Here is a 56,174-nt window from a genome sequence, read left to right on the forward strand (position 1 = left end):
AAACCAGGGTGACACTCGGCGCGATCAGGCCTTTTACCAGCACCCGATTCTTCGTTCTCTCCATTTTCTTGTCGATGTCGCGGTCGATGTAGTTGTTAAACACACAGCCCGACGCGACCACCAACGAGACACCCACCAGGGTGGCGAGAAACAGGGGATAGTCGATGCTCCCTTTGGAAGCGAGCAGGAATCCCCCGACGACAGAAATTAAATTGCCGAAAATAATTCCTGGTTTAGTGACTTGCAGGTATTGCTTAATCATCACGTGCAGCTCAGCTCTTAATCGACCATCATATTGATGTTGAGGTTGTACATAATCCAGAGTGAACCTACAACAACGATACCGATGATCATAGCGGTGAACAGCAATGCCACCAGGTTCCAGCGCTCTTCCGATGAGGTGTTCATGTGCAGGAAGTAAACCAGGTGAACAATCACCTGGATAACCGCCATACCGACAACAACCGCCAGGATGGTGGAATGAGAGGCGGAGCCGTTCATTACCATCGCAAATGGAATTACCGTCAGGATGATCGACAGGATAAAGCCGATCAGGTATGACTTCACGCTGCCGTGGCTTGCGCCGCCGTGAGAGGTTTCATGGGATGAATGGCTCATTACATAACCCCCAGCAGGTAGACAACGGTAAATACGCAGATCCAGACCACGTCCAGGAAGTGCCAGAACAGGCTCAGGCACATCAGGCGGGTTTTGTTGGTCGCGGTCAGGCCGAACTTGCTCACCTGAATCATCAGCACGATGATCCAAATCAGGCCAGAAGTCACGTGCAGACCGTGGGTGCCGACCAGCGCGAAGAAGCTGGACAGGAACGCGCTGCGATCCGGACCGAAGCCTTCGGCGATCAGGTGATGGAATTCATAGATTTCCATCGCCACGAAGCCCAGACCAAACAGGAAGGTCAGGAACAACCAGGTGTTTACACCGCCAACTTTACCTTTGTTCATGGCGATCATCGCCATGCCGTAGGTGATGGAGCTGAACAACAGCAGGAAAGTTTCGACCAGGACAAACTTCAGGTCGAAGATGTCTTTGCCTGAGGGACCGCCAGCGGTCCCGTTCACCAGGACTGCATAAGTCGCGAACAAGCTCGCAAACAAAATACAGTCGCTCATCAGGTAGATCCAGAATCCGAAGACTTTGGTCTCTCCTGCGTCGTGGTGCCCATGCTCTGCATGGGCTGCGTTATGATTGGTCAGAGTTTCAGTTGACATGGTTCACGCCTGCTTTACGGATTTGTTCGTAGTGTTGGTTCTCAATGCGCTCGATTTCATCAACCTGCACATAGTAGTCAACATCGTGATCGAAGCTCTTGCCGATCCAGACAACGATCATACCGATGAAGCCGGCCAGAGCCATCCACCAGATTTCCCAAATCATTGCGAAACCGAATACCAGGCTGAAGAAGGCGATGATAACGCCGGCGCCGGTGTTCTTAGGCATATGAATCGGTTCGTATTTAGCCGGTTTCTTATACGCTTCGCCTTTTTCTTTCATGTCCCAGAACTCATCACGGTCATGGATCTGTGGCACTACGGCAAAGTTATAGAATGGCGGTGGAGACGAGGTTGACCACTCCAGAGTACGAGCACCCCATGGGTCACCGGTCAGATCGCGGTTCTGTTCGCGGTCACGGATACTGACGAAGATCTGGGTCAGCTGGCACAGGATGCCGCAGGCGATCAGCGCCGCACCGCCGGCTGCAACCAGCAGCAGAGGGTGGAACTCAGGGTTGATGTTCTGGCTGATACGACGGGTCATGCCCATAAAGCCCAATGCGTACAGCGGCATGAAGGCGGTGAAGAAGCCGATGATCCAGAACCAGAACGCGCGGATGCCCCATTTTTCGTTCAGCGTGAAGCCGAAGGATTTCGGGAACCAGTAGGTCAGGCCCGCGAAGCAACCGAACACCACGCCGCCGATGATGACGTTGTGGAAGTGAGCGATCAGGAACAGGCTGTTGTGCAGCACGAAGTTCGCGCCCGGTACCGCCAGCAGAACGCCGGTCATACCACCCACGGAGAAGGTGATGATGAAGCCAACGGTCCACAGCATCGCGGAGTTGAGCTTGATACGGCCCTGATACATGGTGAACAGCCAGTTGAAGATTTTCACCCCGGTCGGGATGGAAATGATCATGGTGGCGATACCGAAGAAGGCGTTAACGTTCGCACCGGACCCCATGGTGAAGAAGTGGTGCAGCCAGACGATGAACGACAGAACGGTAATCGCGATGGTTGCCCATACCAGTGAGGTATAGCCGAACAGGCGTTTTCTGGAGAAGGTTGCGGTGACTTCGGAGAACACGCCGAACACCGGCAGAACCAGGATATACACCTCTGGGTGACCCCAGGCCCAAATCAGGTTGATGTACATCATCATGTTGCCGCCCATATCATTGGTGAAGAAATGGGTGCCCAGATAGCGATCCAGGGTCAGCAGCGCGATGGTGACGGTCAGAATTGGGAAAGAAACGATGATCAGGACGTTAGTACACAGTGCCGCCCAGGTGAACACCGGCATCTTCATCAGAGGCATGCCAGGGGCGCGCATCTTCAGAATGGTGGCGAAGAAGTTCACGCCGGTCAGCAGGGTACCCAGACCGGAAATCTGCAGACTCCAGATCCAGTAATCGACCCCGACGCCAGGACTGTACTCTTTACCCGACAGCGGCGGATACGCCAGCCAACCGGTCTGAGCGAACTCACCGACCCCCAGGGAGATGTTGATCAGCACAACGCCCACCACGAAGAACCAGAAGCTCAGGGAGTTCAGGAACGGGAAGGCAACGTCGCGCGCACCGATTTGCAGCGGTACCACGACGTTCATCAGGCCGACTACGAAAGGCATCGCCATGAAGAAGATCATGATAACGCCGTGCGCGGTGAAGATCTGGTCGTAGTGGTGCGGCGGCAGGAACCCGGCTTCGCCGGCGGACGCCAACGCCTGCTGGCTACGCATCATGATGGCGTCGGCGAAGCCGCGCAGCAGCATGACCATCGCCACGACGATGTACATGATACCAATTTTTTTATGGTCGACCGAAGTCAGCCATTCGCTCCACAGCCACTTCCATTTGCCGAAATAGGTCAGCAGCGCCAGCACTGCCAGGCCCCCGACAATAATTGCGGCTACGGTGACCATGATGATCGGTTCGTGGTACGGAACCGCATCAAGTGTTAATTTTCCCAACATCAGTTATTCCTCGGCTCCGGCGTGAGCAGCATGTTCACCCATGTCCATACCTTGGCTCATGTCCATGCCTTCGTGCGCGCCAGCGCCCTTGTGCATATCCATGTCGCCCATGAATTTGGCAATTGTTTCTTTGAACAAATTCGGTTTGACAGCGGCAAAGTACTCAACCGGGTTGTTTTCACTCGGCTCTGCCAGTTTGTTAAAGTCGTCGGTGGTGTTCAGGTTTTTAGACGATGCCTTCACCTTGGCCACCCACTGATCGAAGTCGCCTTCGGTCGGGGTAACGATCGCGGTGAATTTCATACCGGAGAAGCCTGCGCCGCTGTAGCTGCTGGAGATGCCCTTGTAGGCACCGGCTTCGTTGCCGATCAGGTGCAGTTTGGTCTGCATGCCGGCCATCGCATAAATCTGTCCACCCAACTGCGGGATAAAGAACGAGTTCATTACCGAGTTAGAGGTGATCTTGAATTCGACTGGAACATCTTTCGGGAAAGCCAGCTCATTAACCGTCGCAATGCCTTGTTCCGGGTAGATGAACAGCCATTTCCAGTCGAGCGACACCACTTCGATCGTCATCGGCTTCTTGTCGGTGACAATCGGCTTGAACGGGTCGAGTTCGTGGGTAGTCTTCCAGGTAATGGTGCCAAGGATGGCGATGATAATGATAGGAATGGTCCAGACGACCGCTTCGATCTTGTTGGAGTGGGCCCAGTTCGGACTGTACTTGGCGTCTTTGTTGGAAGCGCGATACTTCCAGGCAAAGGCGAACGCCATGAAGATAACTGGCACCACCACGATCAACATCAACGCGATTGCAGTGATAATCAGTGTCCGTTGCTCAACACCAATTGCTCCTTTGGGATTCATCAAAACCATATCGCAACCACTGAGCAATACAGTGGCTGCGATTAATGACAGCATCCCAATACTTTTATTGTATTTCTTAAGTCTCATCTAACGACCTCAATAACAAAGGCTCAATTGTCGTTTCATGTGTGCGGGCATTTTACGGGAAGGTTGCAGTACTGTAAACATGCTTAAGGGAGTGTCAGCGGCTTGTTGACACTTTCTGTTAAGGGGGTCACAGATGTAACCCTGCGTGACAATTTACTAATGACAACAACGCGTTGGCACGCTGAATCGTGACGAGCAGCCCGTATGTTAAGGAAAACTAAAGGTATGATGAATTTGGCGAAGAAATGCGCGGCGGGGAAATACGCAGAAAAGGTTTGTTTAATGTAAAATAATTGTGTCTTAAAGGTGAATTTAATTTTATTTCCGAGCGCCGCAGTCGGATAAAAAAATAATTTCCGCGCCGATTATCTTTTTTTAGCGAAATAAATATACCCTCGGATCGCTTTTTTTTCGGCCGGCGAAATCGCCGGCCGGTCAGGTTATGCCAAACGGGTGCGGCGCAACGCCAGGTAATCCAGCGTGCTACCCATTGCGACGCCGAGCAGGCTCAGCGCGGCGCCGACTTGCAGCAGCCGATCGGCCAACAGCGGTGCCTGTGCCCAGTCCAGCGCATTGGCGATCAGCAACAGCAACCACAGACCCAGCAACGAACAGCCTAGCGTCAGCAAGCGCAGAGCCCAACGGTAAGATTCTGAAAACTCGGTGCGCGGCATAAAGTCGCCATGCTGCTGGGTGTGTTCCAGCGTCTGGCGGCAGATGCCGAGCAACAGCAAGCCCGGCAGGGCGGCGGCGATCGAGAACAGATAGAACAGCGGCCAACCATGGGCTTCGACGAACCAGCCGGCGATCGGGCCGACATAGACGCGTCCTACGGCGGACAACGCCGACAGCAGCGCGAACTGAGTGGCGGAGAACGAGCGGTTGCACAGCGTCATCAGCAGTGCCACGAAGGCCGCGGTGCCCATGCCGCCACACAGGTTTTCGAGGAAGATGGCGCTGCCCATGGTGAGCAGACTCTTGTCGGTCACCGCCAGGATCCAATACCCGAGGTTGGAGACTGCCTGCAGGACGCCGAACAGCATCAGCGCACGGAACAGGCTGAGACGCTGCATCAGCACACCGCCGAACAGGGCGCCGACGATGGTAGCGAACAGGCCGAGGGTTTTGTTCACCAACCCGACTTCACCGGCGTCGAACCCCACACCGCGGATCAGGAACGTGGTGCTTAGGCTGCCGGCGAAGGCGTCGCCCATTTTGTACATCACGATCAGCAGCAGGATCAGCCAGGCGTTGTTGCGGCCGAAGAAATCGCGCAGCGGCGCGACGACCGCCTGTTCCATAGTGCGCGGCGCCGGGATGCTTTCATCCGGCTCCGGCGCCAGCAGCGTGGCCGCCACGCCGATCAGCATCAACCCGGCCATCAGCCAGTAGGTGGCTTGCCAGCCGAAATAGCGATCCGCCAGCCACAGCGCCAGGCCGCCGGAAACCAGCATCGCCAGCCGATAACCCAGTACCGATATCGCCGCACCCGTGCCGCGCTCTTCGGCTTTCAGCAGGTCGGTTTTATAAGCGTCGAACACGATATCTTGCGAGGCGGAGCAGAACGCCACCAGCACCGCCAACGCCGCCAGCCACCACAGGTGCTGCGCGGGTTGCATGAAGCCCATCGCCACGATCGCGACCACCAGCAGTAACTGGCTGATCAGCAGCCAACCGCGGCGCCGTCCAAGGAACGGCGGGGTATAGCGGTCCATGAACGGCGACCAGAGGAATTTGAAGACGTAGGCCTGGCCCACCAGCGAGAAAATGCCGATGGTCTTCAGATCGATGTTTTCAACGGTCATCCAGGCTTGCAGCGTGCCGGAGGTCAATGCCAGCGGCAGACCCGACGCGAAGCCCAGCAGCAGCAGAATGGCGGAGTTACGCTGGGTGAAGATGTTCAGATAGTGTTTCGACATGAGTTCCCTGTCTGCGCCGCCCGATCCGCCGGGCGGCGCAAGGTGCGGTGATTAGCGCGCGTTTTGCTTGATGAAATCGTTGACGCTGGTGTCCTGTGCCATGTCGGCGATCACGTCGCCCAGCACGGAGTTGACGGCGTCGGTGATCTTCTCGTTGGTCGCCGTGAAGGCGCCCTGCACGTTATAGGTCGAGCGGTAATTCTTCACCTGCTTGTTGCCGTTCTTCGCCTGGGCGATGATCGAGATGTCGGCTTTGGTGGTGATGTTGTAGCGCAGGTTGCCTTCGGAGACGTCCGCGTACAGGTTATTGACGACAATCTGCAGCGCCACCGGGCCGTCGGCGCCGATCATGTAGCCGCGTGCGCCCATCTGTTTCTCCAGCACTTCCTGCAGCAGGAAACGCAGATCGCGCGATGGCGTCAGCGTGACCAGCTGGCCGTCGCGGTTTACCTTGGCCAGCGCCTGGTCGGTACGCTGATCCGCACCGTTGATGCTGACGGTGATGCCCTGCAGGGTAGGATCCTGCTGCGGCAGAACGATTTTCGGCGTGACGTTCAGGGTGTTGCTGCTGGTTGCGCAGCCGGCCAGCAGCAGGGCGGCCAGCAAAGGAAGACAAAGTTTCTTTAACATGTTTTCTGTCTCATTCTCGATGGATTTAGCAATAATCAGAGTGGGATAGCCGACAACAAATTGCCGACATCATAGCATCGCCGCCGTGCGGTGGAAGCGCGGAAGGCGCCAGAGTGACAAATTTTTACCTGCCGTTGATAAAAACACGCTTTTTTGTCCCGCTCAATCGGATAATCCCCCAAGCGACGGGGATAGCGCTCATCATTTGACCGCAGAAAAGAGAAATTTGTCCCTGCGATGGTCTAAACGGGGGAAAACCGGCTAATATTGAACTAGATGGGCACGGTCCTCTGCCGGTGTTGTAAGGAGATCCTATGATTCGCGAGCAAATAGAAGCAAAGTTAAGGGCGGCGTTTGAGCCCGCGTATCTGGAAGTCGTTGATGAAAGCTATCGTCATAACGTTCCGGCGGGTTCAGAAAGCCATTTCAAAGTGGTATTGGTCAGCGATCGCTTCGTCGGCGAACGTTTTTTGACGCGTCACCGCTCCATCTACGGGGTATTGTCGGAAGAGTTGGCCGATGGCGTACACGCGCTGGCGCTGCACACCTATACGCTCAAGGAGTGGGAAGGGTTGCAGGATACCGTGCCGGCCTCGCCGCCGTGCCGCGGCGCTGGGACGCTGGCCTGAGGGGGAAATTTTCAGGTATCAGTGGAACTTTGCCCTTGAATTAGGGTATTACTACTGACGAATTTTGAAACGGCCTGCGGGCCGTTTCTGTTTTTGACGACGACACGGCCGACGCGCAATGTGGCCAACGTTCGGTCTGTTTTGGCGGCCTTTTGGCGATCGAATCGGCAAAAGTGTGAGTTTTAGCGCGCCTGCGCCGCCTAGCTTTCCTCGACTCGCCACGCATGCGCCGCTATAATGTCGCGTCTTATTTTTCCGGAATGGTTTCGGGACGCTTCTGTCATCAGGGAACTCGGTTCTTATCTGTAGCCGTCCTGGTTCTTGGAACGGAGTTGACCGAGCACTGTGATTTTTTTGAGGTAACAAGATGCAAGTTTCAGTAGAAACCACTCAAGGCCTTGGGCGCCGTCTCTCTATTACTGTACCGGCTGATACTATCAAGCAGGCGGTGAAGAAAGAGCTGATCAACGCAGCGAAAAGCGTGCGTATCGACGGCTTCCGCAAAGGCAAAGTGCCGATGAACATCGTGGAACAGCGTTACGGCGCTTCTGTTCGTCAGGACGTGCTGGGCGAAGCGATGCAGCGCAGCTTCGTTGATGCGATCATCAAAGAAAAGATTAATCCGGCCGGCGCACCAAACTACGTGCCGGGCGAGTACAAAGAAGGTGAAGACTTCACTTTCGCCGTTGAATTCGAAGTGTATCCAGAAGTTGAGCTGAAAGGCCTGGAAAACATCGAAGTTGAAAAACCTGTGGTCGAAGTGAACGACGAAGACGTCGACGCGATGCTGGACACCCTGCGCAAGCAGCAGGCGACCTGGAAAGAAACCGATCGCGCAGCGGAAGCTGAAGATCGCGTGACCGTTGACTTCACCGGTTCTATCGACGGTGAAGAGTTCGAAGGCGGCAAAGCGTCTGACTTCGTGCTGGCAATGGGCCAGGGCCGCATGATCCCAGGCTTCGAAGAAGGTCTGGTCGGTCACAAGGCGGGCGAAGAGTTCTCCATCGACGTGAACTTCCCGGAAGATTACCACGCGGAAAACCTGAAGGGCAAAGCGGCCAAATTCGCTATCGTGCTGAAGAAAGTTGAAGAGCGCGAACTGCCGGAACTGACCGAAGAGTTCATCAAACGTTTCGGCGTGGCGGACGGTTCCGTTGCCGGTCTGCGCACCGAAGTTCGCAAGAACATGGAGCGCGAGCTGAAAGGCGCCGTGCGTAACCGCATCAAGTCTCAGGCGATCGATGGCCTGGTGAGCGCGAACGAAATTGACGTGCCTGCTGCCCTGATCGACGGCGAAATCGACGTACTGCGTCGTCAGGCTGCACAGCGTTTCGGCGGCAACGAGAAGCAAGCGCTGGAACTGCCACGCGAGCTGTTCGAAGAGCAAGCGAAACGCCGCGTAGTGGTTGGCCTGCTGCTGGGCGAAGTGATCAGCACCAACGATCTGAAAGCTGACGAAGACCGCGTGAAGACGCTGATCGAAGAAATGGCTTCTGCCTACGAAGATCCAAGCGAAGTCATCGAGTTCTACAGCAAAAACAAAGAGCTGATGAACAACATGCGCAACGTGGCTCTGGAAGAGCAAGCGGTTGAAGCCCTGCTGGCAAAAGCGAAAGTGACAGAAAAAGCCACTACCTTCAGCGAGCTGATGAACCAGACTCAACAGGCGTAATGCCGGCGTGCCGGGCGCAATGAACGGCGCCCCCGGTTTCGCCTGGCGAACCGGCGCACGATGAAAAAGCCCGCAACCTCAGGTTGCGGGCTTTTCTTTTTGCCACGTTGCTGATTAATCTCAGGTTAAACGGGGCAATATGCACTATATTTACCCTGTTGCCTGGGGAACTGGCTGGCATGATAACGGTCAGATTAACGGCATCGTTTTCGGCGCGCGGAGAAAATCGGCCTCTGGGCTTGAAATCGCGCCGGGCTCCCCCAATCTGTAAAGAATAATTCTGGGGCTGTTTGCCAAAGTGCGCGGGATGAAATAACCGTCGGGTACGTGTGGCGCGGGTCGAATGCTTGAGCATAGTCATCATGGCCGTTCTCAAGTAGAATCGGCGTATTAGGGTGACACCCTGGCCGCCAAGGCAATTTCTATTAGGAGACGGTAATGTCATACAGTGGCGAACGAGATCAATTTGCACCGAACATGGCGCTGGTGCCGATGGTGGTAGAGCAAACTTCACGCGGGGAGCGTTCTTACGACATCTATTCCCGCCTGCTGAAAGAGCGCATCATTTTCCTGACCGGCCAGGTGGAAGATCACATGGCCAACCTGATCGTGGCGCAAATGCTGTTCCTCGAAGCGGAAAGCCCGGAAAAAGACATTTACCTCTACATCAACTCGCCGGGTGGGGTAATTACCGCGGGCATGTCGATTTACGACACCATGAAGTTCATCAAGCCGGACGTCAGCACCATCTGTATGGGCCAGGCGTGCTCGATGGGCTCCTTCCTGCTGACCGCCGGCGCCAAAGGCAAGCGTTTCTGCCTGCCGAACTCGCGCGTGATGATTCACCAGCCGCTGGGCGGCTACCAGGGCCAGGCGACGGACATCGAAATCCACGCGCGTGAAATCCTCAAGGTGAAAGCGCGCATGAACGAACTGATGGCCGAGCATACTGGCCAGCCGCTGGAGCAGATCGAACGCGACACCGAGCGCGATCGCTTTATGACCGCGGAAGAAGCCGTGGAATACGGCCTGGTTGACGGCATTCTGACACACCGCAGCTAGAACCACGCGGCGCCGATGGACTATAGTAATCAGAGTGGGCAGGGGCTCGCTCTCTTGTAGCCCCTCGGCGTTCCCGATATGAGTTTGGGCGCACTGCCGCCGTGATTTTCCTGCGGGACAAGACTAAAGAAGAGGTTTGACTGATGACAGATAAGCGCAAAGACGGTTCAGGAAAGCTGCTGTACTGCTCTTTTTGCGGCAAAAGCCAGCATGAAGTGCGTAAGCTGATTGCCGGGCCGTCAGTGTATATCTGCGATGAATGTGTCGATCTGTGTAACGACATTATTCGCGAAGAGATTAAAGAAGTTGCCCCGCATCGTGAGCGCAGTGCGCTGCCGACGCCGCACGAGATCCGCCACCACCTGGATGACTACGTCATCGGCCAGGAGCAGGCGAAGAAAGTGCTGGCGGTTGCGGTGTACAACCACTACAAACGCCTGCGCAACGGCGATACCAGCAACGGTATCGAGTTGGGCAAGAGCAACATCTTGCTGATCGGCCCGACCGGCAGCGGTAAAACCCTGCTGGCGGAAACGCTGGCGCGTTTCCTGGACGTGCCGTTCACCATGGCCGACGCCACCACGCTGACCGAAGCTGGTTACGTGGGCGAGGACGTGGAAAATATTATCCAGAAGCTGTTGCAAAAATGTGACTATGACGTGCAAAAAGCGCAGCGCGGCATCGTTTATATCGATGAAATCGATAAGATTTCCCGCAAGTCCGACAACCCGTCGATCACGCGTGACGTCTCGGGTGAAGGCGTGCAGCAGGCGCTGCTGAAGCTGATTGAAGGCACCATCGCCGCGGTTCCGCCGCAGGGCGGGCGCAAGCATCCGCAGCAGGAGTTCCTGCAGGTCGATACCTCCAAGATCCTGTTTATCTGCGGCGGCGCATTCGCCGGCCTGGATAAGGTGATCGGTCAGCGCGTCAACACCGGCTCCGGCATCGGCTTCGGCGCGACCGTCAAGGGCGAGTCCGAGAAGGCGACCGAAGGCGAACTGCTGCTGCAGGCCGAACCGGAAGATCTGATCAAATTCGGGCTGATCCCTGAGTTCATCGGCCGTTTGCCAGTCGTGGCGACCCTGAGCGAACTGAGCGAAGACGCGCTGATTCAGATCCTGAAAGAGCCGAAGAACGCCCTGACCAAGCAGTATCAGGCGCTGTTCAACCTGGAAGGCGTGGAGCTGGAGTTCCGTGACGAAGCGCTGAACGCCATTGCCAAGAAAGCCATGGCGCGCAAAACCGGCGCCCGCGGCCTGCGTTCCATCGTGGAAGGTGCGCTGCTCGACACCATGTACGATCTGCCGTCGATGGACAGCGTAGACAAAGTGGTGATCGACGAGTCGGTGATCGCCGGCCAATCCAAGCCGCTGCTGATTTACGGCAAGCCGGAAGCCCAGGCATCTGGCGAATAATTAGCCAGTCAAACCAGAGCGTTATCAGCAAAATGGGGGATTTCATCCCCCATTTCTTTTTCCTGCATTCTTGCCGTTGAATGTAAGAGATTCATCCCCATATACTCATTAACCAGATTTTATGAAACGTTAGATGCTTGCGTCTCATGAGATTCCCCCTCAACCTGGCGGAAATTAAACTAAGAGAGAGCTCTATGAACCCTGAGCGTTCCGAACGCATTGAAATCCCCGTCCTGCCATTGCGCGACGTGGTGGTTTATCCGCACATGGTGATCCCGTTATTTGTTGGCCGGGAAAAATCGATTCGGTGCCTCGAAGCCGCAATGGATCACGATAAGAAGATCATGCTGGTGGCACAGAAAGAGGCCTCAACGGATGAACCTGGCATTAACGACTTGTTCTCGGTTGGCACCGTAGCGTCGATCCTGCAGATGCTGAAGCTGCCGGACGGCACGGTAAAAGTGCTGGTCGAGGGGCTGCAGCGCGCGCGCATCACTACGCTGTCCGACAGCGGTGAGCATTTCGCCGCGCAGGCGGAATACCTGGAGTCGCCATCGATCGACGAGCGCGAGCAGGAAGTGCTGGTGCGCACCGCGATCAATCAGTTTGAAGGCTATATCAAGCTGAACAAAAAAATCCCGCCGGAGGTGCTGACCTCACTGAACAGCATCGACGACGCCGCGCGCCTGGCGGACACCATCGCTGCCCACATGCCGCTGAAACTCAGCGACAAGCAGTCGGTGCTCGAGATGTCCGACATCACCGAGCGTCTGGAATACCTGATGGCGATGATGGAATCGGAGATCGACCTGCTGCAGGTTGAGAAACGTATCCGCAACCGCGTCAAGAAGCAGATGGAGAAGAGCCAGCGCGAGTACTATCTGAATGAGCAGATGAAGGCGATTCAGAAAGAACTGGGCGAAATGGACGACGCGCCGGACGAGCACGAAGCGCTGAAGCGCAAGATCGATGCGGCGAAAATGCCGAAAGAGGCGCGCGAGAAAACCGAAGCGGAACTGCAAAAGCTGAAGATGATGTCGCCGATGTCGGCGGAAGCGACCGTGGTGCGCGGCTACATCGACTGGATGCTGCAGGTGCCGTGGAATGCGCGCAGCAAGGTGAAAAAAGACCTGAACAAGGCGCAGGAAGTGCTCGATACCGATCACTACGGCCTTGAGCGCGTCAAGGATCGCATCCTCGAGTACCTCGCGGTTCAGAGCCGCGTCAGCAAAATCAAGGGGCCGATCCTGTGTCTGGTGGGGCCACCGGGCGTGGGTAAAACCTCACTGGGGCAGTCGATCGCCAAAGCGACCGGTCGCCAGTACGTGCGCATGGCGCTGGGCGGCGTGCGTGACGAAGCGGAAATCCGCGGTCACCGTCGTACCTACATCGGTTCGATGCCAGGCAAACTGATCCAGAAGATGGCTAAGGTTGGGGTGAAGAACCCGCTGTTCCTGCTGGATGAGATCGACAAGATGTCTTCCGACATGCGCGGCGATCCGGCTTCCGCTCTGCTGGAGGTGCTGGATCCGGAACAGAACGTGGCGTTCAACGACCACTACCTGGAAGTCGATTACGATCTGTCCGACGTGATGTTCGTTGCCACCTCTAACTCGATGAACATTCCTGCGCCGCTGCTGGACCGTATGGAAGTGATCCGCCTGTCGGGTTACACCGAGGACGAGAAGCTCAACATCGCCAAGCAGCACCTGCTGCCGAAGCAGCTTGAGCGCAACGCGCTGAAAAAAGGCGAACTGACGGTCGACGACAGCGCCATCATCGGCATCATTCGCTTCTACACCCGCGAAGCCGGGGTGCGTAGCCTGGAGCGTGAAATCTCCAAGCTGTGCCGTAAAGCGGTGAAAACGTTGCTGATGGACAAGAAGCTCAAGCATATCGAGATCAACGGCGACAACCTGAAGGATTACCTGGGCGTGCAGCGCGTCGATTACGGCCGTGCGGATACCGAAAACCGCGTGGGCGAAGTCACCGGGCTGGCGTGGACGGAAGTGGGCGGCGATCTGCTGACCATCGAAACCGCCTGCGTGCCGGGCAAAGGCAAGCTGACCTACACCGGTTCCCTGGGTGAGGTGATGCAGGAATCGATTCAGGCGGCGCTGACCGTGGTGCGTGCGCGCGCGGAGAAATTGGGCATCAACGCCGATTTCTACGAGAAACGCGACATCCACGTGCACGTGCCTGAAGGGGCGACGCCGAAAGACGGCCCGAGCGCCGGTATCGCGATGTGCACCGCGCTCGTCTCCTGCCTGACCGGCAACCCGGTACGCGCCGATGTGGCGATGACCGGCGAGATCACGCTGCGTGGTCAGGTGTTGCCGATCGGCGGCCTGAAAGAGAAGCTGTTGGCGGCGCATCGCGGCGGCATCAAAACCGTGCTGATCCCTTACGAGAACAAGCGCGATTTGGAAGAGATCCCGGACAATGTTATCGCCGATCTGGAGATTCATCCGGTGCAGCGAATCGATGAAGTTTTGAACATTGCGTTGCAAAACCCGGCCTTCGGCGCACTGCCGGTAGCGGCAAAATAGTGACGAATCGCAAAAACCATTGATAAAACTTATACTGGCAAGCCATTTCGGACTTGCCAGTATTTTTTTGTACCGCTAAGTTAGATCTCTGTCGGCCCGCGTTTTGCCACCCAGTCGGTGGCTTGCCAAGGTTCGATGGGATTGATATAACAGCTGCGCTGTCGCAACCGTAGGGATTTTTCGGTGCGACGATAGAATTCTAGAGGGGATGATAGAGTGAATAAGTCACAACTGATCGACAAGATTGCCGCAGGTGCTGATATTTCCAAAGCGGCAGCGGGACGTGCTTTAGACGCAGTAATCGCTTCCGTTACCGACTCTCTGAAAGCAGGGGATGACGTGGCTCTGGTAGGTTTCGGTTCCTTCACCGTGCGTGAACGTTCGGCTCGTACCGGCCGCAACCCGCAGACCGGTAAAGAGATCAAAATCGCGGCAGCCAAAGTACCGGCCTTCCGTGCAGGGAAAGCGCTGAAAGACGCTGTAAACTGATTTAGCGTCTAACCGTTTAGCGTAACAGGGTTTTGTAATAAACAATCACCTGACGCAGCGGTGCTGGTAAGGTAAGATACAAGGCGCATCGGACTGATGCGCTTTTTTTATTTTTGTCGCAGGGAACGCGCCTGCACAAGGGTTGTTAATCCACATCACAGCGGAGTGTTGTCACACTATGATGGACAATTTACGCGCGGCTGCCAATCACGTCGTGCTCAAAATCATCCTGGCCCTGATCATCCTGTCATTCGTTCTGACCGGGGTGGGTAACTACCTGATCGGCGGCTCCGGCGATTATGCTGCGAAAGTAAATGGTCAGACGATCGAACGTGCTCAGCTGGAACAGGCTTTCCAAAGCGAGCGTAGCCGCATGCAGCAGCAACTGGGTGACCAGTTCTCCGCGCTGGCCGGCAACGAAGGCTACATGCAGCAGATGCGCCGTCAGGTGTTGTCCCAGTTGATCGACAACATGCTGCTCGACCAGTACGCCAAGAAGCTGGGCCTGACGGTCAGCGACGATCAGATCAAGGACGCCATCCGCAAGGCGCCTTACTTCCAGACCAACGGCCAGTTTGATAACGCCAAATACCTCGACCTGATCGGCCGCATGGGCTACACCGCCGACAATTTCGCGCAGTCGATGCGTCAGCAATTGGTCAATCAGCAGGTGATCCAGGCCTTCGGCGATTCCGGCTTTGTGCTGCCGTCCGAATCGCAAGCCATGGCGGCGTTGGTGCTGCAGGAGCGCGACGTGCGCCTGGCGACCATCGATTTGAAAGCGCTGCAGGCGAAACAGAGCGCCGGCGACGACGAACTGAAGGCGTATTACGATCAGAATAAAAACAGCTTCATCGCTCCGGAGCAGGTGAAAGTGAGCTATATCCCGCTGGACGCCGCGTCCATGCAGGACAAGGTGAAAGTGAGCGAAGAGGACATCAGCGCTTACTATGACCAGCACAAGAGCAGCTATGGCCAGCCGGAGCGTAAAAACTACAGCGTGATCCAACTGAAAACCGAGGCGGAAGCCAACGCGGCGCTGGACGAGCTGAAGAAGGGTGCCGATTTCGCCACCCTGGCGAAAGAAAAATCCACCGACATCATTTCACGCCGTACCGGCGGTGAGCTGGGTTGGCTGGAGCCGGAAACCACCGCCGACGAGCTGAAACAGGCTAACCTGACCGAGAAAGGGCAGCTGTCCGGCGTGGTGAAATCCTCTGTCGGCTTCCTGATCGTGCGTTTGAACGACATCGAACCTGAGAAACTGAAACCGCTGAGCGAAGTGCATGACGCTATCGCCAAGCAGGTGCAGCAGGAGAAAGCGGTAGACGCGTATTACGCGCTGCAGCAGAAGGTGAGCGAAGCGGCGACCAGCGACAACGAATCACTGGCCTCGGCTGAAGAAGCGGCCGGCGTGAAAGCGGCGCAAAGCGACTGGTTCACCCGCGACAACATTCCCGCCGCGCTGAACTTCAAGCCGGTCGTGCAGGCGATCTTCGATGGCTCGCTGATCGGCGAGAACGGCGCGCCGGGCAGCAACTCTGACGTTATCACCGTAGACGGCGACCGCGCCTTCGTGGTGCGCGTGAGTGGCCACAAGCCGGAAGGCATCGAGCCGTTCGACCAGGTCAAAGACCGCGTGGCAGATCTGGTGAAGCGCAACAAGGCGCTGCAGGCAGCGAAGCTGCAGGGCGAGAAGCTGCTGGTTGAGCTGAAGCAGGGCAAGGGCGACGAGGCGATGAAAGCCGCCGGCCTGAGCTTTGGCGCCGTGCAGAAGATGGCGCGCGCGCCGGAAGACAGCCAGCTGGTGGAGAGCGTGTTCGCGCTGCCGCACCCGCAGGACGGCAAACCGGTGTACGGCATGTCGCAGGATCGCCAGGACAACGTGGTGCTGATCGCACTCGATGCGGTGAAGCCAGGCACGCTGCCGGAAGACGAAATGAAAACCTTCGTCGGCAAGATGGAAGAGGGCGCGACCGGCGTTTCCTTCGATTCGCTGCTGGCGAGCCTGCGTAAAGAAGCCAAAATCAAAATGGGCGCCGCTGAGCAACAGCCGCAGTAATCGCCGCATTTTTCTGCAACGCAGTGCAACAAACAAAGGCCGCTTTCGCGGCCTTTTCCACATCTGATATCCGCCGATTGCTGAATATCCGCCGCCGCGGCAAGGTAGCCGTGCTGTCACACACAAGGAGGATACAGCATGCAACATACAGAGAAAAAAGCGTTATCAGGTTACCGTCATCACGTCAAAGCGGCGCTGACCGCGCTGTTGTTATGCCTCGCGGGGCCAGCCGCCGCGGTAGATAAAGCCGATGCGCCGGCGCCGATGCTCTCAACACCGGCGGGCAATGGCGGGCAATCGGTGATGACCAAGGCAACCGAAGAGGCGGCGGTCAGCATCAATCAGGCCACCGCCGAACAGCTGGCTGCCGCCCTGAGCGGCGTCGGTCTGAAGAAGGCGGAAGGCATCGTGCGCTACCGCGAACAGAACGGGCCGTTCACCCAGGTTGAGCAGTTGCAGGAGGTGCCGGGCATCGGGCCGGCGCTGTTCGAGAAGAACCGCACTCGGCTGAAAATGTGATCCCGGTCGCGGCTGCGTGGCAAAATGCCGCTGAGGCCGTGACTCCTCTGCTACATTTTACAGGTCTTACCAGTTTGGCGCGTTGACCAAACGGGCGAGGGAGCCTCTGCGGCTCCCTCTTTCTGTAATCACCAGGCAGGAGCGATCGTTCCCTATGCAAACCTTTATCAAAGTTCGCGGTTATCACCTTGATGTTTACCAGCACGTTAACAACGCCCGCTATCTGGAGTTTCTGGAAGAGGCGCGCTGGGAGTGGCTGGAAAACGAGGCCGGGTTCCGCTGGATGACGGAAAACAACATCGCTTTCATCGTGGTGAACATCAATATCAATTACCGCAGCCCGGCAGTATTGGGGGATAAGCTGCGTATCGACAGCCAGATGGTGCAGCTCAACGGCAAGAGCGGGGTGCTGAGCCAAAAGGTGACGCAGGATCCGGCGGGGACGCCGGTGGCCGACGCGCTGCTGACTTTCGTGTGCGTCGATCTGAAAACGCAGCGGGCGCTGCCGATTGAAGGCGAATTGCGCGAGCACCTGGAGGCGCTCACGCTGAAGGAAAACCCGCAGTAAACTCACGGGCGGCAGAGGTTGCCGCCGTCACTGCCTCAGGCCAGAGCGGCCTTCTGTTTCAACGCCGCCATCACTTCCGCCTGGTTGGCCCGGTATTGCATCAGGCCATTGGCGCGCAGGTTGCAGGCAGCGCATTCACCACAGCCGTCACCCTTGATGCCGTTGTAGCAGGTCAGCGTATCCTGCCGCACGCGATCCAACTGGTGGTAATAATCCGCCAGCGCCCAGGTCTCGGCCTTGTTCAGCCACATCAGCGGCGTTTCGAAGCGGATATCGCGAGCGATGCCCAGCACCACCGCTTTGTTCAGCGCTTTAACGAACTCGTCGCGGCAATCCGGGTAGCCGGAGAAATCGGTTTCACATACGCCGGTGATCACCGCTTCCGCTTCCACCTGGTAGGCGTAGATCGCCGCCAGCGTCAGGAACAGGATATTGCGGCCCGGCACGAAGGTGCTCGGCAGCGCGTTTTTCTGGTTGGGATCGTAGGCGGGAACCGGAATATTGTCGCGCGTCAGGCTGCTGACGGCCAGCTCATTGAGCAGCGTTACGTCCAGCACCTTGTGCGCTTTGGCGCCGAGGGCCACCGACAGCTCTTGAGCCACTTCAATCTCGGCGCGATGGCGCTGGCCATAATCGAACGTGACGCAGTGAACTTCGTCATACTGTTGCAATGCCTGGATCAAGCAGGTCGTGGAGTCTTGTCCACCGCTGAAAACGACAACCGCGCGCTTCATAAAATCACCTTTTTGGACTTTGGCCATTCCCGATACACATTCGGGCGGCAGGATAAAAATTGCGTTGCGGCGACAATAGTAGCAGAAAGGGCCGCCAGGCGCAGGGCGGTTCGGCTCAGGTCGGTGCGTCGTCCACCGGCGGCGGCAGCCACGCCTGGCAAAAATCGAACCAGCCGTGCGCGGTCAGCGTCACGCCATGCATGCGCGGCGGCGCGCTGATCTGATACTGGTAGTGGAACAGCGGCGTGATGATGGCGGCGGCCATCAGCCGTTGGTAATAGGCCTGCAGCCGCTCGAAGCGCGGTTGCTGCGCCTGCAGCTGCTGGATCTGCTGCAGCGTCTCCTGTTGCTGCTGCCAGCGGCTTTCCGTCAGGATGCCGCGCCACAGCGTATCCTGCCGCAGCCAGCTCTCCAGCGTCGCCTCAGGCGCTTCGCCGATCAGGTTGTCCGCCAACAGCAGGTCGGCCTGGGCGATCTGTTCCTCGCTTTGCCAGCGCTTGCCGGCGTAGTAGCACACCTCCAGCTCGCAGCCGTGCTGCGCCAACAGCTGTTGCAGCGCGACCGTCACCGTTTCCAGCTCGACCGGCGGCCGATACAGCAGCGTCAGCCGGGCAGGCAGGGGGACATCTTCTTCAATCTGTTGGCTGGGAATGCGCCAGCCGGGCAGCATTTCATGGCTGGGGGTGATCACGCTGTTGGGGATCGGCAGATGGTTCAGCAGGCCTGACTGCTGGATCAGCATCAGCAGCTTTTGCCCCTGGGCTTCGCTCAGCACGCCGTGGCGCAGGTTCAGCGCCAAATAACACCAGCCCAGGCTCATGCTGCGCTGTACCGGCCGGGCCTGCGCCAAATCGTCTTGCTGACCGATGGTGATGCGCACCGGATGCTGGCAGCTGGCGTCGGCGCCGGCGGTGGGCAGATCGGGGGTGATCCAGTATTCGATGGTGTCCAGATACGGATGCTGCAGATGGTAACCGGCGTGCTGTTCTAGCCGCACCAGCTGCGGTTCATTCAACGTCAGTTTGAACGGGCCGGCGCCGATGGCCGGCAGCTCCGGATGGGTCATCAGACAAGGCAGCTCCGCCAGCCGGTGGGCCAGCCAATAGTCCGGCAACTGCAGATCAAACTGAATGCACAGCGGATGCGGCAGGCTGATGTTCGCGACGTTGGCCAAGCTGGGTTGGCTACGCGGGTGGCGCTGCAGTTTTTCCAGCGTTTGCAGCAGCTGGTGGCCGGTCAGCGGTTCACCGTTGTGCCAGCGCAGCTGGCTGCGCAGAAAGAAGCGCCAGCGCAGGCCGCGATCGTCAATCTGCCAGTGGTGCGCCAGATCGGGCTGCGGTTCCGGGTTACCGGTCACTAGGCGCGTCAGCCCGGCGTGCAGGGTCGACACCAGATGTTGTTCGGCGCGGCCGGTCAGCGTGAGCGGGTCGAGCGCTTCCAGCGTGCGGTAATAGGGAATGCGCAGCGTCGGGCTGCCGGCCTGCCATTGCCCGCCGAGGTGCGGGCTGAGCAGATCCTGCAGGTGCTGCGGATCGAGTTGCGCCATCTCCAGCGCCCCCTGATGGTTGCCCTGTTGCAGTAGCTGTTGCAGTAGCTGCGCGCGCAGTTCATCCGGGGTTTTCAGGCAGTGCAGGCGAGCGCGTTTGCCACGGCCGGGCTGCGAATGCCAGCTCAACCAGCCTTGATCCTGCAGCTGTTGCACCAGCGTGCGGGCGTGTCGCTCGCTGCAATAGAACATCGCCGCCAGTTCGCCGATGGTCACGGCGACCGGCGCGCTGCCGAGCTGATGGTACAGGCGTTGATATTGGCTGAGACGGTGAACCAGGCGCATGAGTAGAAATCCGGAACAGTTTTCTCAAATTGTTCACTATTACTTCCGCAAATGCCATCCCATACTGCAGTGATTGTAATCGCGTTCACATTCAGAGGTCTCTATGTATCGCCTGGCAGCTTTCGATATGGACGGCACGCTGTTGATGCCGGATCACCGGGTTGGCCCGGAAACGCTGGCGGTGCTGAACCAGCTGGTGGAACGGGAGATGGTGGTGACGTTCGCCACCGGACGGCACTACCTCGATGCGCAACCGATCATGGCGCAGCTGGGGCTGCAGGGCTACCTGATCACCGGCAATGGCACGCGGGTGTATGACAACCGCGGCCAACAGCTGCATGCCACCGATCTGCCGGCGGCGGTCGCCGAAGAGGTGCTGCATCATCATTGGCGCACCTGCGCCAGCATGCATGTGTTCCGCGACGAAGGTTGGCTGACCGAATTCCCCGTGCCGGAAGAGATGCTGCGGGCGCATCACCTGAGCGGCTTTCGTTTTCAGTTGGCCGACGTGCGCCGCCTGCCGGCGTTCGGCAACAGCAAGGTGTGTTTTGTCGCGCCGCATGAGGAATTGCTGGCCTTGCAGGTGCAGCTGCGGGCACAGCTGGGTGGTGAGGCCGATCTGTGCTTTTCCGCCTACGACTGCCTGGAGGTGTTGCCGCTCGGTTGCAACAAGGGTACGGCGCTGGACCGGCTGAGCCGCCATCTGGGGCTGACGATGGCCGACTGCATGGCGTTCGGCGACGCAATGAACGACAAAGAGATGCTGGGGGCGGTGGGGCACGGCGTGGTGATGGGCAACGCCCTGCCGCAGCTGAAATCCCTGCTGCCGCAGCTACCGGTTATCGGCCATTGCCAGCAACAGGCGGTGGCCCACTATTTACAACATTGGCTGCGTTCACCTTGCCTCACCTATTCCCCCGAAGAATGAGGTTCTCCTTACAGCCGGCCGGGTATGACTACCCGGCTTTTTTTTTACCTAACGCCTGGCGTTACAAATCCGCTAGCTGCGCCAGATACGGCTGCAGATCGCCGATGTTGTTGCTGACCCATTCCGGGTTGTAATAGGTATCCAGGTAACGCTCGCCGCTGTCGCACAGCAGGGTGACGATCGATCCTTGCTCGCCGTTTTCCCGCATCTGCTTCGCCAACTGCAGCGCACCCCAAACGTTGGTGCCGGTAGAGGCGCCAACCTTGCGGCCCAGCACGCCTTCCAGCCAGTGAATGGTGGCGACGCTGGCAGCATCCGGCACGCGCAGCATGTTGTCGACCACCGATGGGATGAACGACGGCTCGGCGCGTGGGCGGCCGATGCCTTCGATACGGCTGCCGCAGCTGCCGATCAGGGTGCGATCGCCGTGGTGGAAGCAGTCATAGAACACCGAGTTTTCCGGATCGACCACCGTCAACCGGGTGTCGTGCCCCTGATAGCGGATGTAGCGCCCCAGCGTGGCGGAGGTGCCGCCGGTGCCGGCGCTCATTACGATGTGTTTCGGCACCGGGAAGGGTTCGCGCGCCATCTGGCGGAAGATGCTGTCGGCGATGTTGTTGTTGCCGCGCCAGTCGGTGGCGCGTTCGGCGTAGGTGAACTGATCCATATAGTGGCCGTTCAGCTCTTTCGCCAGCTGTTCGGAGGCGGCGTAGATCTGGGCGGCGTGATCGACGAAGTGACAGCGGCCGCCGTAAAAGGCGATCTGTTCCACCTTGCGGCGCGCGGTGCAGGACGGCATCACCGCGATGAACGGCAGGCCGATCAGGCGAGCGAAGTAGGCTTCGGACACCGCGGTGCTGCCGGAGGAGGCCTCGATAATGGTGGTGTTCTCGGTGATCCAGCCGTTGCACAGGCCATAAAGGAACAGCGAGCGCGCCAGGCGGTGTTTCAGGCTGCCGGTCGGGTGGGTGCTCTCATCTTTCAGGTACAGGCAGATGCCGGGAAACGCCGGCAGGTTCAGGCGAATTAGGTGCGTATCGGCGGAGCGTTGAAAATCCGCTTCTATTTCACCGATAGCATATTTTACCCAAGAGTTTGTCATGATTTGGCCTCAGAATAGGGGGCTGATTTATGGCGTAGCATAGCCTGTCGGCGGGAAAAAAGGATTGCCATTTTTCCTGTTTAATCGCCTAATGAGAGAAAATTTTTCTCCTGGTGGCCGCTATGTTAGATAAAATAGACCGTAAGCTGCTGTGCATGCTGCAGCAAGATTGCACCCAGTCGCTGCAGGCGCTGGCGGATGCGGTCAATTTGACCTCGACGCCGTGCTGGAAACGCCTGAAGCGTCTGGAAGACGAGGGCTATATCCGCGGTCGGGTGGCCTTGCTGGATAATGAAAAGCTCGGCCTGGGGCTGACGGCGTTCGTGCTGATCAAAACCCAGCAGCACAGCAGCGAGTGGTATCAGGCTTTTGTGCAGCTGACCAGCCAGATGCCCGAGGTGCTGGCGTTTTACCGCATGGCGGGAGAGTACGACTACCTGATGCAGGTCGAAGTGGCGGACATGAAAAGCTACGACGGCTTTTATAAGCGTCTGGTGAACGGCGTACCGGGCCTCATCGACGTCACCTCGAGCTTTGCCATGGAAAAAATCAAATACACCACCGCGCTGCCGGTGCCGGAGTGAAAAGTTCACCGGACGGGCGGCTCAACGGTGGTATCCTGCTCTGCTGAAGCAGAAAAAGAGACAAATCCCATAAAACCCTGGAATCAAACTGCGTGAGATTATTTGCTCAAATCGGCTGGTACTTCCGCCGGGAGTGGCGCCGCTACCTCGGGGCGGTGGTGCTGCTGATCGTCATCGCCATCCTGCAACTGCTGCCGCCTAAGCTGGTCGGCATCATCGTGGACGGCGTCACCGAAAAACAGATGTCCACCGGCGTGCTGATGGCCTGGCTCGGGTTGATGATCGGTACCGCGATCGTCGTTTACCTGCTGCGCTATGTGTGGCGGGTGTTGCTGTTCGGCGCGTCCTACCAGCTCGCGGTCGAGCTGCGCGAAAACTTTTACCGTCAGCTCAGCCGGCAAAACCCCGCGTTTTACCTGCGTCACCGCACTGGCGATCTGATGGCGCGCGCCACCAACGACGTGGATCGCGTGGTATTCGCCGCCGGTGAAGGCGTGCTGACGCTGGTGGATTCGCTGGTGATGGGGTTGGTGGTGTTGGTGGTGATGAGCACCCAAATCAGCTGGCAACTGACAGTGCTGGCGTTGATCCCGATGCCGTTGATGGCGATCGCCATCAAATATTACGGCGATCAGCTGCACCAGCGCTTTAAATCGGCACAGGCGGCGTTTTCCAGCCTGAACGATCAGGCGCAGGAAAGCATGACCAGCATCCGCATGATCAAGGCCTTCGGGCTGGAAGATCACCAATCCAACCGCTTCGCCGAGGTGGCGGCGCAGACCGGGGCCAAGAACATGCACGTGGCGCGGGTGGATGCGCGCTTCGATCCGACCATTTATATCGCCATCGGTGCGTCTAACCTGCTGGCCATTGGCGGCGGCAGTTGGATGGTGGTGAACGGTTCGCTGACGCTCGGGCAACTGACCAGCTTTGTGATGTATCTCGGCCTGATGATCTGGCCGATGCTGGCACTGGCCTGGATGTTCAACATCGTCGAACGCGGCAGCGCGGCCTACAGCCGCATCCGCAGCCTGCTTGATGAGGCGCCGGCGGTGCAGGATGGCCCACAGGCGCTGCCGGCCGGGCGCGGCGTGCTGGACGTGGATATCCGCGCGTTCCACTACCCGGAAAACCCACATCCGGCGCTGCACGATGTGGCGGTGACGCTGAAACCAGGGCAAATGCTGGGGCTGTGCGGGCCGACCGGGGCCGGTAAATCGACGCTGTTGTCGCTGATCCAGCGTCAGTTCGACGTCGACCAAGGGCAGATCCGCTATCACGGCCTGCCGTTGCCGCAGGTCAAACTCGACGACTGGCGTTCGCGACTGTCGGTGGTGAGCCAAACGCCGTTCCTGTTCTCCGATACCGTGGCGAACAACATCGCGCTGGGCCATCCGGGCGCGACGCAGGCGCAGATCGAACAGGCAGCGCGGCTGGCCAGCGTCCATGAGGACATTTTGCGGCTGCCGCAAGGCTATGACACCGAGGTGGGCGAACGCGGCGTGATGTTGTCGGGCGGGCAGAAACAGCGCATCTCCATTGCGCGTGCGCTGCTGCTGGATGCAGAGATCTTGATCCTCGACGACGCGCTGTCGGCGGTGGACGGCCGTACCGAACACCAAATCCTGCACAACCTGCGCAGCTGGGGGCAAGATCGCACGGTGATCATCAGCGCGCACCGGCTGTCGGCATTGACCGAAGCCAGCGAGATCCTGGTGATGCAGCACGGCGGTGTAGCGCAGCGCGGCGATCCGGCGGCGCTGGCGGCGCAGCCGGGCTGGTATCGCGATATGTACCGTTATCAGCAGCTGGAAGCGGCGCTGGACGAAGCGCCGGAAAACGGCGAGGAGGCGTTGGCCGATGAATAAAGTGCAAAAGCTGTGGCCGACGCTGAAGCGGCTGCTGGCCTACGGCTCGCCGTACCGCAAACCGCTGGGGCTGGCGGTGCTGATGCTGTGGATAGCGGCGGCGGCGGAAGTCGCCGGGCCGATCCTGGTCAGCTATTTTATCGATAATTACGTCGCCAAAGGGCAACTGCCGCTGATGATTGTCGGCGGGCTGGCGGCGGCCTACATTCTGCTGGAGCTGCTGGCGGCGGCGCTGCACTACTTCCAGGCGCTGTTGTTCAACCAGGCGGCGGTGGGCGTGGTGCAGCGGTTGCGTACCGACGTGATGGACGCCGCGCTGCGCCAACCGCTCAGCGCCTTTGACACACAACCGGTCGGGCAATTGATCTCGCGCGTTACCAACGACACCGAAGTGATCAAGGATCTGTACGTGATGGTGGTCTCCACGGTGCTGAAAAGCGCCGCGCTGATCGGCGCCATGCTGGTGGCGATGTTCAGCCTCGACTGGCGCATGGCGCTGGTGGCTATCTGCATCTTCCCGGCGGTGTTCGTGGTGATGGGCATCTATCAATACTACAGCACGCCGATTGTGCGCCGGGTGCGCAGTTATCTGGCGGACATCAACGACGGTTTCAACGAAGTGATCAACGGCATGGGCGTGATTCAGCAGTTCCGCCAGCAGGTGCGCTTCGGCGAGCGCATGAGCGCCGCCAGCCAGTCGCATTATCTTGCGCGCATGCAGACCCTGCGGCTCGACGGTTTTCTGCTGCGGCCGCTGCTCAGCCTGTTTTCGGCGCTGGTGCTGTGCGGCCTGTTGATGTTGTTCGGCTTCAGCGGCGAGGGCGTGATTGGCGTCGGCGTCCTCTACGCCTTCATCAACTACCTGGGGCGCCTGAATGAACCGCTGATCGAGCTGACGTCACAGCAGTCGATCCTGCAGCAGGCGGTGGTGGCCGGCGAACGCATTTTCGAGCTGATGGATCGCAGCCAGCAGAGTTACGGTGCCGACGATCGTCCTCTGGCCGGTGGCCGCATCGACATCACCGATCTGAGCTTCGCTTACCGTGCGGACAAAAAGGTGCTGCAGCATATTTCGCTGGCGGTGCCCTCACGCGGCTTCGTGGCGCTGGTCGGGCATACCGGCAGCGGCAAGAGCACCTTGGCCAACTTGCTGATGGGCTATTACCCGGTCAGCGAGGGGGAAGTGCGTCTCGATGGACGCCCGATATCCAGCCTGTCGCACCGCACGCTGCGTCAGGGCGTAGCGATGGTGCAGCAGGATCCGGTGGTGATCGCCGATTCGGTACTGGCCAACGTCACGTTGGGGCGTAACATCGAGGAAGACACCGTTTGGCGGGCGCTGGAAACGGTGCAGTTGGCGAGTCTGGTGCGCGGCTTCCCGCAGGGTATCCACACCCGCCTGGGGGAGCAGGGCAATAACCTGTCGGTCGGGCAGAAACAGCTGCTGGCGATGGCGCGGGTCTTGGTGCAGGCGCCGCAGATTTTGATTCTCGACGAGGCGACTGCCAATATCGACTCGGGCACCGAACAGGCGATCCAGCGGGCTCTGCGTGCGATCCGCGAGCACACCACGCTGGTGGTGATCGCCCACCGCCTCTCAACCATCGTCGATGCCGATTCCATTCTGGTGCTGCATCGTGGCCACGCGGTGGAGCAGGGCAACCATCAACAGCTGCTGGCGCAGCAGGGGCGCTACTACCAGATGTATCAACTGCAGCTGGCGGGCGAGCAGTTGGCGGAAGCGGTGCGCGAGGAGAGCCAACTCGTCTGATCCCAGGGGCCGCGATCGCGGCCCTTGTTTCTTTCCCACGCACCACAAGCAGGCAACTCGCCCAAGCTACGCCCCCTTTCTGCACTTTTTCGACGCGATGCGCACCAAATTAGTGCGCATTATTTAACCCATTCAAGGTATCGGCGCTGCGCTGCGTCGCGGCGGCGCCCGCGTGTGCGCTAATCCGCTGAATCGTCATGCAAAATTAAATTTGGCACAGCCCTTGCTACATATGACGCGTACCAGGGGTGAGTTTGGGCTTAATTCGTGGAGGGGCAATATGAAGCTGGTGACCGTGGTAATCAAACCGTTCAAGCTGGAGGATGTGCGCGAGGCTCTGTCCTCCGTGGGCATTCAGGGGTTGACCGTAACCGAAGTGAAGGGCTTTGGCCGCCAGAAGGGGCATGCCGAGCTGTATCGCGGCGCCGAATATAACGTCAACTTCTTGCCCAAGGTCAAAATCGATATCGCTATCGCCGACGATCAGTTGGATGAAGTGGTTGATGTGATTAGCAAAGCCGCCTACACCGGTAAAATCGGCGACGGCAAAATTTTCGTTGCCGAGTTGCAACGCGTGATCCGCATTCGCACCGGCGAAACCGACGAATCGGCACTGTAACCACGAACTCAGTTAAGCAATGGGGATGGATTGATAATGAAAAGACTGTTATCCATGTTGGGCCTGAGTTCGGTAACCCTGGTTCCTTCTTTGGCCCTGGCCGCCCCGGCGGTCGCCGATAAGGCCGACAACGCCTTTATGATGATCTGCACCGCGTTGGTGCTGTTCATGACGCTGCCGGGCATCGCGCTGTTTTACGGCGGCCTGCTGCGCGGCAAAAACGTGCTGTCGATGCTGACGCAGGTCACCGTCACCTTCGCGCTGGTCTGCGTGCTGTGGGTGCTGTATGGCTACAGCCTGGCGTTCAGCGAAGGCAATGCGGTGTTCGGCGGATTCGAGACGGCGATGCTGAAAGGCATCGGCATCGACAGCGTCACTGGCAGCATCAGCCAGATGATCCACGTCGCTTTCCAAGCCTCCTTCGCCTGCATTACTGTGGCGCTGGTGGTGGGGGGCTTCGCCGAACGCATTCGCTTCTCGGCGGTGCTGATCTTCGCGATCGTGTGGTTCACCCTGTCTTACCTGCCGATCGCGCACATGGTGTGGGGCGGTGGCTATCTGGCCACCGACGGCGCGCTGGACTTCGCCGGCGGCACCGTGGTACACATCAACGCCGCCAGCGCGGGGCTGATCGGCGCCTATCTGCTCGGCAAACGCGCCGGCTTCGGTAAAGAGGCGTTCAAACCGCACAACCTGCCGATGGTGTTTACCGGGGCGTCCATCCTGTATATCGGCTGGTTCGGTTTCAACGCCGGTTCCGCCAGCGCGGCCAACGGCATCGCGGCCCTGGCATTCCTCAACACGGTGGTGGCTACCGCGGGCGCCATTCTCTCCTGGACCTTCGCAGAGTGGGTGCTGCGCGGCAAGCCTTCGCTGCTGGGCGCCTGCTCTGGCATGATCGCCGGGCTGGTTGCGGTGACGCCGGCGGCGGGCACCGTGGGCGTGGGTGGGGCGTTGATCATCGGCCTGGTAGGCGGCGTTGCCGGCCTGTGGGGCGTCGTGACGTTGAAGAAATGGCTGAAAGTGGACGACACCTGCGACGTGTTCGGCGTGCACGGGGTGTGCGGCATTGTCGGCTGTCTGCTGACCGGCGTGTTCACCGCTTCTTCCCTCGGTGGCACCGGCTATGCCGAAGGCGTGACGATGGGCCATCAGGTGTGGATCCAGCTGCTGAGCGTCGTGATTACGCTGGTGTGGTCAAGCGTCGCCGCCTTTATCGCCTTCAAGATTGCGGGCGCGATGGTGGGGCTGAGAGTACCGGAAGAGCAGGAGCGCGAAGGGCTGGATGTCAACAGCCACGGCGAGAGCGCCTACAACCAATAAGACTCGAAGCAGGGCAGTGCGCGAAAGACTAAAATAATGATGAAGCAAAAAGGGGCGATGGAAACATCGCCCCTTACTTTATATTGCGGATTAGGCGTCGCGCTGGCGAATCACCCCTTCCTGCACGGTGGTGGCGACCAGTACGCCGTCGCGAGTGTAGATCTGGCCGCGCACAAAGCCCCGTGCGCCGGAGGCGGAGGAGCTCTCCACCGCGTACAGCAACCAGTCATCCATACGGAACGGACGGTGGAACCACATTGAGTGGTCAATGGTGGCCACCTGCATGCCCGGCTCGAGGAAGCCGACGCCGTGTGGCTGCAGCGCCGTCGGCAGGAAGTTAAAGTCCGACGCGTAGCCCAGCAGATATTGGTGGATGCGCTGATCGTCCGGCATGCTGCCGTTGGCACGGAACCACACGTAGCGATGCGGCTCTTCCACGCTGCCTTTCAACGGATTGTGGAATTTCACCGGGCGCATTTCGATCGGCTTCTGGCCGATAAATTTTTCGCGCACTTTTTCCGGCAGCATATGCGCCAGCTTCTGGGCGATCTCTGACTCGGACAGCAGCCCTTCTGGAGGCGGCACGTCCGGCATCAGGTTCTGGTGCTCGAAACCGGTTTCCGGGCTTTGGAAAGAGGCGGTCATATAGAAAATAGGTTTGCCGTGCTGAATAGCGCTGACGCGACGGGCGCTGAAGCTGTTGCCGTCGCGCAGGGTTTCTACGTCGTAAACGATGGGTTTGCTGCTGTCGCCCGGGCGCAGAAAGTAGCTGTGGAACGAGTGCACGCTGCGCTCGTCCGGCACCGTCTGCTTGGCGGCGTAGAGCGCCTGGCCGACAACCTGTCCACCGAACACCTGGCGCAGCCCCAGATCTTCGCTTTGGCCGCGAAACAGCCCTTCTTCGATTTTCTCCAGATCCAGCAGATCAAGGAGGTTTTGCAATGCCTGGCTCATAAAATTGTTACCTTTCTAATAATCATTTTGCGCAGTGTGCGGAATATCACGGCGTGGCGTCAACATTTTGCATTACAGGGCCGATGAGAATGCTCTTAATCGTGGGCGCCCTGGGCTGTTTAAGTGATTAATAGGCGGGGTAAAGTGGATTTATCAGTGTTTTGTGCTAGGTTTAATAAGTGCGGTGGTGAAAGCCACCAACATGTTGATAATAAAAAAGGAGACCGATCCATGAAACTCTGGCAAATCGTAGGCGGTGCCGCGGCACTGACGATCACGCTGGCAGGATGCGCGCAAAAGAGTGCTGATGTGCCTACACAGGCGGCCGGTAATCCGGCGGCTGCGCAAACGCAGATTCAAGGCCCGGCGGTGACAGGTTCGGTTAATATACGTCAGCGTATTGCGCTGCCGCCGGACGCCGTACTGACGGTCACCCTCTCTGACGCCTCGCTGGCGGATGCACCGTCCAAAGTGATTGCACAGCGCGCGATACGTACTGAAGGGCAACAGGCGCCATTCAACTTTACGCTACCGTACAATCCGTCCGACATCCAACCGAATGCGCGTATCATTCTGAGCGCGGCGGTGACGGTCAACGGGCGACTGATGTTTATTACCGACACTATCCAGGAAGTGGTTAACCGCAACGGTACTCGCGCCGATCTGCTGCTGGTTCCGGTTCAGGGTGTACCGATTCAGGCTGCGCCAACCGCCATGCAGTAAATTTCCTGCGGTACAGCAAGATGAAATCAACAGCCTTTGCGCTTCGGCCAAAGGCTGTTTTGTTTTACCAGCGCCAGCCGTAGCGCTCGAAATCGACCGTGCTGTGCGGGCCGAAAATAATCCCTTCCGCCAGCAGTGCCTGCCGTTGCCGTTGAAAATCCTCCCCCTGCTGCGAGATCTGTCCGTGCCGGTTGATCACCCGGTGCCAGGGCAGCGCGCTGCCTTCCGGCAAACGCCGCAGCACGCCGCCAACCTGGCGCGCGGCGCGCGGTGAACCGGCCAGCCGGGCGACTTCGCCGTAGGTGGTGACTTTGCCGTAAGGAATGGCGGCCACGATGTGGAATACCCGCTGGCTGAAAGAGGCATCTTCTGGTTGCATATTGCTGTTCCTGCGCGAGTCAAAACCCAGGCGAAGAGTGTGCCACAGTGCAGGTGGGTAAGAAAACAGCGGTTAGCCCCGGTTGGCTTGCTATTTGGCGGGGCATCGCCGATAATGCCCACCGCTTCAGAGTACAGAAGCCGTCAATGGGGGCCCTGTTGGTTCTCCCGCAACACTAACTTGTGAACTCGGTCAGGTCCGGAAGGAAGCAGCCGCAGCAGGTGACGTGTGTGCCGGGATGTAGCTGGCAGGGTCCCCACCCATTTGGCCTTCGCCAATCCGCACTTTTGCCGTTTCTCTTCTACTCATCGATTATCCCTTTCTGTCATCAGGCAGAGCGACAAGGCATTTCTTTTCTTCCCGCCCTCAATTCTTTTGGATAATGAATTAGCGGTTCTGGATGCAAGCATAATGAGGGGGCGATGGCGTAACCTGTCTCGATTTAAAAAGAAAATGGTTTCCAGGCAATATTATTATTGAAAGGGGGAGTGCAAATGAAGTTTTACTGTCAATAGGAAAAGTACGTATTCAGCTTGAACATTGAAGCCGATAAAAGCATCGGCTCAACGCGTTGGGGGTCTGATTATCTGACATATTTCCAAACGGAGGTGGGGATTTTGTCATACAGTTTGTTCATGGTGAGCTCTGCCAGACGGTGATCGGCCGCTGAGTAAAACAGCTCCAGTTCATCATCGGAAAGCTCGTACTTATTTTTCTCAATAACACGTTCGAGAGTATCAATCGTGGTGCATTTACGTAAACGCATCAGATAGTCGGTTTTAGTCATGGTGGCCTTTAGTTTAATAACCGTAAAAATAGCTCGGGAATAATTATCCCTTAAGTTTTCATTGTCGTACAGATGTCCTCTCCTGAGAACATTCTGAATAATCTCGCCTTGGTTTTTTGCCAGCGGCGCAGGTCGGAATCATTGATACCGTAACTGCTGAACAGCGTATAGGTATCATCGAGATATTCTTCGACTAACTCCGACAGGTCAGATTCGTCCATGTATTTAATTTTATAGCTCATCACAAACGAAGCGATATGTTCGATCAACTCATTAAGCTGCAGGTTGACGGAGGACGTCGGATCGTTGACCCACCCATGATGACTGTCTCCCAGGGTAGCGATACCTTCATCATACAAATTTTCGCACAAGAATTTGAGCTGAGCAATGTCGTGTCGCTTAGGCGAATACTCATCCATATCATCCCCTCCGTAAGTCTTAATTGCGGTGTGATAACACTATGTGAGTAAGCTGATTTACATCATGGACGGAGGCAGCTTAACGGTCTTTAAATAAACTTCCCGTAAAATGAATATAAATCATTTTTTCGCGTTTGGCCTGTAGTTATTACGTAAACTTACAATTCATCCGCTGTTGATGGACGTGAGTTATCAATGATGTCGAAGATTAAACCCCGTTCTGTCACACGGAACCGGACGCTATCGCTGAGAGTGTCTTCGCTGTTGATATCCAGGCAGGCATTAAAAATGCCCCACTTATAACGATAACTCATTGAATAATCGCTACCACCCTGTTGCACTATATCAAGTATTTCTAATGAATCTTCGGCATAGCGTGCGCTTTCAGAATAAAAACTGAGTCCGCTGGTCAGCGCCGGCACTAACTCCGCTATATTGTCATTAATCACTTTCTTTAATTTGTTAACAGAAAGTGCGTTGACATCCAGGTTACAGGCAAGGGTAACAAGCATTAATCTCGGCCAACAGCAATGTTATCTGCTTATCTTACTCCTTTTCCTCCCTCGTCGGTAAATTTTTCGATTTACCGCTGTTCTTTACCCTATGCCAACATTTCTGTCGAACGGGAATATCCCTGAGATTGATAAGGGGAGCGTGGCGGGGGAGAGCCGCTGCGCGGGGCTGTTACGTTCCGTTGCATTAATTGGCACGGCAGGGCTTGAGACGTTGTAGTGAGTGTGATGTTATATTGTAACCATTATTCCATCGCGTTGGTCACGACATTGACTCCCTCTTCACAACATGACGCTGCGTCGTCACTGAATTCGTTGTTTACCACCTCCGCTGCCGTGCGCTGTTCGGGGGCCGTTGTGCTGCTGGCCCTGTTGTGGCTCGGCATTTTCTGGGCGGTGTCGCTGCCATGATCACCTTGCGTCAGTTGGCGATAGGCTATGGGGCCACGCCACTTTTCCCGCCGCTGAGCGGGCAGTTTACTGCCGGATCGCTCACCGCGGTGGTGGGCGTCAACGGGGCGGGTAAGTCGACGCTGCTGAAAACCTTCGCCGGATTGTTGCCGCCGTTGGGGGGCAGCCTGAATTTTAGCGGCGGAAAGCCGCCGCGCAGAGCTTATCTACCGCAACAGGCGGAGCTGGATCGGCAATTCCCGATTGCGGTAAGCGATCTGGTGGCGATGGGCTGTTGGCCGCAAAGTGGCATGTTCGGCGGCATGAACAAGCGTGCGGCGAGCCAGGTCAACGAGGCGTTGGCGAGCGTTGGCATGAGCGCGCTGGCGCACACTCCGGTGGGTGAACTGTCCGGCGGCCAGCTGCAGAGGGTGTTGTTTGCGCGCCTGCTGGTCCAACAGGCGCCGCTGATTTTGCTGGATGAACCTTTCACCGGTATCGACAGCGCCACCACGCAAATTTTGCTGCAGGTGATTGCGCAACTGCACCGGCAGGGGAAAACGGTGATCGCCGTGCTGCACGATATGTCGATGGTCGCCGAGCATTTTTCACAGGTACTGTTGCTGACGCCGCAGGCTTGCCACTGGGGCGCGGCCAAGCGGGTGCTGGAACAGGTGCCGAGGTATCACGCCGCCGAACGGCAGCCGGATCTGCGGGCGGTGGCGCCATGATGTTGTTGCATGGGCTTATCGATCCTTTCCTCTCTTTCGGTTTTATGCGCCGCGCGCTCATGGCCTGTCTGGCGTTGTCGCTCAGCGCCGCCCCGCTGGGCGTGTTTCTGCTGCTGCGCCGCATGAGCCTGGTCGGGGACGCATTGTCCCACGCGGTGTTGCCGGGCGCGGCGATCGGTTATCTGATCTCCGGCATGTCGCTGGTGGCGATGGGGGTGGGCGGTTTTATCGCCGGGTTGGCGGTGGCGATGCTGTCCGGCCTGGTGAGCCGCCGCACGCCGTTAAAAGAAGATGCCAGCTTCGCCGGGTTCTATCTGGGGTCACTGGCGCTGGGGGTCACGCTGGTCTCGCTGCGCGGTTCCAGCGTGGATCTGCTGCACGTGCTGTTCGGTTCGATTTTGGCGGTGGATGCGCAGGCCATGCTGATGGTCGGTGCGATCGCCTCGGTTTCGCTGCTGGCATTGGCGGCGCTGTACCGCGCGTTAGTGATCGAATCCTTCGACGTCACTTTTCTGCGCGTCAACGCCCCGCGCCGGTTGGCGCTGATCCACGGCCTATTTCTGGCGCTGGTTGTGGTCAATCTGGTGGCGGGATTCCAGATCCTCGGCACCCTGATGTCGGTGGGGCTGATGATGCTGCCCGCCGCCAGCGCGCGCTTCTGGGCGCGCAATCTGCCGCAGACGCTGGCGACGGCGATGGGCATCGGCGCGCTTTCCAGCGTGATTGGGCTGGTGTGGTCCTATTACGCGTCATTGCCTGCCGGCCCGGCGATCGTGCTCAGCGCCAGCGTCATCTTTTTCGTCTCGATCCTGTTTGGAACGCGCGGAGGCATTTGCGCCTTCGCGCGCCGTTGAGAAGTGCCCTTTGCAAGGAGAAAGTATGAAACGTTTACCTATATCGCTGGCGGTTGCTGCTCTGCTGGCCAGCCCATTGGCGATGGCGAAGACCGTCGACGCCGTCGCCAGCTTTTCCATTCTGGGCGATATCGTCAAACAGGTGGGAGGCGATCACGTCAAGGTTAGCACGCTGGTGGGGCCGGATGGCGATCCGCACAGTTTCGAGCCTTCGCCGCAGGACGGCAAGACGCTGGCTCAGGCTGATGTGGTGTTCGTCAGCGGCCTGGGACTGGAAGGGTGGATCGATCGCCTGGTCAGCGCTTCGGGTTATAAAGGGCAGGTGATCACCGCTTCACAGGGGATCAGCACCCGCCAAATGGAGGAGGACGGCAAACCGATTACCGATCCCCACGCCTGGAACAGCATGAAAAACGGCGTACAGTACGCTACCAACGTGATGAACGCCCTGATTGCCGCCGATCCCGAGGATGCCAACTATTTTCGCCAGCGCGGAGCCGAATACATTCAGCAGCTGCAAAAGCTGGACCAGTGGGCCAAAACCCAGTTCGCCGCAGTGCCGCCACAGAAACGTAAGGTGCTGACCAGCCATGATGCGTTTGGCTACTTTGGGCAAGAGTACGGCGTCACCTTCCTTGCCCCGGTCGGGTTTTCCACCGAGGCCGAAGCCAGCGCCAGCGACGTGGCCAATCTGATCAAGCAAATCAAACAGGAAAAGGTCAACGCTTACTTTATCGAAAATCAGACCGATCCGCGGTTGGTGAAACAGATCGCCGCCGCCACCGGCGCCAAGGCGGGCGGCGAGCTGTACCCTGAAGCGCTCTCCCGCGCGGGCGGCCCGGCGGCCACCTATGAGCAGGCGTTCAAGCACAATGTCGACGCGCTGCTGAGCAGCATGAAGTAATCTCCGCCCCCGCCTGCCGGCGGGGGACGGCTTGCAGGTACTTTCTCGCCGTAAAAAAAAAGCCCCGTTGAGCAGCAACGGGGCTTTGCGACAGATGACACTTTGGAGTTAACGCTTTTTCTTACGTCCCTGTACCGCTTTGAATCGCGGATTGCTTTTACAGATCACATAGATGCGGCCACGACGACGCACGACTTTGCAATCCGGGTGGCGGTTTTTCGCCGAACGCAATGAACTCAATACCTGCATGGGATTTCCTTGTTACTTATTGCCGATAAAGCGGCCAAAGCGCTGCTGGAAGCGCGCCGTGCTGCCTTCTTTGGAATAGTCTTTCTGCTTGCCGGTGTAATACGGATGCGAAGCAGAAGAGACGTCAAGGGTGACATACGGCCAGCTTTCGCCGTCCAGTTCGATGGTGCGATCGGTTTTGATGGTCGATCCCACTTTGAAGTAGGCATTGGCGCTGACGTCGTGGAACACCACGGTGCGGTAATCGGGGTGGATGCCGGGTTTCATAATGGCTCTCTCGTGTAATGTTATACTATAACAATAATTATGCGCCGACCTGGCATCGCGATCAAGCGCAAATTGCACACAAAAGTGAATTAATGAGAACGGTTTGCATTAAGCAACTGAAGCAAAAGAAAAAGGCCGCATGCGCGGCCTTTTCGGTTATCGGGTAGAGATCCCTTCACTGAGCGATCAGTGGTGTTCTACCGGATGGCTGTGTTCCAGGTCTTCGTTCTTCTTGCTGAAGCGGCGGCGAACCACCACGAAGAACACCGGCACGAAGAAGATCGCCAAGACGGTGGCGGTGATCATCCCGCCCATTACGCCGGTACCTACCGCGTTCTGTGCGCCGGAGCCTGCGCCGCTGCTGATAACCAGCGGCAGAACCCCGAGGATGAAGGCCAGAGATGTCATGAGGATTGGACGCAAACGCATACGCACCGCTTCCAACGTCGCTTCGATCAGACCTTTGCCTTCTTTCTCCATCAGATCCTTGGCGAACTCAACGATCAGGATGGCGTTCTTCGCCGATAGACCGATGGTGGTCAGCAGCCCTACCTGGAAGTACACGTCGTTGTTCATGCCGCGCATCGTCGCGGCCAGCAACGCACCGATAACCCCCAGCGGCAATACCAGCATGACCGAGAACGGCACGGACCAGCTTTCATACAGCGCTGCCAGACACAGGAACACCACCAGAATCGAGATGGCGTACAGCGCCGGCGCCTGGTTGCCCGACAGACGTTCCTGATAGGACATACCGGTCCAGTCGTAACCGATGCCACTTGGCAGTTTGGATGCCAGCTGTTCCATCAGGTTCATCGCTTCACCGGTACTCTTGCCCGGTGCGGCCTGGCCCAGAATTTCCATCGACGGCAGGCCGTTATAGCGTTCCAGACGCGGTGAGCCGTATTCCCACTTCGCCGAAGAGAAGGCGGAGAATGGCACCATCTGGCCGCTGGTACCGCGCACGTACCACTTGTTGATGTCTTCCGGCAGCATACGGAACGGCGCGTCGGCCTGTACATACACCTTCTTCACACGACCGCGGTCGATGAAGTCGTTGACGTACGAACCACCCAGGGCGGTGCTCAGCGTGCTGTTGATGGTAGTGATGCTGACGCCCAGCGCCTTGGCTTTCTCCTGATCGACGATCAGTTTGAACTGCGGCGTATCTTCCAGGCCGTTCGGGCGCACACCCACCAGCACGTCCGGATGCTGAGCAACCATGCCCAACAGCTGGTTACGCGCTTCGGTCAGTTTTTCGTGCCCCAGGCCACCCTGGTCAATCAACTCGAAGTCGAAGCCGGTTGCGGTACCGAGTTCGATGATCGCCGGCAGGTTGAACGGGAACACCAGGCCTTCTTTAATCTGCGAGAAGGCACCCATGGCACGGCCCGCGATCGCCTCGACCTTGTTCCCGGCCCCTGGACGCTCACCCCAGTCTTTCAGGCTGACGAATGCCAGGCCGTTGTTCTGGCCGTTACCGTTGAAGCCGAAGCCCGCGACGGTAAACACCGAAACCACGTTGTCCTTTTCCTTGTTCAGGAAGTAGTCGGAGACTTCTTCCAGCACTTTGTTGGTACGGGACTCGGTGGCACCGGCAGGCAACTGCACCATGGTCAACAGGATGCCCTGATCTTCGTCCGGCAGGAACGAGGAAGGCAGGCGCAGGAACAGCAGGCCCATGCCAACCACGATCAACAGGTAGATGATCAGATAGCGGCCGGTGCTGCGCAGGATGTTGCCCACGCTGTCGGTATAGTGATGTGTGCTCTTCTCGAACATGCGGTTAAACCAGCCGAAGAAGCCTGTTTTAACCCCGTGATCGCCTTTCGGGATCGGTTTGAGTAGGGTGGCGCACAGCGCCGGCGTCAGGATCAAGGCCACCAGCACCGACAACGCCATCGCGGACACGATGGTGATCGAGAACTGGCGATAGATGGCGCCGGTTGAACCGCCGAAGAACGCCATCGGCACGAATACCGCCGACAGCACCATGGCGATACCCACCAGCGCGCCCTGGATCTGGCCCATCGATTTACGGGTAGCTTCTTTCGGCGGCAGCCCCTCTTCGGACATGACGCGCTCGACGTTTTCCACCACCACGATGGCGTCATCCACCAGCAGGCCGATCGCCAACACCATGCCGAACATCGTCAGGGTGTTTATCGAGAAGCCGAACGCGGCGAGGATCGCAAAGGTCCCCAGCAGTACTACCGGCACCGCGATGGTTGGGATCAGCGTCGCGCGGAAGTTCTGCAGGAACAGATACATCACCAGGAAGACCAGGATGATGGCTTCGATCAGCGTTTTCACCACTTCGTTGATGGAGATTTTAACGAACGGGGTGGTGTCGTACGGATAAACCACTTTCATCCCTTGCGGGAAGAAGGGCGCCATCTTGGCCAGCTCGTCTTTCACACCTTTGGCAGTGTTCAAGGCGTTGGCGCCGGTCGCCAGTTTGATACCCAGGCCGGCGGCAGGCTTGCCGTTGTAGCGAGCGGTAACGGCATAGCTTTCCGCGCCGCGCTCGATATGAGCGACGTCGCGCAGGCGTACCTGAGAACCGTCGGTATTCACTTTCAGCAGGATCTTGCCGAACTCTTCCGGCGAAGTCAGACGGGTCTGCGCGATGATCGAGGCGTTCAACTGCTGCCCCGGCACCGGCGGCAGGCCGCCCAGCTGGCCTGCGGCGATCTGGTTGTTCTGCTCGGTGATGGCGGAGGTCACGTCCGTGGTCGTCAGCTGGAAGTTGTTCAGCTTGTTCGGATCCAGCCAGATACGCATCGCGTACTGGGCACCGAACAGCTGCACTTCACCCACGCCGGACGAACGGCTGATCGGGTCCTTGATGTTGGACGCCACGTAGTCCGCAATATCGTCCTGAGTCATGTTCGGATCGTCGGAAACGAAGCCGGCCACCATCAGGAAGCTGCTGCTGGATTTTTCTACTTTCAGGCCCTGTTGCTGAACTTCTTGCGGCAGCAACGGGGTGGCCAACGACAGTTTGTTCTGAACCTGAACCTGCGCGATGTCAGGATCGGTGCCGGAATCAAACGTCAGGGTAATGGTGACGCTACCAGAGGAATCACTGGTGGAGGACATGTACATCAGGTTATCGATACCGTTCATGTTCTGTTCGATAATCTGCGTGACGGTATCCTGCACCGTTTTGGCATCTGCGCCCGGGTAGTTGGCGGAAATACTCACCGCCGGCGGTGCAATAGTGGGATACTGCGCGATTGGCAGTTTCATTATTGCAAGCACCCCCGCCAACATGACGATGATGGCGATTACCCAGGCGAAAATCGGGCGATCTATAAAGAACTTAGCCATGTATTACAGGCTCCTTTTTATGACTTCTGCGCTTCAGACTGCGGCTGTTTTTGCGCCTGAGTGTCAACTTCCTGCACTTTTACCTGCGCGCCCGGATGCACTTTCATCAGGCCGGAGACGATCACGCGATCGCCGGATTTCAGGCCATCGGTCACCAGCCATTTGTCGCCGATCGCCTGGTCGGCCTTCAGCGTGCGCAGCTCAACTTTGTCGTCTGCCCCTACCACCAACGCCGTCGCGTCGCCGCGCGGGTTGCGGGTAACGCCTTGCTGAGGCACCAGCAGCGCATCGCTGCGCACGCCTTCGTCCAGACGGGCGCGTACGAACATGCCCGGCAACAGCGTATCGTTCGGGTTAGGGAACAGGGCGCGAATGGTGATGGAGCCAGTGGTTTCATCGACGGTGACGTCAGAGAACTCCAGCGTGCCTTCCTGCGCGTATTCGGTGCCGTTTTCCAGCATCAGTTTCACTTTTGCCTTGCCGTTTTCCTGCTTCAGCGCGCCGCTGGCCAGCTCTTGCTTCAGGCGCAGGAAATCAGTGCTTGACTGGGTGACGTCGACATACATCGGATCCAGCTGCTGCACGGTAGACAGTGCGGTTGCCTGGCCGTTGCTGACCAGTGCGCCTTCGGTCACGGCGGACTTGCCGATGCGGCCGGAGATCGGAGAGGTCACCTTGGTGTACGCCAGGTTGATGCGCGCGGTTTCCACGGCGGCCTTGGCGGCCACGACGGCGGCGTCCGCCTGCTGCAGCGTGGAGACGGCGTTGTCGTAGTCCTGTTTACTGATGTAGCTCGTGCCCAGCAATGGCTTGTAGCGGTTTACCGTCACGCGTGCGATGGAAGCGCTGGCCTGTGCTTTGGCCAAATCGCCTTTCGCGCTGTCGTAGCTGGCTTGATAGGTGGCGGGATCGATTTGGTACAGAGACGTCCCGGCCTTGATATCGCTGCCTTCAACGAAGTTGCGCTTCAGGATGATGCCGCTGACCTGAGGGCGAACTTCGGCGATACGATACGCAGCGGTGCGGCCAGGAAGATCGGTAGTAATGTTGAGAGGCTCAGCCTTCAAGGTGACTACGCCCACTTCAGGCGCCTGTTGTTGGGCGCCTTGCTGTTGGGTTTCTTTATCGTTACATCCTGTTAGCACTAAGCTGCCTGAAAGCATCAGAACGGCCGCCAGAGGCGTTAACCCTCTGTTTTTGTTCATAGAAAAACCTCAAGTGTCCGATTTCAAAATGATCAATGGATCACAAGCTTTAAAACCCATTGCTGCGTTAATTATATGTGCGTGCTATGGTACATACATTCGCGAATGTATGTAAATCACACTCCCCCTAAATAACAATGCCATGGCACGAAAAACCAAACAGCAGGCGCAAGAAACCCGACAGCAAATCCTTGATGCTGCGGTGAGAGAGTTCTCTGAACGTGGCGTTGCTGCAACGTCACTGACAGATATTGCCACCGCTGCCGGGGTTACGCGTGGAGCCATCTACTGGCACTTCAAGAATAAGGTAGACCTGTTTAATGAAGTTTGGGAATCTACCGAGCCGAAAATTGACCAGCTCGAAACAGAGTATCAGGCAAAGTTTCCCGATAATCCACTGCGGGTTATCCGAGAAATTCTGATTTACATTCTGACGTCTACGGTTGAAGACGGCCGTAGGCGGGCGTTGATGGAAATTATATTCCACAAATGCGAGTTTGTCGGTGAAATGATGCCGCTGCTGGATTCGCGCAAGGTGCTGTACCTCGCCGGCTATGAACGCATCGAAGCGGTGCTGTATAACTGCATTCACCACGGGCAATTGCCCGCCGATTTACATACCCGCCGTGCGGCGATCATCCTGCGCGGTTATATCACCGGCCTGATGGAAAACTGGCTGTTTATGCCGGAAAGTTTCGATCTGCGGGCCGAAGCCGAAGCGCTGGTGGACGCGTTTTTGGAGATGCTGCAGTTTTGCCCCACCTTGCGCCTCAAACCCGACGCGGTGACGCCTGACGCCGACCGCCTTCCTTTATAAGGAGAGATTTCATGTCATCAGTTGTTCTTATTGCCAATGGCGCCGCCTATGGCCATGAATCCTTGTTCAATGCGCTGCGGTTGGCCATCGCCATGAAAGAGCAGCAGAGCAGCCTCGACCTGCGGCTGTTTCTGATGTCCGACGCGGTGGTGGCCGGGCTGGCCGGACAGCAGCCGCACGAAGGGTACCATCTGCAGCAGATGCTGGAGATCCTCACCGCGCAGCAGGTGCCGGTCAAGCTGTGCAAGACCTGCGCCGACGCGCGCGGCGTCAGCCGCTTGCCGCTGGCGGACGGCGTGGCGATCGGCACCTTGGTCGAGCTGGCGCAGTGGACGCTGGCGGCGGAGAAAGTGCTGACTTTCTGATTTCGCGACAACGAGACATCACCGGCAACGTTTTTGTTGTTCGTTGCCCGCCGGCGGTCGTGATAATCTTCAGGCTTCTTTACCGATCCGAAGCCAAATCATGCATCGCTGGTTGACTCTGCCTTCTCTGACGCCGCTCACGTTTGTCGGCGCATGCCGGCGGCGCATCGCCGCCGTGACACTCCTTTTCCTGATTTTTGCGTGTTGCTTGCCGGCACAGGCGGCGCTGAACGGCGATCTGCCGCAGCGCAGCGAAGTGCAAAGCCAGCTGGAAACGCTGAACAAACAAAAAGCCCTGACGCCGGTCGAAAAGCTCTCCCAGCAGGATTTGACCCGCACGCTGGAACTGCTGGATGCCATCGAGCGCAACCGGCAAGACGTCGCACAGCTTAAACAGCAGGTGCAGCAGGCGCCGGCGAAGCTCAATCAGGTCACCGCCGAACTGGATGCGCTGAAGCAGCCGACGGACAACGCGGCCGCGCGCGCCGCGCTGTTGCCGCTGTCGCTGCGCCAGCTGGAAAGCCGGCTGTATCAAACGCTCGACGAGCTGCAAAGCGCGCAGGAGAGCCTCTCGACCTACAACAGCCAACTGGTGTCGCTGCAAACCCAGCCTGAACGGGTGCAGAGCACCATGTACGCCGCTTCGCAGCGCCTGCAGGAGATCCGCAGCCAGCTCAGCGGCCAGACGCCGGGGCAAGATTCGCTGCGCAATAGCCAGCAGGTCATGCTGGCCACCGAACAGGCGCTGCTCAACGCGCAGTTGGAGCTGCAGCGCAAGAGCCTGGAAGCCAACACCACGCTACAAGATCTGCTGCAAAAACAGCGTGATTACACCACGGCGCATATCGATGCGCTGGATCGGTCGGTGCAGCTGCTGCAGGAGCTCGTCAACAGCAAGCGCCTGACGCTGTCTGAAAAAACCGCCAAAGAGGCGCAGAACCCGGAAGACGCCACCGATATCCAGCACGATCAGCTGGTCAGCAAGCAGCTGGACGTCAACCGACAGTTGAGCCAACAGCTGATTGCCGCCACCGAAGAGAGCAACACCCTGTTCCAGCAGAATATTCGGGTCAAAAACTGGCTCGATCGCGGTCTGCAGGCGGAACGTAACCTGAAAGAGCAGATCCAGGTGCTGAAGGGCAGCCTGGTGCTGTCGCGCATTCTGTATCAGCAGCAGCAGAGCCTGCCGCAGGGCACGCTGCTGGCTGATATAGACACGCGCATCGCCGATCTGCGGCTGGAGCAGTTCGATATCAATCAGCAACGCGACGATCTGTTCAAGGGTGAGGATTACATCAACCAGCTGGTGGCCGAAAGCAAGGAAAAGGCCGGCCCGGAAGTGATCGACGCACTGAACGAGATCGTCGACATGCGCCGCGAACTGCTGGATCAACTGAACAAGCAGCTCAGCAACCAGCTGTCGCTGTCGATCAACCTGCAGATCAACCAACAGCAGCTCACCAGCGTCTACGGCTCGCTGCAGGATACGCTGACCCAGCAGATTTTCTGGGTCAACAGCAACAAGCCGGTCGATCTGGCGTGGCTGAAGGCAATGCCGGAGACGGTGCGCGATCAGCTCGCCGGGCTCGATATCAAATTCGACGGTGGCAAGCTATTGCAGGGCGGCTTGAATGCGCTGGTGTTCCTGATCCCGTTGCTGTTGGCGATCGGGGTATTGCGCTGGCGCTACCGGTTGATCGACAGTCATTTGCAAAAGCTGGCCAACGACGTGGGGCAACTGAAGCGCGACGGCCAGCTGCACACGCCGAAGGCCATCGCGCTGACCTTGCTGAAGGTGTTGCCTGGCGCCGCGCTGCTGCTCGGCGTCGGTTTCTGGATGTATCGCGCGGATTTGGGTATCAGCGACTTTATTTGGGCGTTGTCGCAGCAGCTGGCGTTGTCGTGGCTGGTGTTCGGCTTCAGCTATCGCATGCTGAAACCGGGCGGCATCGCCGAGCGGCATTTCAACTTCGGCGCTAACCTGTGCGCGCATTACCGCCGCCAGACGCTGCGGCTGGGGCTGGCGCTGCAGCCGCTGATCTTCTGGTCGGTATTGGGCGAGAAAGCGCCGCTGCGTCTGGTGGAAGACGTCATCGGCCAGATCGTGGTGATGTTGACGCTGGCGCTGCTTGCGGTGCTGGTGTTCCCGCTGTGCCGCGACAGCTGGCGTGAAAAGGGCTCGCATGCCGTGCGGCTGGTGGTGGTGACCGCGCTTGCCGCCACACCGCTGATCCTGCTGGGGCTGATGTTCGCCGGTTACTTCTATACCACGCTGCGGCTGGCCAGCCGCTGGATAGACAGCCTGTATCTGTTCTTCCTGTGGAATATCGTGTATCTGACTGCCCTGCGCGGCCTGAGCGTGGCGGCGCGGCGTTTGGCCTACCGGCGCGCGCTGGCGCGGCGGCAAAACGTGGTGAAAGAGGGGGCCGAAGGCGGCGAAGCGGTGGTGGAAGAGCCGCCGCTGGCGCTCGATCAGATCAACCAGCAGTCGCTGCGCCTGACCACCCTGGTGCTGTTCGCCATCTTCGCCAGCGCCTTCTACGCCATTTGGTCGGATCTGGTGACGGTCATCGCTTACCTGGACAGCATCACGCTGTGGCATTACACCAGCACCGTGGCGGGCAGCAGCGTGTCGCAGGCGGTGACGCTGGGTAACATGATGGTGGCGATCGCCGCGGTGATCGTCGCTTATGTGCTCACCCGCAACTTGCCCGGCCTGCTGGAGGTGGTGGTGCTGTCGCGGTTGCAGCTGCGGCAGGGGGCGTCTTATGCCATCACCACCGTGCTCACTTACCTGATCACCGCCGTGGGCGCCGTGGTTGCGCTGGGATCGCTGGGCGTATCCTGGGACAAACTGCAATGGCTGGCCGCCGGTCTGACGGTCGGGCTTGGCTTTGGCCTGCAGGAGATCTTCGCCAACTTCGTCTCCGGCCTGATCATTCTGTTCGAACGCCCGATCCGCATCGGCGATACCATCACCATCGGCACCTTCTCCGGTTCGGTCAGCAAGATCCGCATTCGCGCCACCACCATTACCGACTTCGACCGTAAAGAGGTGATCATTCCGAACAAGGCGTTCGTCACCGAGCGGCTGATCAACTGGTCACTGTCCGACACCATCACCCGCGTGCTGATCAAGGTGGGCGTGGCCTACGGTTCCGATCTCGACAAGGTGAAAAAGGTGCTGCTGCAGGCGGCGCACGACAACCCGCGGGTGATGACCGATCCCGAACCGCAGGTGTTCTTCCTCAACTTCGGGGCCAGCACGCTGGATCACGAACTGCGGCTCTATGTACGGGAACTGCGCGATCGCAGCTACACGGTGGACGAACTGAACCGCTCAATCGACCGCTTGTGCCGGGAAAACGACATCGACATTGCCTTCAATCAGCTGGAGGTGTATCTGCATAACCAGCAGGGCAATGAAGTGCAGGAAGTGAAAAGAACGCTCTCGCCGGATGAAGGCGGCCAGACGGCGGGCTGATGTGCGTTGAAAGATGGAAGAGACAGCGGGCTGTCCCTGATTACTGTCCGGCAGGCAAATAGGGAGAGGTGACGCCGGCGCGCTGCAGCTTTTCCTGATAATCCCGTTTGACGATATCCAGTGCTGCCAACGCGGTAGCCGGATCGATCTCGTTGCATTCCAGCAGGTAAATCAAGTCTACCGCCAGCTGCAGTTCGGGTGAGGCATTTTCCAGAGACATAGCACCTGCGCTTATTAATTAATGGGATGAAAAACTCGTGTCTCGGCAGAGTATAGTGAACCCGGCGCGCAACCGGGAATAATCATTAAAATATTGTGATAAATCTTCAAAAACCGTTTTCTTTGCGCTCGATATTGCGCTCGATGCGCGCCAGCGCCTGACGGCAGCGCATCAGTCTCCCCTCCAGCGCCGCCAGCTCGTGCTGCAGCTTTTGCTGCGCCGCCAGCGTGGTCTGGCGCCCCAGCAGGCTTTCCCGATCCTGAATCATGGCGATCAGCCGGCGTTCGTAATCCTGGTGCTCGGCCAGCTTGTGGTACAGATCGGCCTCGGGGGCTTCCTTCGGCTGATTCTTGCGCCGCAGCGCCTGGGTTGCCAGCTCGCGCTGCAGGGCAGAGATTTGAGCCACCAGTTTTTCGGCCAGAAAGGCCACCTGGCTGGTGCGGCTGTCGTTGGCGGCGCTTTGCAGCTGGGCGAAATTCTTCTCCACCTCGGCCAGGTAGTCGCGCAGCCGCGTGCCGCGGTTGGCGAACAGGGCGGCGTCGAAGCGCGCCTGCGGGATCGGGGCGTCGCCGCGCGGAGTGACTTCGGCCGCCAGCGCCGCGATCTGCTGCGCCAACACCTGTAATAGACGCTGAGTGCTCACATAAGCTCCCTCTTGATTTCAACAGGCGTAAGCTTGCCCGCGATGCCGCCCTGAAACAAGCGCCGCATGCATATTCCGCCGGCGCGGCGCCGATGCTACAGTAAGCCGCAACCGATTGAGGAGCGAAGAGCCGCATGAAGCGAGGGTTATTGATCATTTTGGGCTGGCTGGCGGTGGTGCTGGCGACGTTGGGCGTGGTGCTGCCGCTGTTGCCGACCACGCCGTTCCTGCTGTTGGCTGCCTGGTGCTTCGCCCGCTCTTCGCCGCGCTTTCATCACTGGCTGCTGTACCGTTCCTGGTTTGGCCCTTATCTGCGCCACTGGCAGCAGCATCGCGCGCTGCCGCCGGGAGCGAAGTGGAAGGCGGTGCTGGTGATCGTGCTGACCTTCGCCTGTTCGCTGTGGCTGGTGAAAATCTGGTGGGTGCGCGGTCTGTTGCTGCTGATGTTGGCTATTTTGCTGACCTTTATGCTGCGCCTGCCGGTTATTGACCTGTCGCAACAAAAACAGCGCTGATTGTGCGCCGCTGGTTGCATTTGTCCGCCAGTTTGCATAGATTTGGGCGTTTTCGTGCGCGGATCGCCTGCCATTCCTTCTCCGGTGTGTTTCACCCAGAGGCGGCGGGTGAGCGGCGCGCCGGTTTTCAGGCAGCTTTATCAGGCAACAATTATGACCGCTACTGCGCAGCAGCTTCAGTTTATTAAAGACAGTATCAAAACCATCCCGGATTATCCGAAGCCGGGCATCCTGTTCCGCGACGTGACCAGCCTGCTGGAAAACCCGTTGGCCTACGCCGCCAGCATCGAGCTGCTGGTTGAGCGCTATCGCGAAGCGGGCGTGACCAAGGTGGTGGGTACCGAAGCGCGTGGTTTCCTGTTCGGTGCGCCCGTCGCGCTGGCGCTGGGCGTCGGTTTCGTGCCGGTGCGCAAACCGGGCAAACTGCCGCGTGCCACGCTCAGCGAAAGCTATGAGCTGGAGTACGGTACCGACAAGCTGGAGATCCACACCGACGCCATCACCGCGGGTGACAAAGTGCTGGTGGTGGACGATCTGCTGGCGACCGGCGGCACCATCGAAGCAACCACTAAACTGATCCGCCGTCTGGGCGGTGAAGTGAAAGACGCCGCGTTCATCATCAACCTGCCGGATCTGGGCGGGGAAGCGCGTCTGAACAAGCTGGGTATCGACTGCTACTGCCTGGTGGACTTCGCCGGCCATTGATGCGGCATCGCCCCTTGGGCACAACGGCCTCGCGGATCGCCGCGGGGCTGTGTTAGCATGACCCTCCAGATTACTCGACTTCTCCGGTATTAATGAGCTATCAGGTTCTCGCCCGTAAGTGGCGCCCTCAAACGTTCGCAGACGTGGTCGGCCAGGAACATGTCCTGACCGCGCTGGCCAACGGCCTCTCGCTGGGGCGGATCCATCACGCCTATCTGTTCTCGGGTACGCGCGGCGTGGGGAAAACCACCATCGCGCGCCTGCTGGCCAAAGGCCTGAACTGTGAAACCGGCATCACCGCCACGCCGTGCGGCCAATGCGACAACTGCCGCGAGATCGAGCAGGGGCGCTTCGTCGATCTGATCGAGATCGACGCCGCTTCCCGCACCAAGGTGGAAGATACCCGCGATCTGCTGGACAACGTTCAGTACGCGCCGGCGCGCGGCCGCTTCAAGGTCTACCTGATCGATGAAGTGCACATGCTCTCGCGCCACAGCTTCAACGCGTTGCTGAAGACGCTGGAAGAGCCGCCATCGCACGTGAAATTCCTGTTGGCCACCACCGATCCGCAAAAATTGCCGGTGACCATTCTTTCCCGCTGCCTGCAGTTTCACCTCAAAGCGCTGGACGTCGATCAGATCCGTCAGCAGCTGGAAACGGTGCTGACGGCGGAGCAGATCACCAGCGACGCCCGCGCGCTGCAACTGCTGGCGCGCGCCGCCGACGGCAGCATGCGCGATGCGCTGAGCCTGACCGATCAGGCGATCGCCATGGGGCAGGGGCAGGTGACCGCCGCCACCGTCAGCCAGATGCTCGGCACGCTCGATGACGAGCAGCCGCTGGCGATCCTCGAAGCGCTGGTCAGCGCCGACGGCGAAAAGGTGATGGCGCAGGTCGCGCAGGCCGCTTCGCGCGGCGTGGATTGGGAAAACCTGCTGGTGGAGACGCTGGCGTTGCTGCACCGCATTGCGATGGTGCAACTGCTGCCTTCGATGCTCGACAACCACTACGCCGCCGTGGAACAACGGCTGCGTGAGCTGGCGCGCACTCTGCCGCCGGCCGATGTGCAACTCTATTACCAAACGCTGTTGGTGGGCCGCAAAGAGCTGGCCTATGCGCCGGATCGTCGCATGGGGGTTGAGATGACCCTACTGCGTGCGCTGGCGTTTCACCCGAAAGCGGTGATCCCGGAGCCGGTGGCGTTGGTGCAGACCGCGCCGGCGCCGATGGCGCAACCGCAGCAGGCCACATCGCCACAGCCGCCGCAGTTTCAGGACGTGCCGCCCCCGTTAGGGCAGCCGGCCGCGCCGCAGCGACAATCATCGACCCCTTTACCGGATGCCACCGCCCAGCTGTTGAAAGCGCGGTCCCAGCTGCAACGGCAGCAGGGAGCATCCACACCAAAAAAGAATGAGCCGGCGGCGCCAGGAATAGCGCGGCCGGCAAACTCGGCGCTGGGGCGTTTGGCTTCCGTGACCGAGCGTAGCCAGCAGCGCCTGGCGGAGAAGAAGGTGCCGGAAAAACCGGCGAAGCCGGAAGCCTATCGCTGGCGCGCGCAGACCGAGCCGGAAGCGGCGCCGGAACCGTTGGCGACGCCGAAAGCGCTGCGCACGGCGTTGGAGCACGAGAAAACGCCGGAGCTGGCCGCCAAGCTGGTGGTGGAATCGCTGGAGCGCGACGCCTGGGCGGCGGAAATCGATAAGCTCAAGATCCCGAAACTGGTGCAGCAGCTGGCGTTGAACGCCTTCAAGCAGCAGCCGGAACCGGGCAAGATTAACCTCCATCTGCGGTCTTCGCAGCGCCATCTGAATTCGCCTTCGGCGCAGAAGACGCTGGCCGAAGCGCTCGGCGAGCTGTACGGCAGCCCGGTTGAGCTGACCGTGGTGGAGGACGATAATCCGGCGGAGCGCACCCCGCTGGAGTGGCGACAAGCCATCTATGAAGAAAAGCTGGCGCAGGCGCGCCAGTCCATCGTTGCGGATACCCATATCCAGACGCTGTGCCGGTTCTTCGACGCGGATCTGGATGAAGAGAGTATCCGCCCCCTTTAAACGCCGCGCGAGGTGCGCGGCCCTAGCGACGAGAGACGACTATGTTTGGTAAAGGCGGTCTGGGCAACCTGATGAAGCAAGCCCAGCAAATGCAAGAAAAAATGCAGCAGATGCAGGAAGAAGTCGCCAAATTGGAAGTGACCGGCGAGTCTGGCGCAGGCCTGGTGAAAGTCACCATCAACGGCGCACACAACTGCCGCCGCGTGGAGATCGATCCTAGCCTGATGGAAGATGACAAAGACATGCTGGAAGATCTGATCGCCGCCGCGTTTAACGACGCCGCGCGCCGCATCGAAGAGACTCAGAAAGAGAAAATGGCCTCCGTTTCCAGCGGCATGCAGTTGCCGCCTGGCTTCAAGATGCCGTTCTGATGCAAACCAGCCCGCTCCTTGAATCCCTGATGGAGGCGCTGCGCTGCCTGCCGGGTGTCGGCCCGAAATCGGCGCAGCGCATGGCGTTTCAATTGCTGCAGCGCGATCGCAGCGGCGGCATGCGCCTGGCGCAGGCGTTGACGCGCGCGATGTCGGAAATCGGCCACTGCGCCGACTGCCGCACCTTCACCGAGCAGGACATCTGCACCATCTGCGCCAATCCGCGCCGTCAGCAAAACGGCCAGATTTGTGTGGTGGAAAGCCCGGCGGATATTCACGCCATCGAGCAGACCGGCCAGTTCGCCGGGCGCTACTTTGTGCTGATGGGCCATCTGTCGCCGCTAGATGGCATCGGGCCGGGGGATATCGGTCTCGATCGCCTGGAGCAACGGCTGGAAAAGGAAAGCATCACCGAAGTGATCCTCGCCACCAACCCGACGGTGGAAGGGGAAGCGACTGCCAACTACATCGCCGAGATGTGCGGCCAGTATGGCGTGCTCGCCAGCCGCATCGCCCACGGCGTACCGGTGGGCGGCGAGCTGGAGATGGTCGACGGCACCACGCTGTCGCATTCGCTGGCCGGGCGTCACGCCATCAAGTTCTGATGTTTTCCCGGACGGGGCCACTCGGCCCCGTCGTTTTTTTGCCAAAAATTTCCCGCCGTCCGCTTGAAAAACAAGACCCTGACCCTCATCTGATCCTCATTGTTCGATTTTGGTAGCCATTGTCTTTTGAGGTAATCAATGAGTATGAAAGGTCAAGAAACCCGCGGGTTCCAGTCTGAAGTAAAACAGCTGCTTCATTTGATGATCCATTCGCTGTACTCCAACAAAGAAATTTTCCTGCGCGAGCTGATTTCCAACGCCTCTGACGCCGCCGACAAGCTGCGCTTCCGCGCCCTGTCCGCGCCAGAGCTGTATGCCGGCGACGGCGAGCTGCGCGTGCGCTTGTCCTTCGATAAAGAGCAGCGCACCCTGACCATCGCCGACAACGGTATCGGCATGCGCCGCGAAGAAGTGATCGAAAACCTCGGCACCATCGCCAAATCGGGCACCAAAGCGTTCCTGGAATCCATCGGTTCAGATCAGGCGAAAGACAGCCAGCTGATCGGCCAGTTCGGCGTCGGTTTCTACTCGGCGTTCATCGTGGCGGACAAAGTGACCGTGCGCACCCGCGCTGCCGGCGCCGCCGATGACGAAGGCGTGTTCTGGGAGTCCGCCGGTGAAGGCGACTACACCATCGCCGACATCACCAAAGAGACCCGCGGCACCGAAATCACCCTGCATCTGCGCGAAGGCGAAGATGAGTACCTCGACGCCTGGCGCTTGCGCTCGGTGATCGGCAAATATTCCGATCACATCGCCCTGCCGGTAGAGATCGAAAGCAAGAACGAAGAAGACGGCACCGTCACCTGGGAGAAGATCAACAAGGCGCAGGCCCTGTGGACCCGCAGCAAGGCTGACGTCACCGACGAAGAGTACAAAGAGTTCTACAAGCACATCGCCCATGATTTCACCGATCCGCTGAGCTGGAGCCATAACCGGGTGGAAGGCAAGCAGGAGTACACCAGCCTGCTGTATATCCCGGCGCAGGCGCCGTGGGACATGTGGAACCGCGATCACAAGCACGGCCTGAAGCTGTACGTGCAGCGCGTGTTCATCATGGACGACGCCGAGCAGTTCATGCCGAACTACCTGCGCTTCGTGCGCGGCCTGATCGATTCCAACGATCTGCCGCTGAACGTGTCGCGCGAGATCCTGCAAGACAGCCGTGTGACGCAGAACCTGCGCGGTGCGCTGACCAAGCGTGTGCTGCAGATGCTGGATAAGCTGGCCAAAGACGACGCCGAAGGCTACCAGAAATTCTGGCAGCAGTTCGGTCTGGTGCTGAAAGAAGGCCCGGCGGAAGACAACGGCAACCAGGAAGCGATCGCCAAACTGCTGCGCTTCGCGACCACCCACGGCGACAGCTCGGCGCAGACCGTGTCGCTGGAAGAGTACGTCGGCCGCATGGCGGAAGGGCAGGAAAAGATTTACTACATCACCGCCGACAGCTACGCCGCCGCCAAGAGCAGCCCGCATCTGGAGCTGTTCCGCAAGAAAGGCATCGAAGTGTTGCTGTTGTCCGATCGCATCGACGAGTGGATGATGAGCTACCTGACCGAGTTCGACGGCAAGCCGTTCCAGTCGGTCAGCAAAGCGGATGAAACGCTGGATAAACTGGCGGATGAAACCGAAGAGCAGAAGGCGGCCGAGAAGCAGCTGGAACCGTTCATCGAACGCGTGAAAACCCTGCTGGGCGAGCGTGTGAAGGATGTACGCCTGACGCACCGCCTGACCGATACGCCGGCGATCGTGGTGACCGACGCCGACGAAATGAGCACCCAGATGGCCAAGCTGTTCGCCGCCGCCGGTCAGCAGGCGCCGGAAGTGAAGTACATTTTCGAGCTTAATCCCGAGCATGCACTGGTCAAACGAGCATCCGACGTGGGCGATAACGAACATTTCGCCGAATGGATCGACCTGTTATTGGATCAGGCGCTGCTGGCTGAACGCGGCACGCTGGAGGATCCGAACTTGTTCATCCGTCGCATGAATAAGTTGCTGTCCGCCTAAAAGCTGAAGATATGCGCCCTTAACGGCACCGTTAGGGGCGTATTTCCGGTTTTTCCCCGCTTTTTCTTGCCTTTTGTTCGTCCGTTTTTTTGCACATTCCGCAATCGATTTCCTTCGCGCGCCTTGAGCCTGCCCCCCCTGAAATGGTATCGTTGAGCGTTTTCGCAATTTTATAAAAACTACATAGCAAGGGGATTTACGCAATGCGTATCATTCTGCTGGGCGCTCCGGGCGCTGGTAAAGGTACTCAGGCTCAATTCATCATGGAGAAATACGGCATTCCGCAAATCTCCACCGGTGACATGTTGCGCGCAGCCGTGAAGGCCGGCAGTGAACTGGGCAAGCAGGCGAAAGAGATCATGGACGCCGGCAAGCTGGTGACCGATGAGCTGGTGATCGCGCTGGTCAAAGAGCGCATCACGCAGGAAGATTGCCGCAAGGGCTTCCTGCTGGACGGCTTCCCACGCACCATTCCGCAGGCTGACGCGATGAAAGAAGCCGGCATCAACGTGGACTTCGTGCTGGAGTTCGACGTGCCGGACGAGCTGATCGTTGACCGCATCGTTGGCCGCCGCGTACACGCGCCGTCCGGCCGCGTCTACCACGTGAAGTTCAACCCGCCGCAGGTGGAAGGCAAAGACGACGTGACCGGCGAAGAGCTGACCACGCGCAAGGACGATCAGGAAGAGACCGTGCGCAAGCGCCTGGTGGAATACCATCAGATGACTGCGCCGCTGATCTCTTACTACAGCAAAGAAGCGGCAGCGGGCAACACCCAATACCGCAAAATCGACGGCACCCGCAAGGTGGCCGAAGTGAGCGCAGAGCTGGCGACTATCCTCGGTTGATAGCAAACTGGCTGTGCATGACGCCGGGCCTGTGGTCCGGCGTTTTTTTTTGCCGTTTTCCCGCCAAATTGTGATCGCGGCAGCTTGTTGCGGCCGTGCCCGTTAATCGCCCGCGCCAAATGGCGTATAACAAGCCTGCGTTTTCACCCTCAGCAGGGAGCCGGGCATGCTCAGACAAACCAATCTTCTGGCGGAAGCCACCGCGCGCCAGATCGTCCAGCGGGCGATGGGCATCATCAGCCATTCCGTCAACGTGATGGACAGCAACGGCGTGATCATCGCCTCCGGCAACCCGCAGCGCCTGTTCCAGCGTCATGAAGGCGCGGTGCTGGCGCTGGCGGAGAACCGGGTGGTGGAAATCGACCGCGCCACCGCCGAACACCTGAAGGGCGTGCGGCCCGGCATCAACCTGCCGTTCAGCTTTCGCAATCAGCGGGTGGGGGTGATCGGCATCTCCGGCGAGCCGGCCGAGGTGCGCGCCTATGCCGAGCTGGTGAAGATGGCGGCGGAGATGATGGTGGAGCAGGCGGCGCTGCTGGATCAGCACCAGTGGGAAAAACGTTACCGGGAAGAGCTGGCGAATCAGCTGCTGCAACCGCAGCCGAACACCGCGTCGCTGGAGGCGATGGCGGCGTATCTGGGATTGGATCTGCGCCAGGCGCGCATCGTCTGGATCGTCGAGCTGCAAGAGGCGCAGCCGCACCTGCTGCGTGAGCTGTTGGCGGAGCTGGAGGCCACCCAGCGCGACGCGTTGATCGCCATTACCGGCTTCAATGAAATGACCCTGTTGCGCCCGGCCTGCATGGCTCAGGGCGAATGGAGTTTGAAGCTGGAGCGCCAGCAGGCGCAGCGTTTGCAAAACCAGCTAAAACACCGCTTTCGGGTGCGGCTGATCGTCGGCGGTTTTTATGACGATCCGCAAAGCGCCTACCGTTCCAGCCTGACGGCGCGTGCCACCCAGGCAATGGCGCAGCGCCTGAAACTGCGTCACGCCACGCTGTTCTACTACGACTATCCGCTGCCGTCGCTGCTGTGCGATCTCGGGGAGGACTGGCGAGCGCAAGAGCTGGGGCGCCCCTGGCGGACGCTGGGCGAACAGGATGAAAAAGGCGTGCTGCGCGCCACGCTGCGCCACTATTTTTCGCAGAATTGTGATCAGACGCAGGCCGCCGCGCAGCTGCATATTCACGTCAATACCCTGCGCTACCGCCTGCAGCGCATCGAAGCCATAACCGGCATGAAAATCAATAAATTAACCGACGCTCTGCGGTTGTATATCGGCATGCTGATGCACGACTGAGTTGTGCCAACCCACAAATTTCGCGCCGTTCCTTCGGCAATTTTTTGTTGTTTCCCCTCAGGTCAACGCCGGGCGCGCGGGATATGTTGGCCTGCACATCAACCACGGAGAAAACAACAATGACAACCGTATCCACTCTGGGAGCGCTGGTGGCGTTAGCCGTCGCCATCGTTCTGATCCTACGTAAGGTGCCGCCGGCTTACGGCATGATTGCCGGCGCGCTGGCGGGCGGGCTGTGCGGCGGCGCCGATCTGGTGCAGACCGTAACGCTGATGATCGGCGGGGCGCAGGGCATCACCAACGCCGTGATGCGCATTCTGGCGGCGGGGGTATTGGCCGGGGTGCTGATCGAATCCGGCGCGGCGCACACCATCGCCGAAACCATCGTGCGCAAAGTGGGCGAAACCCGCGCGCTGCTGGCGCTGGCGGTGGCTACACTGATCCTGACGGCGGTGGGGGTGTTTATCGATGTGGCGGTGATCACCGTCGCGCCGATCGCGCTGTCGATCGCCCAGAGGGCCGGCATTTCGCGCGCGGCGATCCTGCTGGCGATGATCGGCGGCGGCAAGGCCGGCAACGTGATGTCTCCCAACCCGAACACCATCGCGGCGGCGGACAACTTCCACGTGCCGCTCACTTCGGTGATGATGGCCGGCATCGTGCCGGGGCTGTGCGGCCTGGTGGTGGCCTATCTGCTGGCGCGCCGCCTGAGCGATAAAGGCGGCAGGGTGATGGCTGAAGAGCTGACTCAGCATGCCGAAGGTGCGCGGCCGGGCTTCGCTGCGGCGATCAGCGCGCCGCTGGTGGCGATCCTGCTGCTGTCGCTGCGGCCGATCGCCGGTATCGCCGTCGATCCGCTGATCGCGCTGCCTGCTGGCGGGTTGGCGGGTGCGCTGCTGATGGGGCGCATCCGCCAGTGCAATCAGTTTATGGTTTCCGGCCTGTCGCGCATGGCGCCGGTGGCGATTATGCTGCTCGGCACCGGCACGCTGGCGGGCATTATCGCCAACTCGGCGCTGAAGGATGTCTTGATTAACGGTTTGACGCACACCGGGCTACCGGCCTGGCTGCTGGCGCCGCTGTCCGGCGCGCTGATGTCGATGGCGACCGCCTCGACCACCGCCGGCACCGCCGTGGCTTCCGGGGTGTTCAGCTCCACGCTGCTCGAGCTGGGGGTGAGCGGATTGGCCGGTGCGGCGATGATCCATGCGGGCGCCACGGTGCTGGATCACCTGCCGCACGGCAGCTTCTTCCACGCCACCGGTGGCAGCGTCAATATGGCGGTGCACGAGCGGCTGAAGCTGCTGCCGTATGAAACGCTGGTGGGGTTCACCATTGCGGCAATCTCGGCGCTGATGTTTGGCGTATTTAACCTGGCGGGATAAGGAACAGTGATGAAAACGCTGAAAAAAGTGGTTATTGCCCCGGATTCTTTCAAAGAGAGCCTGAGCGCGCTCGGCGTCGCTGACGCCATCGAGCGGGGATTCCGCCAAATTTACCCGCAGGCGCACTACGTGAAGCTGCCGATGGCGGACGGCGGCGAAGGCACAGTGGAGTCGATGGTGGCGGCCACCGGCGGCGAAATCGTCCAGGTGACGGTCACCGGACCGCTGGGGGAGCCGGTGTTGGGATTTTATGGCCTGCTGGGCGACGGCGAAACCGCGGTGATTGAAATGGCCGCCGCTTCCGGGCTGCATTTGGCGCCGCCCAACCGGCGCGATCCGCGCATCACCACCAGTTACGGCACCGGTGAGCTGATGCTGGCGGCGCTGGAGCGCGGCGTGAAGGCGATCATTCTCGGCATCGGCGGTAGCGCCACCAACGACGGCGGCGCTGGGATGATGCAGGCGCTGGGCGTTAAATTGCTGGATAAGGATCGCCGGCCGCTGCCGGTGGGCGGTGCGGCACTGGCGCAGCTGGCGCATCTCGATCTCGCCGAGCTGGACGCGCGTTGGCAACGGGTGAGCGTAACCGCCGCCTGCGACGTGGATAACCCGCTGTGCGGCGAAAAGGGCGCGTCGGCGGTGTTCGGGCCGCAGAAGGGGGCGACGCCGGAGATGGTGGCCCAGCTCGATGCGGCGCTGCATCACTA

The 56,174-nt window shown here is 59.0% G+C and carries 53 protein-coding genes, 1 other RNA gene and 1 other annotated feature (2 of these 55 only partly in view); of the genes, 33 read left to right on the plus strand and 21 right to left on the minus strand.

Annotated elements, in window-relative coordinates:
- The 7 genes from cyoE to ACJ8IL_RS15575 form a co-directional block, all read right to left on the minus strand.
- Positions 1–262, minus strand: partial view of a heme o synthase gene (gene cyoE, locus ACJ8IL_RS15545; RefSeq protein WP_025301761.1) — the 5' end (the start) only. It extends 629 nt beyond the left edge of the window; only the first 262 of its 891 coding nucleotides appear in the window; its start codon is at positions 260–262; its stop codon lies beyond the left edge, outside the window.
- 17 nt (positions 263–279) lie between these two features.
- Positions 280–618 carry a cytochrome o ubiquinol oxidase subunit IV gene (locus tag ACJ8IL_RS15550; protein ID WP_016928864.1) on the minus strand — a complete coding sequence of 113 codons (339 nt, stop codon included), beginning with the start codon at positions 616–618 and terminating at the stop codon, positions 280–282.
- Complete coding sequence (locus ACJ8IL_RS15555; protein ID WP_004940367.1) at positions 618–1,232, minus strand: cytochrome o ubiquinol oxidase subunit III; 615 nt, start codon at positions 1,230–1,232, stop codon at positions 618–620. Before ACJ8IL_RS15555 ends, ACJ8IL_RS15550 begins: the two co-directional genes overlap by 1 nt.
- Positions 1,222–3,213 carry a cytochrome o ubiquinol oxidase subunit I gene (gene cyoB, locus ACJ8IL_RS15560; RefSeq protein ID WP_025301762.1) on the minus strand — a complete coding sequence of 664 codons (1,992 nt, stop codon included), beginning with the start codon at positions 3,211–3,213 and terminating at the stop codon, positions 1,222–1,224. The genes ACJ8IL_RS15555 and cyoB overlap by 11 nt, the downstream gene beginning before the upstream one ends.
- Before the next feature lie 3 nt (positions 3,214–3,216).
- Positions 3,217–4,167 (minus strand): cytochrome o ubiquinol oxidase subunit II, encoded by a 951-nt coding sequence (cyoA, locus tag ACJ8IL_RS15565; RefSeq protein WP_025301763.1) that lies wholly within the window; start codon positions 4,165–4,167, stop codon positions 3,217–3,219.
- A gap of 440 nt (positions 4,168–4,607) precedes the next feature.
- Positions 4,608–6,086, minus strand: a complete 1,479-nt coding sequence (gene ampG / locus ACJ8IL_RS15570) for a muropeptide MFS transporter AmpG (RefSeq protein WP_025301764.1) — start codon at positions 6,084–6,086, stop codon at positions 4,608–4,610.
- Between the two features lie 51 nt (positions 6,087–6,137).
- Positions 6,138–6,716 carry a lipoprotein gene (locus ACJ8IL_RS15575; protein WP_033634001.1) on the minus strand — a complete coding sequence of 193 codons (579 nt, stop codon included), beginning with the start codon at positions 6,714–6,716 and terminating at the stop codon, positions 6,138–6,140.
- 314 nt (positions 6,717–7,030) lie between these two features.
- On the opposite strand from ACJ8IL_RS15575, the gene bolA reads away from it, so the two are divergent.
- The 9 genes from bolA (at position 7,031) to ACJ8IL_RS15620 (ending at position 17,681) form a co-directional block, all read left to right on the plus strand.
- On the plus strand, positions 7,031–7,345 hold the full coding sequence (bolA, locus tag ACJ8IL_RS15580; protein ID WP_004940361.1) for a transcriptional regulator BolA: 315 nt from the start codon (positions 7,031–7,033) through the stop codon (positions 7,343–7,345).
- Between the two features lie 367 nt (positions 7,346–7,712).
- Positions 7,713–9,017, plus strand: a complete 1,305-nt coding sequence (tig, locus tag ACJ8IL_RS15585) for a trigger factor (RefSeq protein WP_004940358.1) — start codon at positions 7,713–7,715, stop codon at positions 9,015–9,017.
- Between the two features lie 438 nt (positions 9,018–9,455).
- Complete coding sequence (clpP, locus tag ACJ8IL_RS15590; protein WP_004940356.1) at positions 9,456–10,079, plus strand: ATP-dependent Clp endopeptidase proteolytic subunit ClpP; 624 nt, start codon at positions 9,456–9,458, stop codon at positions 10,077–10,079.
- 143 nt (positions 10,080–10,222) lie between these two features.
- Positions 10,223–11,494: an ATP-dependent protease ATP-binding subunit ClpX gene (clpX, locus tag ACJ8IL_RS15595; protein ID WP_004940354.1), complete on the plus strand. Its 1,272-nt coding sequence runs from the start codon at positions 10,223–10,225 to the stop codon at positions 11,492–11,494.
- A 194-nt stretch (positions 11,495–11,688) separates the two neighbouring features.
- Complete coding sequence (lon, locus tag ACJ8IL_RS15600; RefSeq protein WP_025301766.1) at positions 11,689–14,043, plus strand: endopeptidase La; 2,355 nt, start codon at positions 11,689–11,691, stop codon at positions 14,041–14,043.
- Between the two features lie 216 nt (positions 14,044–14,259).
- Complete coding sequence (gene hupB / locus ACJ8IL_RS15605; protein ID WP_004940351.1) at positions 14,260–14,532, plus strand: nucleoid-associated protein HU-beta; 273 nt, start codon at positions 14,260–14,262, stop codon at positions 14,530–14,532.
- A 178-nt stretch (positions 14,533–14,710) separates the two neighbouring features.
- Positions 14,711–16,594, plus strand: coding sequence for a peptidylprolyl isomerase (ppiD, locus tag ACJ8IL_RS15610; protein ID WP_049209308.1), 1,884 nt, complete (start codon positions 14,711–14,713; stop codon positions 16,592–16,594).
- A gap of 138 nt (positions 16,595–16,732) precedes the next feature.
- Positions 16,733–17,113, plus strand: coding sequence for a ComEA family DNA-binding protein (locus ACJ8IL_RS15615; RefSeq protein WP_043135650.1), 381 nt, complete (start codon positions 16,733–16,735; stop codon positions 17,111–17,113).
- A 154-nt stretch (positions 17,114–17,267) separates the two neighbouring features.
- Entirely contained in the window at positions 17,268–17,681 is a 414-nt protein-coding gene (locus ACJ8IL_RS15620; RefSeq protein ID WP_025301769.1) for an acyl-CoA thioesterase, read from the plus strand.
- Between the two features lie 35 nt (positions 17,682–17,716).
- Here ACJ8IL_RS15620 and queC read toward each other — a convergent pair whose 3' ends face one another.
- Positions 17,717–18,415: a 7-cyano-7-deazaguanine synthase QueC gene (queC, locus tag ACJ8IL_RS15625; protein WP_049296013.1), complete on the minus strand. Its 699-nt coding sequence runs from the start codon at positions 18,413–18,415 to the stop codon at positions 17,717–17,719.
- Positions 18,416–18,530: 115 nt separating this feature from the next.
- Positions 18,531–20,246, minus strand: coding sequence for an SgrR family transcriptional regulator (locus ACJ8IL_RS15630; protein ID WP_197770427.1), 1,716 nt, complete (start codon positions 20,244–20,246; stop codon positions 18,531–18,533).
- A 103-nt stretch (positions 20,247–20,349) separates the two neighbouring features.
- Between ACJ8IL_RS15630 and cof the strand changes: the two genes are divergently transcribed.
- Positions 20,350–21,174 (plus strand): HMP-PP phosphatase, encoded by an 825-nt coding sequence (cof, locus tag ACJ8IL_RS15635; RefSeq protein WP_025301772.1) that lies wholly within the window; start codon positions 20,350–20,352, stop codon positions 21,172–21,174.
- Between the two features lie 61 nt (positions 21,175–21,235).
- Here cof and ACJ8IL_RS15640 read toward each other — a convergent pair whose 3' ends face one another.
- Positions 21,236–22,276 carry a PLP-dependent cysteine synthase family protein gene (locus ACJ8IL_RS15640; protein ID WP_025301773.1) on the minus strand — a complete coding sequence of 347 codons (1,041 nt, stop codon included), beginning with the start codon at positions 22,274–22,276 and terminating at the stop codon, positions 21,236–21,238.
- Between the two features lie 122 nt (positions 22,277–22,398).
- Between ACJ8IL_RS15640 and ACJ8IL_RS15645 the strand changes: the two genes are divergently transcribed.
- The 5 genes from ACJ8IL_RS15645 to amtB all read left to right on the plus strand — a co-directional run bounded on the left by ACJ8IL_RS15645 (position 22,399) and on the right by amtB (position 28,441).
- Entirely contained in the window at positions 22,399–22,860 is a 462-nt protein-coding gene (locus ACJ8IL_RS15645) for an Lrp/AsnC family transcriptional regulator (protein ID WP_164063551.1), read from the plus strand.
- A 92-nt stretch (positions 22,861–22,952) separates the two neighbouring features.
- Positions 22,953–24,728, plus strand: coding sequence for a multidrug efflux ABC transporter permease/ATP-binding subunit SmdA (gene smdA, locus ACJ8IL_RS15650; protein ID WP_060432557.1), 1,776 nt, complete (start codon positions 22,953–22,955; stop codon positions 24,726–24,728).
- On the plus strand, positions 24,721–26,499 hold the full coding sequence (gene smdB / locus ACJ8IL_RS15655; RefSeq protein WP_197770426.1) for a multidrug efflux ABC transporter permease/ATP-binding subunit SmdB: 1,779 nt from the start codon (positions 24,721–24,723) through the stop codon (positions 26,497–26,499). The genes smdA and smdB overlap by 8 nt, the downstream gene beginning before the upstream one ends.
- 280 nt (positions 26,500–26,779) lie before the next feature.
- Positions 26,780–27,118 carry a P-II family nitrogen regulator gene (glnK, locus tag ACJ8IL_RS15660; protein WP_004940327.1) on the plus strand — a complete coding sequence of 113 codons (339 nt, stop codon included), beginning with the start codon at positions 26,780–26,782 and terminating at the stop codon, positions 27,116–27,118.
- 36 nt (positions 27,119–27,154) lie between these two features.
- Positions 27,155–28,441, plus strand: a complete 1,287-nt coding sequence (amtB, locus tag ACJ8IL_RS15665) for an ammonium transporter AmtB (protein WP_049295142.1) — start codon at positions 27,155–27,157, stop codon at positions 28,439–28,441.
- 90 nt (positions 28,442–28,531) lie between these two features.
- Here the strand turns inward: amtB and tesB are convergent, their stop codons facing one another.
- Positions 28,532–29,395 carry an acyl-CoA thioesterase II gene (gene tesB / locus ACJ8IL_RS15670; RefSeq protein WP_016928847.1) on the minus strand — a complete coding sequence of 288 codons (864 nt, stop codon included), beginning with the start codon at positions 29,393–29,395 and terminating at the stop codon, positions 28,532–28,534.
- A 231-nt stretch (positions 29,396–29,626) separates the two neighbouring features.
- On the opposite strand from tesB, the gene ACJ8IL_RS15675 reads away from it, so the two are divergent.
- Positions 29,627–30,118, plus strand: coding sequence for a YbaY family lipoprotein (locus tag ACJ8IL_RS15675; protein WP_025301777.1), 492 nt, complete (start codon positions 29,627–29,629; stop codon positions 30,116–30,118).
- Positions 30,119–30,182: 64 nt separating this feature from the next.
- Here ACJ8IL_RS15675 and ACJ8IL_RS15680 read toward each other — a convergent pair whose 3' ends face one another.
- On the minus strand, positions 30,183–30,497 hold the full coding sequence (locus ACJ8IL_RS15680; protein ID WP_025301778.1) for an MGMT family protein: 315 nt from the start codon (positions 30,495–30,497) through the stop codon (positions 30,183–30,185).
- A gap of 156 nt (positions 30,498–30,653) precedes the next feature.
- Here ACJ8IL_RS15680 and ffs point away from each other — a divergent pair.
- Positions 30,654–30,750, plus strand: an RNA gene (gene ffs / locus ACJ8IL_RS15685) — signal recognition particle sRNA small type.
- A 330-nt stretch (positions 30,751–31,080) separates the two neighbouring features.
- On the opposite strand, the gene ACJ8IL_RS15690 is transcribed toward ffs, so the two are convergent.
- The 3 genes from ACJ8IL_RS15690 to ACJ8IL_RS15700 form a co-directional block, all read right to left on the minus strand.
- The gene (locus tag ACJ8IL_RS15690) at positions 31,081–31,284 is read right to left on the minus strand and encodes an HHA domain-containing protein (RefSeq protein WP_004940313.1); all 204 of its coding nucleotides are present in this window, start codon (positions 31,282–31,284) and stop codon (positions 31,081–31,083) included.
- Positions 31,285–31,334: 50 nt separating this feature from the next.
- Positions 31,335–31,703: an Hha toxicity modulator TomB gene (gene tomB / locus ACJ8IL_RS15695; protein ID WP_004940312.1), complete on the minus strand. Its 369-nt coding sequence runs from the start codon at positions 31,701–31,703 to the stop codon at positions 31,335–31,337.
- Positions 31,704–31,861: 158 nt separating this feature from the next.
- Positions 31,862–32,215, minus strand: a complete 354-nt coding sequence (locus tag ACJ8IL_RS15700) for a hypothetical protein (RefSeq protein ID WP_025301779.1) — start codon at positions 32,213–32,215, stop codon at positions 31,862–31,864.
- Positions 32,216–32,622: 407 nt separating this feature from the next.
- On the opposite strand from ACJ8IL_RS15700, the gene ACJ8IL_RS15705 reads away from it, so the two are divergent.
- Genes ACJ8IL_RS15705 through ACJ8IL_RS15715 form a run of 3 tightly spaced genes read left to right on the plus strand, consistent with a single transcriptional unit; the run spans position 32,623 to position 35,094 of the window.
- The gene (locus ACJ8IL_RS15705; RefSeq protein WP_442516652.1) at positions 32,623–33,336 is read left to right on the plus strand and encodes a metal ABC transporter ATP-binding protein; all 714 of its coding nucleotides are present in this window, start codon (positions 32,623–32,625) and stop codon (positions 33,334–33,336) included.
- Positions 33,333–34,190 carry a metal ABC transporter permease gene (locus ACJ8IL_RS15710; protein ID WP_043135664.1) on the plus strand — a complete coding sequence of 286 codons (858 nt, stop codon included), beginning with the start codon at positions 33,333–33,335 and terminating at the stop codon, positions 34,188–34,190. The genes ACJ8IL_RS15705 and ACJ8IL_RS15710 overlap by 4 nt, the downstream gene beginning before the upstream one ends.
- Positions 34,191–34,215: 25 nt before the next feature.
- Complete coding sequence (locus ACJ8IL_RS15715; RefSeq protein ID WP_442516653.1) at positions 34,216–35,094, plus strand: metal ABC transporter substrate-binding protein; 879 nt, start codon at positions 34,216–34,218, stop codon at positions 35,092–35,094.
- A 108-nt stretch (positions 35,095–35,202) separates the two neighbouring features.
- Here ACJ8IL_RS15715 and ykgO read toward each other — a convergent pair whose 3' ends face one another.
- From ykgO to sdeX, 4 genes are all read right to left on the minus strand, one after another.
- A complete protein-coding gene (gene ykgO / locus ACJ8IL_RS15720) occupies positions 35,203–35,343 on the minus strand; it encodes a type B 50S ribosomal protein L36 (RefSeq protein WP_004940304.1) in 141 nt (46 codons plus the stop codon).
- Between the two features lie 12 nt (positions 35,344–35,355).
- The gene (locus ACJ8IL_RS15725) at positions 35,356–35,610 is read right to left on the minus strand and encodes a type B 50S ribosomal protein L31 (protein ID WP_004940303.1); all 255 of its coding nucleotides are present in this window, start codon (positions 35,608–35,610) and stop codon (positions 35,356–35,358) included.
- A 186-nt stretch (positions 35,611–35,796) separates the two neighbouring features.
- Positions 35,797–38,943 carry a multidrug efflux RND transporter permease subunit SdeY gene (sdeY, locus tag ACJ8IL_RS15730; protein ID WP_025301783.1) on the minus strand — a complete coding sequence of 1,049 codons (3,147 nt, stop codon included), beginning with the start codon at positions 38,941–38,943 and terminating at the stop codon, positions 35,797–35,799.
- A gap of 17 nt (positions 38,944–38,960) precedes the next feature.
- Entirely contained in the window at positions 38,961–40,148 is a 1,188-nt protein-coding gene (gene sdeX, locus ACJ8IL_RS15735; RefSeq protein ID WP_025301784.1) for a multidrug efflux RND transporter periplasmic adaptor subunit SdeX, read from the minus strand.
- A gap of 142 nt (positions 40,149–40,290) precedes the next feature.
- Here sdeX and acrR point away from each other — a divergent pair, with 142 nt between their 5' ends.
- The 3 genes from acrR to mscK all read left to right on the plus strand — a co-directional run bounded on the left by acrR (position 40,291) and on the right by mscK (position 44,814).
- Positions 40,291–40,965, plus strand: a complete 675-nt coding sequence (acrR, locus tag ACJ8IL_RS15740; protein WP_025301785.1) for a multidrug efflux transporter transcriptional repressor AcrR — start codon at positions 40,291–40,293, stop codon at positions 40,963–40,965.
- Positions 40,966–40,976: 11 nt separating this feature from the next.
- The gene (locus ACJ8IL_RS15745) at positions 40,977–41,330 is read left to right on the plus strand and encodes a DsrE/DsrF/TusD sulfur relay family protein (protein WP_004940282.1); all 354 of its coding nucleotides are present in this window, start codon (positions 40,977–40,979) and stop codon (positions 41,328–41,330) included.
- Positions 41,331–41,430: 100 nt separating this feature from the next.
- A complete protein-coding gene (gene mscK / locus ACJ8IL_RS15750) occupies positions 41,431–44,814 on the plus strand; it encodes a mechanosensitive channel MscK (protein WP_442516654.1) in 3,384 nt (1,127 codons plus the stop codon).
- A 40-nt stretch (positions 44,815–44,854) separates the two neighbouring features.
- On the opposite strand, the gene rsmS is transcribed toward mscK, so the two are convergent.
- Together rsmS and priC are read right to left on the minus strand one after the other, a co-directional pair.
- Positions 44,855–45,034 (minus strand): pleiotropic regulatory protein RsmS, encoded by a 180-nt coding sequence (gene rsmS, locus ACJ8IL_RS15755; RefSeq protein WP_016928837.1) that lies wholly within the window; start codon positions 45,032–45,034, stop codon positions 44,855–44,857.
- A gap of 106 nt (positions 45,035–45,140) precedes the next feature.
- On the minus strand, positions 45,141–45,677 hold the full coding sequence (gene priC / locus ACJ8IL_RS15760; RefSeq protein WP_141970581.1) for a primosomal replication protein PriC: 537 nt from the start codon (positions 45,675–45,677) through the stop codon (positions 45,141–45,143).
- Between the two features lie 134 nt (positions 45,678–45,811).
- On the opposite strand from priC, the gene ACJ8IL_RS15765 reads away from it, so the two are divergent.
- The 10 genes from ACJ8IL_RS15765 to ACJ8IL_RS15810 all read left to right on the plus strand — a co-directional run.
- A complete protein-coding gene (locus ACJ8IL_RS15765) occupies positions 45,812–46,192 on the plus strand; it encodes a DUF454 family protein (protein WP_043135674.1) in 381 nt (126 codons plus the stop codon).
- A gap of 153 nt (positions 46,193–46,345) precedes the next feature.
- The gene (gene apt, locus ACJ8IL_RS15770) at positions 46,346–46,897 is read left to right on the plus strand and encodes an adenine phosphoribosyltransferase (protein WP_019454166.1); all 552 of its coding nucleotides are present in this window, start codon (positions 46,346–46,348) and stop codon (positions 46,895–46,897) included.
- 92 nt (positions 46,898–46,989) lie between these two features.
- On the plus strand, positions 46,990–48,948 hold the full coding sequence (dnaX, locus tag ACJ8IL_RS15775; protein ID WP_060432561.1) for a DNA polymerase III subunit gamma/tau: 1,959 nt from the start codon (positions 46,990–46,992) through the stop codon (positions 48,946–48,948).
- Positions 48,281–48,345, plus strand: a sequence feature (DnaX frameshifting element). (Overlaps the previous gene by 65 nt.)
- 41 nt (positions 48,949–48,989) lie before the next feature.
- A complete protein-coding gene (locus tag ACJ8IL_RS15780) occupies positions 48,990–49,319 on the plus strand; it encodes a YbaB/EbfC family nucleoid-associated protein (RefSeq protein ID WP_025301790.1) in 330 nt (109 codons plus the stop codon).
- Positions 49,319–49,924 carry a recombination mediator RecR gene (recR, locus tag ACJ8IL_RS15785; protein ID WP_025301791.1) on the plus strand — a complete coding sequence of 202 codons (606 nt, stop codon included), beginning with the start codon at positions 49,319–49,321 and terminating at the stop codon, positions 49,922–49,924. Before ACJ8IL_RS15780 ends, recR begins: the two co-directional genes overlap by 1 nt.
- A gap of 144 nt (positions 49,925–50,068) precedes the next feature.
- A complete protein-coding gene (gene htpG, locus ACJ8IL_RS15790; RefSeq protein ID WP_038628970.1) occupies positions 50,069–51,934 on the plus strand; it encodes a molecular chaperone HtpG in 1,866 nt (621 codons plus the stop codon).
- Between the two features lie 203 nt (positions 51,935–52,137).
- Positions 52,138–52,782, plus strand: a complete 645-nt coding sequence (gene adk, locus ACJ8IL_RS15795) for an adenylate kinase (RefSeq protein WP_025301793.1) — start codon at positions 52,138–52,140, stop codon at positions 52,780–52,782.
- 166 nt (positions 52,783–52,948) lie between these two features.
- On the plus strand, positions 52,949–54,082 hold the full coding sequence (locus ACJ8IL_RS15800) for a sugar diacid recognition domain-containing protein (RefSeq protein ID WP_442516655.1): 1,134 nt from the start codon (positions 52,949–52,951) through the stop codon (positions 54,080–54,082).
- A 119-nt stretch (positions 54,083–54,201) separates the two neighbouring features.
- The gene (locus ACJ8IL_RS15805; RefSeq protein ID WP_025301795.1) at positions 54,202–55,467 is read left to right on the plus strand and encodes a GntP family permease; all 1,266 of its coding nucleotides are present in this window, start codon (positions 54,202–54,204) and stop codon (positions 55,465–55,467) included.
- Between the two features lie 9 nt (positions 55,468–55,476).
- A protein-coding gene (locus ACJ8IL_RS15810; RefSeq protein WP_173889139.1) for a glycerate kinase crosses the window boundary here: on the plus strand, positions 55,477–56,174 show its 5' portion. 466 nt of this gene lie beyond the right edge of the window; the window shows 698 of its 1,164 coding nt (coding positions 1–698); the start codon lies at positions 55,477–55,479; its stop codon lies beyond the right edge, outside the window.

Source organism: Serratia sp. CY47444 (genome assembly GCF_052168635.1).
In the GTDB taxonomy this organism is placed as follows: Bacteria; Pseudomonadota; Gammaproteobacteria; order Enterobacterales; family Enterobacteriaceae; genus Serratia; species Serratia bockelmannii.

Bases quoted from the DNA above. Each gene is read 5' to 3' on its own strand.
- adk (WP_025301793.1), top strand. From the start codon at position 52,138: ATGCGTATCATTCTGCTGGGCGCTCCGGGCGCTGGTAAAGGTACTCAG.
- ACJ8IL_RS15725 (WP_004940303.1), bottom strand. From the start codon at position 35,610: ATGAAACCCGGCATCCACCCCGATTACCGCACCGTGGTGTTCCACGAC.
- mscK (WP_442516654.1), top strand. From the start codon at position 41,431: ATGCATCGCTGGTTGACTCTGCCTTCTCTGACGCCGCTCACGTTTGTC.
- dnaX (WP_060432561.1), top strand. From the start codon at position 46,990: ATGAGCTATCAGGTTCTCGCCCGTAAGTGGCGCCCTCAAACGTTCGCA.
- acrR (WP_025301785.1), top strand. From the start codon at position 40,291: ATGGCACGAAAAACCAAACAGCAGGCGCAAGAAACCCGACAGCAAATC.
- tomB (WP_004940312.1), bottom strand. From the start codon at position 31,703: ATGGATGAGTATTCGCCTAAGCGACACGACATTGCTCAGCTCAAATTC.
- ACJ8IL_RS15555 (WP_004940367.1), bottom strand. From the start codon at position 1,232: ATGTCAACTGAAACTCTGACCAATCATAACGCAGCCCATGCAGAGCAT.
- ACJ8IL_RS15780 (WP_025301790.1), top strand. From the start codon at position 48,990: ATGTTTGGTAAAGGCGGTCTGGGCAACCTGATGAAGCAAGCCCAGCAA.
- cof (WP_025301772.1), top strand. From the start codon at position 20,350: ATGTATCGCCTGGCAGCTTTCGATATGGACGGCACGCTGTTGATGCCG.
- bolA (WP_004940361.1), top strand. From the start codon at position 7,031: ATGATTCGCGAGCAAATAGAAGCAAAGTTAAGGGCGGCGTTTGAGCCC.
- ACJ8IL_RS15615 (WP_043135650.1), top strand. From the start codon at position 16,733: ATGCAACATACAGAGAAAAAAGCGTTATCAGGTTACCGTCATCACGTC.
- ACJ8IL_RS15700 (WP_025301779.1), bottom strand. From the start codon at position 32,215: ATGCTTGTTACCCTTGCCTGTAACCTGGATGTCAACGCACTTTCTGTT.
- ampG (WP_025301764.1), bottom strand. From the start codon at position 6,086: ATGTCGAAACACTATCTGAACATCTTCACCCAGCGTAACTCCGCCATT.
- ACJ8IL_RS15715 (WP_442516653.1), top strand. From the start codon at position 34,216: ATGAAACGTTTACCTATATCGCTGGCGGTTGCTGCTCTGCTGGCCAGC.
- lon (WP_025301766.1), top strand. From the start codon at position 11,689: ATGAACCCTGAGCGTTCCGAACGCATTGAAATCCCCGTCCTGCCATTG.
- cyoA (WP_025301763.1), bottom strand. From the start codon at position 4,167: ATGAGACTTAAGAAATACAATAAAAGTATTGGGATGCTGTCATTAATC.
- sdeY (WP_025301783.1), bottom strand. From the start codon at position 38,943: ATGGCTAAGTTCTTTATAGATCGCCCGATTTTCGCCTGGGTAATCGCC.
- ppiD (WP_049209308.1), top strand. From the start codon at position 14,711: ATGATGGACAATTTACGCGCGGCTGCCAATCACGTCGTGCTCAAAATC.
- smdB (WP_197770426.1), top strand. From the start codon at position 24,721: ATGAATAAAGTGCAAAAGCTGTGGCCGACGCTGAAGCGGCTGCTGGCC.
- ACJ8IL_RS15620 (WP_025301769.1), top strand. From the start codon at position 17,268: ATGCAAACCTTTATCAAAGTTCGCGGTTATCACCTTGATGTTTACCAG.
- ACJ8IL_RS15745 (WP_004940282.1), top strand. From the start codon at position 40,977: ATGTCATCAGTTGTTCTTATTGCCAATGGCGCCGCCTATGGCCATGAA.
- clpX (WP_004940354.1), top strand. From the start codon at position 10,223: ATGACAGATAAGCGCAAAGACGGTTCAGGAAAGCTGCTGTACTGCTCT.
- ACJ8IL_RS15690 (WP_004940313.1), bottom strand. From the start codon at position 31,284: ATGACTAAAACCGACTATCTGATGCGTTTACGTAAATGCACCACGATT.
- ACJ8IL_RS15575 (WP_033634001.1), bottom strand. From the start codon at position 6,716: ATGTTAAAGAAACTTTGTCTTCCTTTGCTGGCCGCCCTGCTGCTGGCC.
- amtB (WP_049295142.1), top strand. From the start codon at position 27,155: ATGAAAAGACTGTTATCCATGTTGGGCCTGAGTTCGGTAACCCTGGTT.
- ACJ8IL_RS15680 (WP_025301778.1), bottom strand. From the start codon at position 30,497: ATGCAACCAGAAGATGCCTCTTTCAGCCAGCGGGTATTCCACATCGTG.
- ACJ8IL_RS15640 (WP_025301773.1), bottom strand. From the start codon at position 22,276: ATGACAAACTCTTGGGTAAAATATGCTATCGGTGAAATAGAAGCGGAT.
- clpP (WP_004940356.1), top strand. From the start codon at position 9,456: ATGTCATACAGTGGCGAACGAGATCAATTTGCACCGAACATGGCGCTG.
- cyoB (WP_025301762.1), bottom strand. From the start codon at position 3,213: ATGTTGGGAAAATTAACACTTGATGCGGTTCCGTACCACGAACCGATC.
- recR (WP_025301791.1), top strand. From the start codon at position 49,319: ATGCAAACCAGCCCGCTCCTTGAATCCCTGATGGAGGCGCTGCGCTGC.
- ACJ8IL_RS15675 (WP_025301777.1), top strand. From the start codon at position 29,627: ATGAAACTCTGGCAAATCGTAGGCGGTGCCGCGGCACTGACGATCACG.
- ACJ8IL_RS15710 (WP_043135664.1), top strand. From the start codon at position 33,333: ATGATGTTGTTGCATGGGCTTATCGATCCTTTCCTCTCTTTCGGTTTT.
- ACJ8IL_RS15705 (WP_442516652.1), top strand. From the start codon at position 32,623: ATGATCACCTTGCGTCAGTTGGCGATAGGCTATGGGGCCACGCCACTT.
- tesB (WP_016928847.1), bottom strand. From the start codon at position 29,395: ATGAGCCAGGCATTGCAAAACCTCCTTGATCTGCTGGATCTGGAGAAA.
- ACJ8IL_RS15765 (WP_043135674.1), top strand. From the start codon at position 45,812: ATGAAGCGAGGGTTATTGATCATTTTGGGCTGGCTGGCGGTGGTGCTG.
- ACJ8IL_RS15800 (WP_442516655.1), top strand. From the start codon at position 52,949: ATGCTCAGACAAACCAATCTTCTGGCGGAAGCCACCGCGCGCCAGATC.
- ACJ8IL_RS15805 (WP_025301795.1), top strand. From the start codon at position 54,202: ATGACAACCGTATCCACTCTGGGAGCGCTGGTGGCGTTAGCCGTCGCC.
- sdeX (WP_025301784.1), bottom strand. From the start codon at position 40,148: ATGAACAAAAACAGAGGGTTAACGCCTCTGGCGGCCGTTCTGATGCTT.
- queC (WP_049296013.1), bottom strand. From the start codon at position 18,415: ATGAAGCGCGCGGTTGTCGTTTTCAGCGGTGGACAAGACTCCACGACC.
- apt (WP_019454166.1), top strand. From the start codon at position 46,346: ATGACCGCTACTGCGCAGCAGCTTCAGTTTATTAAAGACAGTATCAAA.
- ACJ8IL_RS15645 (WP_164063551.1), top strand. From the start codon at position 22,399: ATGTTAGATAAAATAGACCGTAAGCTGCTGTGCATGCTGCAGCAAGAT.
- ykgO (WP_004940304.1), bottom strand. From the start codon at position 35,343: ATGCAGGTATTGAGTTCATTGCGTTCGGCGAAAAACCGCCACCCGGAT.
- ACJ8IL_RS15550 (WP_016928864.1), bottom strand. From the start codon at position 618: ATGAGCCATTCATCCCATGAAACCTCTCACGGCGGCGCAAGCCACGGC.
- tig (WP_004940358.1), top strand. From the start codon at position 7,713: ATGCAAGTTTCAGTAGAAACCACTCAAGGCCTTGGGCGCCGTCTCTCT.
- rsmS (WP_016928837.1), bottom strand. From the start codon at position 45,034: ATGTCTCTGGAAAATGCCTCACCCGAACTGCAGCTGGCGGTAGACTTG.
- glnK (WP_004940327.1), top strand. From the start codon at position 26,780: ATGAAGCTGGTGACCGTGGTAATCAAACCGTTCAAGCTGGAGGATGTG.
- htpG (WP_038628970.1), top strand. From the start codon at position 50,069: ATGAAAGGTCAAGAAACCCGCGGGTTCCAGTCTGAAGTAAAACAGCTG.
- ACJ8IL_RS15630 (WP_197770427.1), bottom strand. From the start codon at position 20,246: ATGCGCCTGGTTCACCGTCTCAGCCAATATCAACGCCTGTACCATCAG.